The sequence below is a fragment of the Kitasatospora sp. NPDC127035 genome (assembly GCF_042726075.1).
In the GTDB taxonomy this organism is placed as follows: domain Bacteria; phylum Actinomycetota; class Actinomycetes; order Streptomycetales; family Streptomycetaceae; genus Kitasatospora.
Genome location: NZ_JBHXDN010000008.1, coordinates 62259 through 119929, shown reverse-complemented (window position 1 = coordinate 119929; position 57671 = coordinate 62259). Strand labels below are relative to the sequence as shown.

General features: G+C 75.0%; 44 protein-coding genes and 1 pseudogene (1 of these 45 only partly in view). 23 read left to right on the top strand and 22 right to left on the bottom strand.

Annotated features, from left to right (window positions below; translation table 11 throughout):
* The 6 genes from ACFWIC_RS07630 to ACFWIC_RS07605 all read right to left on the bottom strand — a co-directional run.
* On the bottom strand, window positions 1–849 hold the 5' portion of the coding sequence (locus ACFWIC_RS07630; RefSeq protein ID WP_380362278.1) for an acyl-CoA dehydrogenase family protein. Its footprint begins 333 nt before the window's first position; only the first 849 of its 1182 coding nucleotides appear in the window; the start codon lies at window positions 847–849; its stop codon lies off the left edge, out of view.
* Window positions 846–4094, bottom strand: coding sequence for an amino acid adenylation domain-containing protein (locus ACFWIC_RS07625; RefSeq protein ID WP_380516731.1), 3249 nt, complete (start codon window positions 4092–4094; stop codon window positions 846–848). The genes ACFWIC_RS07630 and ACFWIC_RS07625 overlap by 4 nt, the downstream gene beginning before the upstream one ends.
* Before the next feature lie 198 nt (window positions 4095–4292).
* Window positions 4293–5633: a condensation domain-containing protein gene (locus ACFWIC_RS07620; protein ID WP_380516728.1), complete on the bottom strand. Its 1341-nt coding sequence runs from the start codon at window positions 5631–5633 to the stop codon at window positions 4293–4295.
* 187 nt (window positions 5634–5820) lie between these two features.
* Complete coding sequence (locus tag ACFWIC_RS07615) at window positions 5821–7188, bottom strand: MFS transporter (protein WP_329951004.1); 1368 nt, start codon at window positions 7186–7188, stop codon at window positions 5821–5823.
* Between the two features lie 393 nt (window positions 7189–7581).
* Complete coding sequence (locus ACFWIC_RS07610; RefSeq protein ID WP_380516725.1) at window positions 7582–8520, bottom strand: hypothetical protein; 939 nt, start codon at window positions 8518–8520, stop codon at window positions 7582–7584.
* Window positions 8521–8687: 167 nt separating this feature from the next.
* Complete coding sequence (locus ACFWIC_RS07605) at window positions 8688–9137, bottom strand: PPOX class F420-dependent oxidoreductase (RefSeq protein ID WP_329951002.1); 450 nt, start codon at window positions 9135–9137, stop codon at window positions 8688–8690.
* A gap of 357 nt (window positions 9138–9494) precedes the next feature.
* On the opposite strand from ACFWIC_RS07605, the gene ACFWIC_RS07600 reads away from it, so the two are divergent.
* Window positions 9495–9887 (top strand): hypothetical protein, encoded by a 393-nt coding sequence (locus ACFWIC_RS07600; protein WP_329880077.1) that lies wholly within the window; start codon window positions 9495–9497, stop codon window positions 9885–9887.
* Between the two features lie 129 nt (window positions 9888–10016).
* On the top strand, window positions 10017–10736 hold the full coding sequence (locus tag ACFWIC_RS07595) for a class F sortase (protein ID WP_355405057.1): 720 nt from the start codon (window positions 10017–10019) through the stop codon (window positions 10734–10736).
* A 109-nt stretch (window positions 10737–10845) separates the two neighbouring features.
* Here the strand turns inward: ACFWIC_RS07595 and ACFWIC_RS07590 are convergent, their stop codons facing one another.
* The 3 genes from ACFWIC_RS07590 to ACFWIC_RS07580 all read right to left on the bottom strand — a co-directional run bounded on the left by ACFWIC_RS07590 (window position 10846) and on the right by ACFWIC_RS07580 (window position 14896).
* A complete protein-coding gene (locus tag ACFWIC_RS07590; RefSeq protein ID WP_380516721.1) occupies window positions 10846–11877 on the bottom strand; it encodes a methyltransferase in 1032 nt (343 codons plus the stop codon).
* Between the two features lie 183 nt (window positions 11878–12060).
* The gene (locus tag ACFWIC_RS07585) at window positions 12061–13158 is read right to left on the bottom strand and encodes a nitrous oxide reductase family maturation protein NosD (protein WP_380516718.1); all 1098 of its coding nucleotides are present in this window, start codon (window positions 13156–13158) and stop codon (window positions 12061–12063) included.
* Window positions 13159–13579: 421 nt separating this feature from the next.
* Window positions 13580–14896, bottom strand: a complete 1317-nt coding sequence (locus tag ACFWIC_RS07580; protein ID WP_380516715.1) for a cytochrome P450 — start codon at window positions 14894–14896, stop codon at window positions 13580–13582.
* Between the two features lie 189 nt (window positions 14897–15085).
* Between ACFWIC_RS07580 and ACFWIC_RS07575 the strand changes: the two genes are divergently transcribed.
* From ACFWIC_RS07575 to sph, 4 genes are all read left to right on the top strand, one after another.
* Window positions 15086–16069: a deoxyribonuclease IV gene (locus ACFWIC_RS07575; RefSeq protein WP_380516712.1), complete on the top strand. Its 984-nt coding sequence runs from the start codon at window positions 15086–15088 to the stop codon at window positions 16067–16069.
* A 79-nt stretch (window positions 16070–16148) separates the two neighbouring features.
* Window positions 16149–17306 carry a PQQ-binding-like beta-propeller repeat protein gene (locus ACFWIC_RS07570; RefSeq protein WP_329950996.1) on the top strand — a complete coding sequence of 386 codons (1158 nt, stop codon included), beginning with the start codon at window positions 16149–16151 and terminating at the stop codon, window positions 17304–17306.
* Window positions 17307–17399: 93 nt separating this feature from the next.
* Window positions 17400–19496 (top strand): MMPL family transporter, encoded by a 2097-nt coding sequence (locus ACFWIC_RS07565; protein ID WP_380516709.1) that lies wholly within the window; start codon window positions 17400–17402, stop codon window positions 19494–19496.
* A 72-nt stretch (window positions 19497–19568) separates the two neighbouring features.
* Entirely contained in the window at window positions 19569–20609 is a 1041-nt protein-coding gene (gene sph, locus ACFWIC_RS07560; protein ID WP_380516706.1) for a sphingomyelin phosphodiesterase, read from the top strand.
* 70 nt (window positions 20610–20679) lie between these two features.
* Here sph and ACFWIC_RS07555 read toward each other — a convergent pair whose 3' ends face one another.
* Window positions 20680–20919: a hypothetical protein gene (locus ACFWIC_RS07555; RefSeq protein WP_380354911.1), complete on the bottom strand. Its 240-nt coding sequence runs from the start codon at window positions 20917–20919 to the stop codon at window positions 20680–20682.
* 9 nt (window positions 20920–20928) lie between these two features.
* On the bottom strand, window positions 20929–24096 hold the full coding sequence (locus tag ACFWIC_RS07550; protein ID WP_380516703.1) for a DEAD/DEAH box helicase: 3168 nt from the start codon (window positions 24094–24096) through the stop codon (window positions 20929–20931).
* Window positions 24097–24515: 419 nt separating this feature from the next.
* Here ACFWIC_RS07550 and ACFWIC_RS07545 point away from each other — a divergent pair, with 419 nt between their 5' ends.
* The gene (locus tag ACFWIC_RS07545) at window positions 24516–25610 is read left to right on the top strand and encodes a DUF5677 domain-containing protein (protein WP_329880089.1); all 1095 of its coding nucleotides are present in this window, start codon (window positions 24516–24518) and stop codon (window positions 25608–25610) included.
* A gap of 106 nt (window positions 25611–25716) precedes the next feature.
* On the opposite strand, the gene ACFWIC_RS07540 is transcribed toward ACFWIC_RS07545, so the two are convergent.
* Window positions 25717–27789 carry an ATP-binding cassette domain-containing protein gene (locus ACFWIC_RS07540; RefSeq protein ID WP_380516700.1) on the bottom strand — a complete coding sequence of 691 codons (2073 nt, stop codon included), beginning with the start codon at window positions 27787–27789 and terminating at the stop codon, window positions 25717–25719.
* Between the two features lie 312 nt (window positions 27790–28101).
* Window positions 28102–29790 carry an FAD-dependent monooxygenase gene (locus tag ACFWIC_RS07535; protein WP_380516697.1) on the bottom strand — a complete coding sequence of 563 codons (1689 nt, stop codon included), beginning with the start codon at window positions 29788–29790 and terminating at the stop codon, window positions 28102–28104.
* A gap of 264 nt (window positions 29791–30054) precedes the next feature.
* Between ACFWIC_RS07535 and ACFWIC_RS07530 the strand changes: the two genes are divergently transcribed.
* From ACFWIC_RS07530 to ACFWIC_RS07485, 10 genes are all read left to right on the top strand, one after another.
* Window positions 30055–35550, top strand: a complete 5496-nt coding sequence (locus ACFWIC_RS07530; RefSeq protein WP_380516694.1) for a hypothetical protein — start codon at window positions 30055–30057, stop codon at window positions 35548–35550.
* Window positions 35547–37181: a CATRA conflict system CASPASE/TPR repeat-associated protein gene (locus tag ACFWIC_RS07525; protein WP_380516691.1), complete on the top strand. Its 1635-nt coding sequence runs from the start codon at window positions 35547–35549 to the stop codon at window positions 37179–37181. Before ACFWIC_RS07530 ends, ACFWIC_RS07525 begins: the two co-directional genes overlap by 4 nt.
* Complete coding sequence (locus ACFWIC_RS07520) at window positions 37178–37513, top strand: hypothetical protein (protein WP_355405082.1); 336 nt, start codon at window positions 37178–37180, stop codon at window positions 37511–37513. Before ACFWIC_RS07525 ends, ACFWIC_RS07520 begins: the two co-directional genes overlap by 4 nt.
* Window positions 37514–37750: 237 nt before the next feature.
* Window positions 37751–37942 carry a DUF1508 domain-containing protein gene (locus ACFWIC_RS07515; protein ID WP_329880092.1) on the top strand — a complete coding sequence of 64 codons (192 nt, stop codon included), beginning with the start codon at window positions 37751–37753 and terminating at the stop codon, window positions 37940–37942.
* Between the two features lie 123 nt (window positions 37943–38065).
* Window positions 38066–39490, top strand: a complete 1425-nt coding sequence (locus ACFWIC_RS07510; RefSeq protein ID WP_380516687.1) for a glycosyltransferase family 4 protein — start codon at window positions 38066–38068, stop codon at window positions 39488–39490.
* Complete coding sequence (locus tag ACFWIC_RS07505) at window positions 39487–40683, top strand: glycosyltransferase (protein WP_380354933.1); 1197 nt, start codon at window positions 39487–39489, stop codon at window positions 40681–40683. Before ACFWIC_RS07510 ends, ACFWIC_RS07505 begins: the two co-directional genes overlap by 4 nt.
* Window positions 40684–40830: 147 nt before the next feature.
* Window positions 40831–41817 carry an SGNH/GDSL hydrolase family protein gene (locus ACFWIC_RS07500; protein WP_380516684.1) on the top strand — a complete coding sequence of 329 codons (987 nt, stop codon included), beginning with the start codon at window positions 40831–40833 and terminating at the stop codon, window positions 41815–41817.
* Between the two features lie 100 nt (window positions 41818–41917).
* Window positions 41918–42256 (top strand): hypothetical protein, encoded by a 339-nt coding sequence (locus tag ACFWIC_RS07495; RefSeq protein WP_329880095.1) that lies wholly within the window; start codon window positions 41918–41920, stop codon window positions 42254–42256.
* A 132-nt stretch (window positions 42257–42388) separates the two neighbouring features.
* On the top strand, window positions 42389–43510 hold the full coding sequence (locus ACFWIC_RS07490; protein WP_380516680.1) for an NUDIX domain-containing protein: 1122 nt from the start codon (window positions 42389–42391) through the stop codon (window positions 43508–43510).
* Between the two features lie 156 nt (window positions 43511–43666).
* A complete protein-coding gene (locus tag ACFWIC_RS07485; RefSeq protein WP_380516678.1) occupies window positions 43667–44074 on the top strand; it encodes a DUF6188 family protein in 408 nt (135 codons plus the stop codon).
* 118 nt (window positions 44075–44192) lie between these two features.
* Here the strand turns inward: ACFWIC_RS07485 and ACFWIC_RS07480 are convergent, their stop codons facing one another.
* The 5 genes from ACFWIC_RS07480 to ACFWIC_RS07460 all read right to left on the bottom strand — a co-directional run bounded on the left by ACFWIC_RS07480 (window position 44193) and on the right by ACFWIC_RS07460 (window position 47403).
* A complete protein-coding gene (locus tag ACFWIC_RS07480; RefSeq protein WP_329880099.1) occupies window positions 44193–44600 on the bottom strand; it encodes a VOC family protein in 408 nt (135 codons plus the stop codon).
* Between the two features lie 153 nt (window positions 44601–44753).
* The gene (locus tag ACFWIC_RS07475; RefSeq protein WP_329880100.1) at window positions 44754–45128 is read right to left on the bottom strand and encodes a hypothetical protein; all 375 of its coding nucleotides are present in this window, start codon (window positions 45126–45128) and stop codon (window positions 44754–44756) included.
* A 160-nt stretch (window positions 45129–45288) separates the two neighbouring features.
* The gene (locus tag ACFWIC_RS07470; RefSeq protein WP_329950986.1) at window positions 45289–45696 is read right to left on the bottom strand and encodes a roadblock/LC7 domain-containing protein; all 408 of its coding nucleotides are present in this window, start codon (window positions 45694–45696) and stop codon (window positions 45289–45291) included.
* Window positions 45697–45778: 82 nt separating this feature from the next.
* A complete protein-coding gene (locus tag ACFWIC_RS07465; protein WP_380516673.1) occupies window positions 45779–47023 on the bottom strand; it encodes a hypothetical protein in 1245 nt (414 codons plus the stop codon).
* Window positions 47020–47403, bottom strand: a complete 384-nt coding sequence (locus ACFWIC_RS07460) for a hypothetical protein (protein WP_329880103.1) — start codon at window positions 47401–47403, stop codon at window positions 47020–47022. Before ACFWIC_RS07460 ends, ACFWIC_RS07465 begins: the two co-directional genes overlap by 4 nt.
* A 1048-nt stretch (window positions 47404–48451) precedes the next feature.
* Here ACFWIC_RS07460 and ACFWIC_RS07455 point away from each other — a divergent pair.
* The 5 genes from ACFWIC_RS07455 to ACFWIC_RS07435 all read left to right on the top strand — a co-directional run bounded on the left by ACFWIC_RS07455 (window position 48452) and on the right by ACFWIC_RS07435 (window position 52324).
* Window positions 48452–48781: a hypothetical protein gene (locus ACFWIC_RS07455; protein ID WP_380516670.1), complete on the top strand. Its 330-nt coding sequence runs from the start codon at window positions 48452–48454 to the stop codon at window positions 48779–48781.
* Window positions 48782–49147: 366 nt separating this feature from the next.
* Window positions 49148–49966, top strand: coding sequence for a beta-propeller fold lactonase family protein (locus tag ACFWIC_RS07450; RefSeq protein WP_380354951.1), 819 nt, complete (start codon window positions 49148–49150; stop codon window positions 49964–49966).
* A gap of 133 nt (window positions 49967–50099) precedes the next feature.
* Window positions 50100–50552, top strand: coding sequence for an iron chaperone (locus tag ACFWIC_RS07445; RefSeq protein ID WP_380354954.1), 453 nt, complete (start codon window positions 50100–50102; stop codon window positions 50550–50552).
* 146 nt (window positions 50553–50698) lie between these two features.
* Window positions 50699–51340 (top strand): alpha-ketoglutarate-dependent dioxygenase AlkB, encoded by a 642-nt coding sequence (locus ACFWIC_RS07440; protein WP_380516667.1) that lies wholly within the window; start codon window positions 50699–50701, stop codon window positions 51338–51340.
* Between the two features lie 147 nt (window positions 51341–51487).
* Window positions 51488–52324 (top strand): VOC family protein, encoded by an 837-nt coding sequence (locus ACFWIC_RS07435; RefSeq protein ID WP_380354959.1) that lies wholly within the window; start codon window positions 51488–51490, stop codon window positions 52322–52324.
* Between the two features lie 101 nt (window positions 52325–52425).
* On the opposite strand, the pseudogene ACFWIC_RS07430 reads toward ACFWIC_RS07435, so the two are convergent.
* The 4 genes and pseudogenes from ACFWIC_RS07430 to ACFWIC_RS07415 all read right to left on the bottom strand — a co-directional run.
* Window positions 52426–52626: pseudogene (locus tag ACFWIC_RS07430) on the bottom strand (nucleotidyltransferase domain-containing protein); the annotation flags it as partial.
* 70 nt (window positions 52627–52696) lie between these two features.
* The gene (locus ACFWIC_RS07425) at window positions 52697–53545 is read right to left on the bottom strand and encodes a carbohydrate ABC transporter permease (protein ID WP_329880114.1); all 849 of its coding nucleotides are present in this window, start codon (window positions 53543–53545) and stop codon (window positions 52697–52699) included.
* Window positions 53542–54519: a sugar ABC transporter permease gene (locus tag ACFWIC_RS07420; RefSeq protein WP_329950978.1), complete on the bottom strand. Its 978-nt coding sequence runs from the start codon at window positions 54517–54519 to the stop codon at window positions 53542–53544. Before ACFWIC_RS07420 ends, ACFWIC_RS07425 begins: the two co-directional genes overlap by 4 nt.
* Before the next feature lie 33 nt (window positions 54520–54552).
* The gene (locus ACFWIC_RS07415) at window positions 54553–55863 is read right to left on the bottom strand and encodes an extracellular solute-binding protein (protein ID WP_329880117.1); all 1311 of its coding nucleotides are present in this window, start codon (window positions 55861–55863) and stop codon (window positions 54553–54555) included.
* 321 nt (window positions 55864–56184) lie between these two features.
* Between ACFWIC_RS07415 and ACFWIC_RS07410 the strand changes: the two genes are divergently transcribed.
* Window positions 56185–57066 carry an IclR family transcriptional regulator gene (locus ACFWIC_RS07410; protein WP_380516664.1) on the top strand — a complete coding sequence of 294 codons (882 nt, stop codon included), beginning with the start codon at window positions 56185–56187 and terminating at the stop codon, window positions 57064–57066.
* Window positions 57067–57671: the final 605 nt, after the last annotated feature.

Genomic DNA, 57671 nt, shown 5'->3' with positions numbered 1-57671 from the left:
GGCCCGCCGCTCCCGGGCGTACTCGACGCCGAGCCGCAGTGCGTACTCGGCGATGCCGTTGCACATCGCGGCGACCACCAGCCGGCCCCGGGACAGGCTGTCCATGGCGAGCGCGGTGGCGGCGCCGACACCGGCCTCGCCGCCGATCACCGACGCCATGGGGGCGTGCAGCCGGTCGAGCGTCAGCTCGAACAGCGGCTCGCCGGACATGCCCTCGTAGCGCTGGCCGATCCGCAGGCCCGGGTGGTCCATCGGGAGGACGAAGGCCGTCGCACCGGCGGTGGGCCCGGCGCCGCCGCCGAGGTCGGTGGCGGTGACCACGAGGGCGAGGTCGGCCCGGTCGGCGTTGCTGACGAAGGTCTTGCGGCCGTTCAGCAGCCAGCCGTCCCCGTCCCGGACGGCGGTCGTGGTGAGCCGGAACGCGTCGGACCCGGCCTGCGGTTCGGTCAGCGCCAGACAGCGGGTCCGCTCGCCGCGGACCAGCGGGACGAGGTGGCGCTCGATCTGCTCGGGCGTGCCGTGCCGCAGCAGCGGGCTGGGCCCGTCGGACCCGGCCAGCGCGTACGGGGCCAGCGCGCAGCCGCTGCGCCCGGCGGCGTGGTGGAGCAGCACGACGGCGGTGAACGGCATGTCCGCGCCGCCCAGCTCCTCCGGGTAGTCCCCGGCGTAGAAGCCGAGCGCGGCGGAGCGCTTGCGCACGTACGTCCGCAGGTCGGCCGGCGGCTGCTCGGCGGACTCGCCCAACTCGGCTGCCAGCGGTTCGAGTTCGCGGCGGACGAAGCTCTCGAAGGCGTCGACGAGTTCGCGGTGGCCGGCTTCGAGGACGGCGGAGGGGGCGGAGAGGCTCACTGGTCGGCTCCGGTCAGGGCGCGGGCCTGGTCGGCCAGGACGGGGTGCTGGAAGAGCGTGCGCAGGGGCGGACGGGAACCCAGGCGCGGTTCCAGCCAGGCGGCGAGCCGGGCCGCGAGCAGCGAGTGGCCGCCGACCTCGAAGAAGTGCGAGTCCGCGGTGAACCGGTCGTGGCCGAGCACCTCGCGCCAGGCCTCGGCCACCATGGCCTCGCCGGGGTCGGTGAAGGCCTGCGGTTCGGCCGCCGCCGCCTCGGCCGCGCCCGGCGCCACGGCGGCGATCCGGGCCAGGGCGGCACGGTCGGGCTTGCCCCCGGGCAGCAGCGGCATGACGGCCAGGGCCGTCCAGGCCGAGGGGACCAGGCCGGCCGGGAGCCGGCGGGCCAGGGCGGCGTGCAGGGCCGTCTGGTCGGGCTGCTCGGCGCCCTCCAGGAAGCCGAGCAGGCGCGGGCCGGCGGTCGCGTCCTCGTGCAGCACGACGGCGCAGGAACGGCCGCCCAGTTCGGCGGAGGCGGCGGCCTCGATCTCCTCCAGTTCGATCCGGAAGCCGCGCAGCTTCACCTGGTTGTCGTGCCGGCCCAGGAAGCGGAGCCGGCCGTCCAGGCCCCGGAAGCCGCGGTCGCCGGTGCGGTAGACCCGCGCGCCGCCGAGCGCGGGGACGGTGACGAACCGGGCCTCCGTGACCTCCGGCAGGCCGAGGTAGCCGTCGGCCAGCGCGTCTCCCCCGACGACGAGCTCGCCGACCGCACCGGGCGGCAGCGGGCGGAGGCCCTCGTCCAGGACGTGCACGCGCACGCCGGGCAGTTCGGTGCCGAGCGGGATCTCGGCGGCGTCCGCGGCGACACCGGCCGCCGCCGGGTCGGTCGCCGTCAGGTCGGTCGCCGCCGGGTCGGTCGCCGGACGGCCGGACTCCGCGAGGTCCTCGTCCGTGATCTCGTGCACGGTGGACGTGACGGTCGCCTCGGTGACGCCGTAGGCGTTCAGCACGGTCACCCCGGTGCCCGCGGTCAGCCCGCGCAGGGCCCGAGCGGGCAGCCGCTCACCGCCGAGGACGAGCAGACGCGGGGACCAGCGGCCGTCCGCCAGCGCCTCGCGCAGGTCGTCGCGGACGGCCAGGGCGTAGCTGGTCGGCAGGTTGGCGACGGTGACCCCGCGGGCGGCCAGCACCGCGACCAGCTCGGGCCCGGTCGGGACCTCGCGCTGCGGCACCACGAGAGCGGCGCCCGCGACCAGCGAGGGCAGCACCTCCTCCAGCGCCACGTCGAAGGAGGGGCGGGCGAAGAGCAGCACCCGGTCCGCGGGCCCGAGCCCGTAGCGGGCGGCGACCGCGGCGGTGTAGCGGGCCAGCGCCGCGCGGCCGACCAGGACCGGCTTGGGCACACCGGTCGAGCCGGAGGTGTGGATCACGTAGGCGGCGCCGTCGAGCACCGCTGCGGGCTCGGCCTTCGGGAACGGCGGGCCGTCCAGCAGGGCCGGGGCGACCGTGCCGGGCAGCGCGAGGGCGCTCTGCCGGGTCGCGAGGACCAGGGCCGGGCCGAGCCGTTCCAGCAGCAGGGCGAGCCGGGCCTGCGGGTCCTCGGCCGAGAGCGGGGCGTAGACCGCGCCGAACCGCAGGCAGGCGAGCAGCGCGACCACGCTGTCGACGCCGCGCGGCAGCACGGTGGCGACCGGCTGGCCGGGCGTCACACCGGCGGCGCGCAGGCGCTCGACGAGGGCCCCGACGCGGCGGTCGAGGTCGCCGTAGCCGAGCCGCTCGGTGCCGGCGAGCAGGGCGAGGGCGCCCGGGTCGTGGGCGGCGGCCGGGTCGAGGTCGGCGAGCCGGTCGAGGCCGGCGGGCGGGGTGGCCGCGGCGGACCCGGTCCCGACGGTGGCCGCGGTGACCCCGGTCCCGACGGTGGCCGCGGTGACCCCGGTGACGGGTGCGAGGTCGGCGAGCGGCGCGTCCGGCCGGTCGAGGTAGTCGCGGAGCAGCGCCAGCAGCCGCTCGGTGAGCAGGACGGCCGTCTCCTCGGCGAACAGGTCGGCGTCGTAGTCCCAGACCAGGGTCATCCCGGCCGTGCCGAGCTTCTCGCCGACCACCCGGCGGTCGTCGGGCAGCAGTACCAGGTCGAGGTCGAAGCGGGTGGTGCCGGTGTTGAACCCCTCGTACAGCGACACCTCCAGTCCGGGCGCCTGGACGTCGGGCAGCGGCGCGTCGTGCGCGCTGAACATGACGCTGAACAGCGGGTTGTCCGCGCCGCTGGTGTGCCGGCCCAGCGCGCGGGTCAGCTCCTGGACGGGCACGTCCTGGTGGGGCAGCGCGCGGAACAGGACGTCGGTCACCTCGTCCACGGTCTCCGTGCCGGGCGCGACCGGGTCGAGCCGCAGGCGCAGCGGGACGGTGTTGACGAACATCCCGACGGTGCCCTCGAAACCCGGCGGGCGGTTGCCCACGGCGGTGCCGACCATCAGCTCGCGGTGGCCACTGTGCCGGCGCAGCAACTCGGCGAAGAGCGTCAGCAGGGTGGAGAACGGGGTGTGCCCGTCGCGCCGGCCGCGCTCGCGCAGCCGCTCGGCCAGATCGGCGCCGATCGACTGGCGCAGCTGGCCGCCGCGGTGCCGGCGCACGACGCCGGGCCGGGCCAGCCCGGGCAGCGCGAGGTCCACCGGCGCGTCGGCCAACTCACTTTTCCAGTAGGCGAGTCCGCGCTCCCTGGCGGCGTCCTGGCTGGGACCGGCGGCCCGCACGTGGTCCTCGTACGAGGGTGCGGCGGGCAGGGCGGCGACCTCGCCGAGGACGTGGGCCCGGTAGACGGTGAAGAGGTCCCGGAGCAGGATCGCGAACGAGTGCCCGTCGTGGATGAGGTGGTGCTCGACGTGGATCAGCCGGTGGTGGTCGTCGGCCAGCCGGACGAGGTGCCAGCGCAGCAACGGGGCCTGCGCGGTGTCCAGCGGCTCCTCGGCCTCGGCGGCGAGCAGGGTCCGGAACGACGCCTCGGGGTCGGGTTCGACGGAGAAGTCGCTGGTGCGCAGGCGCGGTTCGGTCCGGGCGCCGACCCGCTGGAGCGGCAACCCCTCGGGCCGGGTCACCAGTTCGAGCCGCAGGCCCGGGTGGTGGGCGAGCACGGCGGCCAGGCCGGCCCGGAGCGCGTCGGTGTCGAGCGGCCCCCAGAGATCGAGGGCGGCGGTGAAGTTGTACGCGCGACTGCCTGGCAGCATCTGCTCGTGCAGCCAGACGATCTCCTGCGACGAGGAGAGTGCGAACATGGACAACTCCCTTGCGGTAGCGATTGGGTGTGTGTTCAACGGGGCGGGCGGGCGCGGTGGGCCCGCCGCTGCCGGGCGGGCCGGGGATGGTGGCGCGCGCGGCGGGACGTGTGCGGGGTCGGAGGTCAGGTCCGGATTCGGGCCCGATTCGGTTGGGTCGTCCGGGTGGTGAGGGTCGGTGGGTCCGGTCCGGCGGCCTCAGGCGGGCGGGCCGAGGTGACGGCGCAGCGTCGCGAGCAGTGCCTCGAACGCGGCCTCGGCGTCGGCGTCCCGGTAGCGGTCGCGGTCCCAGGCCAGCCGGACCAGCAGGTCCTCACCGTGCGAGGCGGAGACCGCCAGCGGGGCGGCGAGCGGACGACCGCCCACGTGGGTCTCCCGTCCGGCGGCGCCGCCGAGCACCAGCGGCGGCCGACGGTTCAGGTCCTCGAAGGTCAGCAGGCCGTCCAGGGTCCCGGACCAGCGCGCCCCGGCCGAACGGGCGGCGCGCACCACCTCGTCGTACGGCGTGTCCGCGTGGTCGAGGTCGTCCCACCACTCGGCGCCGAGCTCGTCGAGGCTCCGCGCAGGCCCGGGCGCGACCGGGTGGACGAGGGTGTTCAGGAAGCAACCGAGGACGGGTTCCGCCCCCGGCGGCCGGCCGCCCCACGGGTAGCCGAGCGCGAGCACCCGCTCCCCGGCGGCGAGCCGGCGGGCCGCGGCGCCGACGGCGTCCAGCAGGGCCGGGAAGACACCGCCCCGGGCGGCCCCGGTCGCGGCGGGCAGCCGGTGGGTGACCACGCCGGTGGACCGGGCGACACCGCCGGCGGCGGCCTCCTCCCGGGGGACTTCCTCCAGTCCACCGAGCCGGGCGGCCCAGTGGGCGTGTGCGGTCTCGCTCGCGGCAGCCGCCTCGCCGGCCAACTGGCCCTCCACCGCGGCCCGGTAGGCCGCGACGCCGTCCTCGTCCGGACTGTCCGGACTGTCCGGCCGGGCCCGGCCTCCCAACCCCTCCGGTGCGGACGCGTCGTCCTGTCCGTACGCCGCGGTGAGGTCCGCCGTGACCAGTCCGAGCGACTGCTCGTCGCAGGCGGCATGGTCCAGCGCGACGGCCAGCACCTCCTCGTCGTCGTCCGGCGCGGACGCGAGCAGCAGGCGCAGCACCGGTCCGTCGAGCGGCCAGTCCAGCAGCGCGCGGCGCAGCGCCGCCGCGGCCGACCGGTCCGGGCCGCCCCGGCCGACGGCCGCCCGGGCCACCTCGACCGCCGGCGCGCCGAGCCGGAGGAGGGGGGTGCCGCGCACCGTCGTGAACGCGCCGCGCAGGGCGGGGTGGCGGGCGGCCAGCCGGACGGCTGCGCGGTGCAGGCGCGGCAGGTCGACGGTCCCGCGCGGGAAGGCGAAGAACAGCGGCACGATGTCGGTTCGGCCGCGGGGGTCGCGGCGGCGGGTGATCAGGAACCGCCGCTGGGCCCCGGTGAGCGGGAGCAGTTCCGCCGGGGCGGGGGCGGCGTCGAGGACGGACCGGTAGCGGGCGAGGTAGGCGGCCGTGATGCTGGAGTACACGGAGGGTCTCCGCTTTCGGTTCAGGGCGTTCGGACGTCCAGGGCTGGTGCGGGCGGCTGCGGGCGTCGGATCCCGTTCAGCCGTTCCGGGCCGGTCGGCCCGATGCGGCCCTGTCAGGACGTCGGAACGTCAGGAAGTCAGGAAGTCGGAAGGTCGGGGCGGAGGACGGTCGGCGGGCGGGCGGTGGTCAGTGCACCGTTCTCGCGTCCTCCGCGGCCTCCGGGTCGGTGCGCTCGGGGACGCCGGCCGACGCCGGTCCGGCGTCCGGTCCCGACCCCGTCTCCGGGTCCGGCACCGGCTCCGCCCCCGGGGCGGAGGGCAGGTCCCGCATGCCGCGCAACGGTGAGAGCAGCAGCGGCACGGGCACCACCAGGGTGCCGACGGCACAGACCCAGAGCGCCGCCCGGGGCCCGGCCGTGTCCGCGACGGTGCCGCCGATCAGGGCACCCAGCGGCAGCGTCCCCCAGACCAGGAAGCGCATGGTGGCGTTCATCCGGCCGAGCAGCTCCGGCGGGCAGAGGCTCTGCCGGAAGCTCACCTGGGCGACGTTGTAGGCCACCGCGCCGAACAGCACCACGACGCCGCCGACCGCGAACAGCACCGCCCCCGCTCCCCCGTCGGCGAGCGGCCAGAGCAGCGCGAACGGCCCGGTCACCAAGGGGGCGAGCCAGATCAGCCGGCCCTGGCCGATCCGCCGGGCGAGCGGGCCCGCGCAGACCGCGCCGGCGAGGCCGCCCACGGCCGAGACCGAGAGCAGCACCCCGATCGCCGCCGGGGAGAGGTCCAGGACCCTGACCCAGAAGACGGTCTGCACGGCCATCAGCACCGCGCTGAAGAGGTTGGACGCGGCCGTGGCGGCGGCGATCACCCGGAGCAGGGGATGCCCCACCACGAACCGGACACCCTCGGCGACGTCCTCGCGCAGCGAGCGGCCGGGCTCGGTCCGGGGCTGCGGTTCGTGGGCCCGGATCCGGGAGAGCAGCACCGCCGAGGCGAGGTAGCCGAACGCGTCGGCGACGATCGCCAGCGGTGCGCCGAGCAGTTGGACCAGCCCGCCGCCCAGCCCCGGTCCGGCGATCTGTGCGGAGGAGCGGACGGTCTCGATCGCACCGTTGCCCGCGATCAGCTGTTCACGCGGCAGCAGCACCGGCAGGTAGGACTGGTGGGCGACGTCGAAGAAGACCGTCGCCACTCCGGTGACCAGGGCCACCAGGTAGAGCTGGACCAGCGTGAGCGCGTCGAGCACGCCGGCCACCGGGATCGAGCCGACGGCCAGGCAGCGGAGCAGATCGGCGCGGACGAGGACGGGCAGCTTGCGCATCCGGTCCAGCCAGGCACCGGCGGGCAGGCCGACCAGGAGGAAGGCGGCGGTCTCGGCGGCCGTCAGCAGGCCGACCTGGAAGGGCGTGGCGTCGAGTTCCAGCACCGCGACCAGGGGCAGCGCGACCAGGGTCACCTGCGTGCCCGCCTGGGCCGCGACCGCTCCCGAGAGCAGGAGCCGGAAGTCGCGACGGGCCGACGGAGGGGTGCGGGGTGGATGGGGCTTGTCGTTCATCAGTACGACTCTCGGTTACCGATTCGCTACCGGGCAACCGTCTGGCTCGTTTCCGGCCTCCCTCCCGAACGACCGGATCCCGCCGCTCCCGCAGGCTTCCCTTAGCCCGCCCTTATGTCACGGATCCGGGCCCGCGACCCTCCTCCGGAACCGGGACCAGCGATGTCGTCCCCCTATCGCCGCCGGCGTCCCGTGTCCACCGTTGCGTCCGATATCCGGACCATCTGTTTCGCGCCAGCGGACGGTCAACCTCAACTTGGCCGGATCCGGTGAAGTGCTGACGTTCCGTCACCTGGCCGTGGCTCCACCGTGGTAACCGCAGACGAACGGCCCCCGGACCACAGCGGGTCCGGGGGCCGGGGGCCGACGGTGCCGGGGCCGCCCGGCACCCGGTCAGGCCGGGTCGAGGACGGCGTCCGGGGTGCGGCCGGCCTGGGCCTGCTCGATGCGCTTGACGAGCATCGCGGCGAGCCGACGGGTCGCGGCCCGGTCGACCGGGCCTCCCTCGGTGGTCACACTCGCGACCACCGTGCCGGACCGCAGGACGATGCTCACGCCGTCCCGGCCGCCCAGCTGCCCCTGGAACGCGCGGCTCTCGGTGCCCAGCACCCCGAGGTCGAGCGCGGTGTAGTGAGCGGCGTCGCCGTAGGCCGCGTAAGCCTCCTTGAGGCGGTTCGCGGCCTCCGCCCTTCCGGCGAGGGTGTCGACGCCGAAGCGCGCGGTCACCTCTCCGGAGGCGAAACGGGCCGTGCCGCTCAGCGGCTTGCCGGTGCACGGCGCGGTGGTGGTGCAGGTGGTGGCGTGGTCCGCGGTGTCCACCTTCCGCTTCTCCTCCTCCCACCCGGTCATCGCCTTCTGGTCGGGCAGAAGCTGCAGGACGAGCTTGCCGTCGAGCAGCAGGGTGTCCGAGTCCGGCCCGGCGGTCGGCTGCGCACCGCCACCGGCGGTGGTGCCCGCGGTGTTCGCGCCCGAAGCGCCACCGGGAGCGCCACCGGGAGCGCCACCGGACGCACCGCCGGACGCACCGCCGGAGCCGGCGCCCGTCGTGGCGCCCGCCGCCGTACCGGCCGGCGCGGTCACGCCGTCGGCCGCCGGAGTACCGCCCGGCTCGGTACCGCCCGCCGTCCCCGGGGCCGCGGTCCCGGTCGGGGCCGGGGAGGCGGCGCCGGAGGCCCCCGCCGCGCCCTCCGCGCTCCCCGGACTCGCCGAGGCGGCCACCGTGCTCCCGGCCGTGTGGCCGGAGGTCTTCCCCCCGGACCCGCAGGCCGCCAGCGTCCCCAGCAGCACACCCACCGCCGCCGCGGCGGCCACCTTCCGACCGGCCGTCCCCATGTCCCGCCCCTTTCGTGTCCGTGGTCCCTCAAGATAGACGCGGGCCGGGCCTGCCGGTTCCCCGGGGCATCCACCTCGGCGAACGGCCGCGCGCGGCCGGGGCGCCCCCGGAGCGCTCCGGGGGCGAACGGTCACGACCGGCCCCGGGCGGACCGGATCACGGCGGGTCAGGACGGGTCGGCCGCCGCGCCGCCCGGGGCGCCCTGCGGCAACGGCTCGACCCCCACCACCCGGCTGACCCGGGTGGGCTCGACCAGCACCACCACCCGCCGCTCGCCGGGGACCCGCCAGCCGTACTCCGTGCCGAGGTACGTCCGGGCCAGCCGGTCCATGTTCCGGTCGGCCTCCTCCCCCTCGACGAACCGCACCACCCGCCCCCGGATCTGCACCCGGTCGTACGGGTCGGCCGGGTCGGCGAGCGACAGACAGACCCGGGGGTCGCGCCGCAGGTTCCGCTCCTTCACCCGCCCGACGGAGGTGTTGAACAGCACGAGGTCTCCCTCCATCCCCACCCACATCGGGCTCACATGCGGCGAACCGTCGGCGTTGACCGTGCCGACGTACCAGATGTGTCCCGCCTCGATCCGCTCACGGACGTCCTTCGAGATCTCAGCCATGCGCCGAGTCTCCCCACCCCCGCCCCGGCTCACCCGTACCCGCGCACCCGGGCACCGGCCGGCGCGGCACGGACCGGACGACAGCCGGACGACGGCCGAACGGGATGCCGACGCGGCGTCGGAACGACCCGTTCCGACGACGGATACCCCGGGGGGACGCAATCACCCGGATCGCCCAGGGCACCCGGGTGAACACGCCCGGGAGTCCACCCGAAGGGCGCACCGGCCCGCCCGCCGCTGCCGTCCTCCGGTGGCAGTGGCCGCCACCGTGGATGACGGTGGATCAGGCGCGTACCTGCGAATTTCCTGGCCGACGACGTGTCGGCCATCGCAGCCCGCGCCGGAAGGATCATCATCATGCGTTCTGCACGCACGCTGCTCGCCGGGGCCGCCGTCGCCGCCGTCCTCACCGCCGGTGCCCCGCTCGCCTACGCGGACGGCGCGGCCGACCCGGGCAAGAACCTGACCTGGCAGGAGAAGCAGGAGAAGGGCGCCAGCGCCGAGGGTCAGAAGACCTGGGAAGAGAAGCAGAAGGGCTCCTCCGGCGAGGAGCACAAGGCCGAGGAGTACAAGGGCGGCGAGTACAAGGCCGACGAGAAGGCCCCGCACGGTGGCGTGCACACCGGTGGTGGCGGCCTGGCCCTCTCCGGTGGCGGCCTGGCCTCCGGCGCGGTCCTGCTGCTCGGCGGCCTCGGCGCGGGTGCGATCGCCCTGCGCCGCGGTCGCCGCGGCGCCGACGCAGCCATCTGATCCCGCGCCGTTCCCGCCGCTCCCCCGCCGTGACCGCCGCCCCGTGCGCCGGTCGCGGCGGGGGCCCGCGGGGCGGCGCTTCGCCGTGTCGGGCCCGCGGTTGCGGGCCCGAGGAGAGGAGCCGGCGCGATGGCCGGTCTGGTCCCTGGAACGTCCCGGCTGCTGCGCGCGGGGATGGGCGCGGCGGCGGTCGGTCTGCTGCTGATCTACAACTCGGTGGACACGGTGTCCTCCGACGAGTCGGAGTCGAGGCAGGCCGCGCCCGCGGCGGCCACCGCGCCCGTCTCGCCCGGCGCCGCGCCCACCGACTCCCCGGCCGCGGCGCCCGCCACGACGGCCGCGGCCGGACCCGCCAAGGCGTCCGCGCCCGCGGCGCCCCCGCTGAAGCGGTCCAAGCCGACCCGGCTGAGGATCCCCCAGATCGGCGTGGACGCCCCCTTCACCGAACTCACCCTCGGCCCGGACAGCCAGCTCGGCGCCCCGCCGCCGGAGGACAAGAACCTGGTCGGCTGGTACCGGGACGGCGTCTCCCCCGGAGAGCGCGGCGCCTCGGTGGTCGCCGGGCACGTCGACACCACCAAGGGGCCCGCCGTCTTCCTGCTGCTCAGCCTGCTGATGCCGGGTCACAAGGTCGAGGTCCAGCGGGCCGACGGCACGATCGCCGTCTTCTCGGTGGACTCGGTCGAGACCTTCGCCAAGGACGCCTTCCCCGACCAGAAGGTGTACGGGAAGACGCCGGACGCCCAGCTGCGGCTGATCACCTGTGGCGGCGTGTACGACAAGAAGCGCCGCGACTACCTGGACAACGTGGTGGTCTTCGCGCACCTGGAGTCCTCGCGCAAGGCCTGAGCCTTAGGGCCCGGGCCTTCGGCCCGGGTGCGGCGAGGACGGCGACCGCCGGCCCCTTCTCCGAGGAGGGAGCCGACGGTCGCCGTCGTCGCGCGGACCGGAGCGGCGGTCAGCCGCGGACGGTGGCCTCGAAGGCGTGCAGGTAGGGGTTGACCGGGCGGACCTCCGCGACGGACAGGCCGGCCTCCTCCATCAGCCGGACCAGGCTCGCCTCGGAGTGCTTCGCACCGCCGACGTTGAGCATCAGCAGGAGGTCCATGGCGGTGGTGAACCGCATCGACGGGCTGTCGTCGACCAGGTTCTCGACCACCACGACGCGCGCACCCGGCGTGGCCGCCGCGACCACGTTGGCCAGCGTGCGGCGGGTGCTCTCGTCGTCCCACTCCAGGATGTTCTTGATGATGTAGAGGTTGGCGTGGACCGGAATGGCCTCCCGGCAGTCGCCCGGCACCAGCCGGGCCCGCCCGGCGAAGGCGCCGCCGTCCCGCAGCCGGGGGTCGGCGCCGGCGACCACCTTGGGCAGGTCCAGCAGGGTCCCGTGCAGGGTCGGGTGCTTCTCCAGCAGGCTGGCCAGGACGTGGCCCTGGCCGCCGCCGATGTCGACCACCGAGTCGATCCCGGTGAGGTCGAGGTACGCGGCGAAGTCGGCGGCCGACTGCCGGCTGGAGGTGGTCATCGCCTTGTCGAAGACCTTCGCGGAGTCCCCGGCGTCGCTGTGGAGGTAGTCGAAGAACTCCTTGCCGAACAGCTCGGGGAAGACGTTGCGGCCGGAGCGCACCGCCTCGTCGAGCTTCGGCCAGGCCTCCCAGGTCCACGGCTCGGTGCACCAGAGGGAGATGTAGCGGAGGCTGTTGGGGGCGTCCTCGCGCAGCAGGCGGGACATCTCGGTGTGCTCGAAGCGGTCGCCGCCCGCCTCCTCGAAGATGCCGTAGCAGGTGAGGGCGCGCAGCAGACGGCGCAGCTGCCCGGGTTCGGTGCCCAGCTCGGCGGCGAGGTCGGTGACGGTGGTGGGCGTGTCGCCGAGCGCGTCGGCGACGCCGAGCCGGGCGGCCGCGCGGACGGCGGCGGCGCAGGCGGCGCCGAAGACGAGCTCCCGCAGGCGCATGGCGGCCTGCGGGGTGGTGGCGGGTGCGGTGGTCATGTGCCGTCTCTCTGCTTTCTGCAGGGTTCTGCGGGTTGCTGCGGTCTCTGACGGGGGCGAACGAGGGTCTTCGGGGTGCCCGCCGCGCCTCCGGGGCCGGAGGGGAACCGGGGCCGGAGGCGCGGCGGGTGGGGTCGGGCGGTGTGCGGGCGGTGCGCGGGCGGCGGGGCCGGTCCGGCCGGATCAGCAGTGGCCGGCCGGCTCGGAGACCGCGCAGTGGTTGCGGGCGAAGGCGTTGTCGGTGCCGGTGTCGCGGTCGGCGAGGTCGGCCGGGCCGTTGCCGACGACGAGGTTGTCGGCCACGGTGTTGCGGGCGTTGGCCACGCCGACCACGCTGTGGACGAGCACGATGCCGCCGGAGAACGGCGAGGCCCCGACGTTGTCGCGGACCTGGTTCTCCGTCACCGTGGTCTCCTCGGCGCCGGTCAGCACGATCCCGGCCCCCTGGATGTGGTCCAGGCGGGGGTTCGGCGGGCAGTAGCGGTTGTTCGCGACGACCCGGTTGCGGGTGACGGTGAGCGCGCCGGCCCGGGGCACCCCTTCGTCGCCGACGACGAAGACGCCGCCGCAGTTGCCGTGGATCTCGTTCTGCTCGACGCTCAGGTCGCGCAGGCGGCGGACGGTGACCCCGATCCGGTTGTCGGCGAGCAGGTTGCCGCTCACCACCGTGCCGTCGGCGGAGAGGGCGCCGCCCTCGCTGTCCACGGTGTTCGCGAGGAAGACACCGGACTGGCCGTTGCGGGTCGACTCGTTGGCGGTGATCACGCCCCGGGTGGACCTCTCCTGGCTGATGCCCTGCTGGCCGTTGTCGTGGACGTGGGTAGCGCGGACGGTCATGCCGTCGGTGCCGGTGGCGTTGATCCCGTTCTTGCGGAAGCCCGTGACGGCGAGCGCCTCGACGGTGACGCCCGTGAGCGGCCGGTCGTCGGCGCCGACCACGCAGAGGCCGTGCCCGGCGGTCGCACAGGCGGCAGCCGTCTCGGGGACTCCTGCCCGGGCGGTGTCGGCGGGCAGGATCACGCTCTCCGGGCCGGCGCCGCGCAGGGTGAGACCGGGGGTGGCGATCCGGACGCTGCCCCGGTACTCGCCGGGGAGCAGCTGGACGGTGTCGCCGGGGAGGGCCGCGTCGACGGCCTGCTGAATCGATTCTCCGGGCCGGACCAGGTGCAACGGCCCGGCGGCCTGGGCCGGGGCGGCACCGAGGGCGGTGAGGACGGTGGTCAGGGCTGTCGTGGCGGCGGCGGTGGCCGCGGCGAGGTGGTGGACCCGTCGCGTGGGCATGAGTGGTGACCTGCTTTCTGGCGCGCTCGCGGGGGGACGCCGGCGCGGTGACGCGGTGTGGGCGGGGGATGACGGCCGGTGGGTGTCGGCCGAACCGACGCTAGGTGCGCGCCGGTGCCCCCGCCACCAGGGTTGGGCTGCCGGACTGACGGAGCGTCGGACCGGGGCCGTGCCGGAGCGGGCGGCGGGCCGGAGCGGCGGCGGGCCGCCGCGGGGAGGCGACGGATGCCCGGAGCGGACCGGGAACGGCGTCGCGCCCGGCCGCAGGGTGCGGTCGGGCGCGCGGGGCGAGCGGGCTGAGCGGGGCGGGCGGCAGGGGGCGGCGGTCCCGGGGCCGGAGGCACGCCGGTGAGGGGTGGAGCGGGGGCGGGGGCGGGGCCGGAGCAGGGGCGGGGGCGGAGCTGGCCCGGCGGTCGAAGCGTCAGCCGGCGGGTGCCCCCAGGCGGACCGGCAGGGCCGCCAGGTGCCAGGCGACCGGGTTGGGGCCCCGTTCGACCGCGGTGGGGGCGACGGCGAGTGCCAGCTCCGGATACATCCGCAGCAGGGCGCCGAACGCGGCCACCGCCTCCTCGTGGGCGAGTACCGCGCCGATGCAGCGGTGGGCGCCGTGGCCGAATCCTAGGTGGACTTCGTGGTGCGGCGCGGCGGCCCGGCAGAGGTCGAGCCGCTCGGGTTCGGCGAAGACCCGGGGGTCGTGGTTGGCGCCGGCGAGGATCGGCATCACGGCCTCGCCCTTGCGGATCAGCGTGCCCGCCAGCCGGAGGTCCTCCGTGGCGTAGCGGGGCAGCGCACCGAGCGTCGGACCGCACCAGCGCATCAGCTCGTCGACGGCGGCGGGCAGCCCGGAGAGGTCGGCGCGGAGCCCGGCGAGCTGCTCGGGGTGGGCGAGCAGCGCGGCCGTCCCGTTGCCGATCAGCGTGGCGGTGGTCTCGTGGCCGGCCACGATCAGGTTGAGGATCAGCGAGACCGTCTCGACCGGGTCCAGGGCCGTACCCTCGGCGGCGGCCAGCTGCGAGACGAGGTCGTCGCCGGGCTCCGTCCGTCGACGGTCGATCAGCTCCCGGGCGGCGGCGACCATCGCGCGCAGCGCCTCGTCCAGTCCCTCCCCGGCGCCCCGGCCGAGGTAGGAGCTCCAGGTGCGCCACTGCGGCCGGTCCGGCTCGGGGATGCCGAGCAGCTCGCAGATGACGGTGACCGGCAGCGGGTAGGCGAAACGGGCGACGAGGTCGACCGTGCCGTCGGCGTCCGCGTGCTCGCGCAGGGCACGGGCGTGCTCCTCCGCGAGCCGCTCGATCCGGGGGCGGAACCGGCCGACGGTGCCGGCGGTGAACGAGGGGTGGACCAGCCCGCGCAGCCGGCGGTGCCGGGCGCCGTCCGCGTCGAACACCCCGGCGCGCAGGTACCTCTCGCACTCCGGGGGCAGGCCGCGGGCCCGCCAGACCTGCTCGGTGCGGTGGGCGGGCGTGGCACCGGGCACGTTCGCGACGTCGTTGACGAAGCGCGGGTCGCCCAGGACGGTGCGGACGTCCTCGTAGCGGGTGGCGATCCAGACCGGGTCGACGCCCGGGACGGTGCCGCGGGCGAGCGGGGCCCGTTCGCGGATCCGGGAGAAGACCTCGAACGGGCGGCGCACCAGCTCCGCGTCGCGCAGGTCGACCGTCTCGAACGGCCCGGCGGCCCCGGTGGCCCCGGTGGACTGGGTGGACTCGGCAAACTCGGCGGGCTCGGTGACGGTCATGGGAGCCTCCCTCGGGCCTCGGTTCTCGCTGCTCCCACGGATAGTGGCGGGCCCTGCACCGGCCTGTCCGGCTTCCCGGCTCCGATTCACTCGATCGAGCAAGAACGAGGCAGTCCCCGGAGGGACCGTCCGTGCACGACGACAGCCCGGCACCGGACCGCCGGCGGCCCGCGTGACATGCTCGGAGCCATGGACACCGCCACCACCACGACCGTCGCACCCGCCGAGCCCGCGGCGGGGGCCGTCCCCCCGTTCGGCGCCCGCCGCAACCCGATCGGCGCCCATGTGCCGGTGGCCGCGCGAGGGCTGGCCGGGACGGGCCTGGCGTACGCCCGGCGGGTGGGCGCGGAGACGGTGCAGGTGTTCGTGGCCAACCCGCGCGGCTGGGCCACTCCCCCGGGCAACCCGGCCCAGGACGCCGAGTTCCGGGCCGCCTGCGCCGAACAGTCGATCCCGGCGTACGTGCACGCGCCGTACCTGATCAACTTCGGCTCGGACAATCCGGCGACCCGGGAACGCTCGGCCACCTCGCTGCGCCACTCGCTGCTGCGCGGGCGCGCGATCGGCGCGCTGGGCGTGGTGCTGCACACCGGTTCCGCGGTCGGCTCGGCACCGGGCGGCGGCTCCCGGCGCGACGAGGCGATGGCGCAGGTCAGGGAGGACGTCCGCCCGCTGCTGGACGAACTGGACGCGCTCGGCGAGGACGCGCCCTGGCTGCTCCTGGAACCGACGGCGGGCCAGGGCAGTTCGCTCTGCGCGCGGATGGAGGACCTCGCCGCGTACGTGGACGCGCTGGACGGCCACCCCCGGGTCGGAGTGTGCCTGGACACCTGCCACGCCTTCGCCGCCGGTCACGACCTGGCGGTACCGGGCGGGGTCCGGGAGACGCTGGACGCCCTGGTCGAGGCCGCCGGCCCGGGCCGGCTGCGACTGATCCACGCCAACGACTCGGAGGACGTGGTCGGCGCGCGCAAGGACCGGCACGCCAACATCGGGGCCGGCCGGATCGGCGCGGAGCCGTTCCGGGAGCTGTTCGAGCACCCGGCGACGGCGGGCGTCCCGCTGGTGGTGGAGACCCCGGACCGCAAGCACGGCGGCGACGGCACCGGCCACGCGCTGGACATCACCGCCCTGAAGGAGCTGCGGGCCCGGGCGGCCGTCCCGGCGGTCTGATCCACCGGGTGCCGCATACCCGGCGAAATCCGTGCGCGACGGGGGGAACCGCCCGGGGCCGCAGACGGTCGTCCTCGGTGTGAACGCAAACGAACAACGGATCGACCCGGTGCCCCGGCCGCTCGGCCGCCGGCGTCTCCTGCTCAGCGCCGCCGGGGGCGCCGCCGCGCTCGCCGTCGGCGGGGGAGCCGGCTGGTGGGCGCGCCGCGACGCCGACACCGGCCACCGGCTGTGGAGCCGGACGCACACGGGCGGCCGGATCGCCCTGCCCCCGTCCCCCCGGTCCTCGTTGTACCTCGCGGGCCTCGACGGGACGGTCGAGGCCCTCGACCTGCGGACCGGGGCCGCGCGCTGGAGCACCGCGATCGGCTTCCGCAAGCCCGCCGACCCCTCGTACGGCTGGCCCGTCGCCGCCGGTGACGGACTCGTCTGCGTGGCCACCGACTCCCAGGTACAGGCCCTGGACGCCGCGTCCGGGACCCTCCGGTGGACCGCGGAGGCACCGGAGGCACCGGAGGGTCCGGGGTCCGCCTCGGTCCGGGGCACCGCGGTGGACGGCGGCGTCTTCGCGACCTACGACGACCGGCTGCACGCCTACGACACCGCCACCGGCGCCCACCGCTGGAGCACCACGACGGCGGGCGGGTTCGCACCCGTCGTCGCCGGTGACACGGTCTACCTCGCCGGGGACGAGGAGAGGATCACGGCGGTCGACGCGAGCAGCGGCGAGCGGCGCTGGGAACAGCGCGCCGTCGGCGGGCTGGGCGGCAGGCCCGTGGTCCACCAGGGCGTCGTCCACCTCACCACCGCCGACCAGCAGGCGCCGTCCGTCCTCGCGCTGGACGCGGCGACCGGCCGGGTGCTCTGGCAGCGCGCGCGGTTCGGCCACTGGCTGCTCTCGCCCTCCTCGGTCGCCGACGGCACGGTCTGCCTGAGCCGGAGCGACCAGGTCACCGCACTGGACGCCGTCACCGGGGAGACCCGCTGGACCGCGCAGGTGCCGCCCGGCCTGGGCGCCGGCACGAGCAGCACGACCGTCGCCGACGGCATGGTCTACGTCGCGCTGAACGACGACCGGCTCCACGCGCTCGACCTCGCCACCGGGCGGTTCCGGTGGCGCGACGAGCCGTCCTCCTTCGGCACCCAGTACACCGACCTGTCGCTCGCCGCCCACGACGGCGTCGTCTACCGCGGCAGCCGCACCGGCGTCTACGCGGCGGCGGCCTCGCCGACGTGACCCGCGGACGGACCGTGGCGTAACCCGGGCTGCCGAGGAGCGGAGGCGGTGGGAGGCTGGAACGACTGACGCCTCACAGGCTGGGAGTTTCCGATGAGCCCGTCCCGGAGACTGGCCACGCTGCCCTGCGGCCGCCGCAGCAAGTGGGTGGTGCTGGCCCTGTGGCTGGTCCTGCTGGTGGTGGCGGGCCCGCTGGCGGGCAAGCTCACGGACGCCGAGGACAACCAGGCCTCCAGCTGGCTGCCCGGCAACGCCGAGTCCACCCAGGTGCTCACCGAACAGCGCGCGTTCCAGCCGGTGGACACCGCCCAGGCCGTGGTGGTCTACGAGCGCCCCGGCGGGATCACCCCCGCCGACAAGGTCGAGGCGGCCCGGGACGCGGCGGCCTTCGCCTCGACCCCGCACGTGCTGGGCCAGGTGGTCGGGCCGGTGGAGTCGGCGGACGGTCAGGCCCTGCAGACCATCGTGCCGATCGACATCGGCACCGGCGGCTGGCAGGACCTCCGCCCCGCGGTGGACAGCCTGCGGGACACGGCCGCCGCGGACAGCCTCGGCATGACCACGCACGTCACCGGCCCGGCCGGGATCGGTGCGGACCAGGCCGAAGCCTTCGCCGGCATCGACAGCACGCTGCTCGCGGCCACCGTCAGCGTGGTGATCATCCTGCTGCTGCTCACCTACCGCAGCCCGGTCCTCTGGGTGCTTCCGCTGTTCTCGGCGGCCGGGGCGCTGGTGGTCTCGCAGGCGGTGATCTACCTGCTGGCCGAGCACAGCGGACTGACCGTCAACGCGCAGAGCGCCGGCATCCTGATCGTGCTGGTGCTCGGCGCCGGTACGGACTACGCGTTGCTGCTCACCGCCCGCTACCGGGAGGAGCTGCGCCGTCACGAGGACCGGCACGAGGCGATGGCGTTCGCCCTGCACCGGGCCGGGCCCGCGATCCTGGCGTCCTCCGCCACCGTGGTCGCCTCGATGCTCTGCCTGCTGATCGCCGAGATGAACTCCACCAGCGGCCTCGGTCCGGTCTGCGCGATCGGCGTGCTGGTGGCGCTGGCCGCGATGACGACCCTGCTGCCGGCGCTGCTGGTGATCGTCGGACGCTGGGTGTTCTGGCCGGTCAAGCCCGCGTTCGGGACGCCGGAACCGACCCGGACCGGCCGCTGGGCGCACGTGGGGGCGTGGATCGGGCAGCGTCCGCGCAAGGTGTGGATCGGCACCTCGCTGGCGCTGGCGGCCTGCTGCGTCGGCCTCGTCTCACTGAACGTCACCGGTCTGAGCACGGCCGGCACCTTCACCGGCAAGCCGGACTCGGTGGTCGGCCAGGAGGTGCTGGAGCAGCACTTCCCCGCCGGGACGGGTGCGCCGCTGACCGTCATCAGCACGGCCGCGGAGGCCGAGGCGGTCCGCGCGGCGACACTGGCGACGGCCGGGGTGGCGTCCGCCTCGATGCCGAGGACGCACGAGGGGGAGGCGCTGTTCCAGGCCACGCTGGCCGACCCGCCGGACAGCCCCGCCGCCGAGAAGACCGTCGACCGGGTGCGGGACGCCGTCCACGCCGTGCCGGGCGCCGACGCCAAGGTGGGCGGCTCGACGGCGGTGATCCTGGACGCCGGACGGGCCGCGACCGCCGACAACCGGGCGATCATCCCGCTCGTGCTGGGCGTGGTGCTGGTGATCCTGGCGCTGCTGCTGCGAGCGCTGACGGCGCCGCTGGTGCTGGTCGCCACGGTGGTGCTGTCGTACGCGGCCGCACTCGGGATCAGCGCGTTCTTCTTCGAGCACGTCTTCCACTTCGAAGGGGTGGACCACGCGTTCCCGCTGTTCGTCTTCGTCTTCCTGGTGGCGCTGGGGATCGACTACAACATCTTCCTGATGACCCGGGTGCGGGAGGAGTCCGCGCATCGCGGCACCCGGGCGGGGGCGGTGGCCGGGCTCGCGGCGACCGGTGGGGTGATCACCTCGGCCGGACTGATCCTGGCGAGCACCTTCGCGGTGCTGGGCACCCTGCCCGTCGTCGGGTTCGCCGAGATCGGGTTCGCGGTGGCGCTGGGGGTGCTGCTGGACACGCTGGTGGTGCGGTCCGTGCTGGTGACGGCGGTGACGATGGATCTGGACCGACACATGTGGTGGCCGAGCAAGTTGGCCAGGCAAGTTCCTCCGCCCAAGGAGGAGTTGGCCAGACAGCTTTGAGTTACCGATGAGTTCATATGGTTATCGTTCACTGTCTTGCCGGACGTGGCCCGTCCCGCATTGACTGCGGTCATGCCAATTCCCTCCACGCGCCGCCCGGGCGCGCGCCTCGCCGCGGCCTGCACGGCCGCCGCCGCCCTGCTCGCCCCGCTCGCCGCCGCACCGAGCGCCCGCGCGGCGACCACCGCCCCCGGGTCCACCCCGGCCGCCACCACCGCCGGGGCCGCGGCGGTCCCCACCGTGCCGGCGCTCAAGGTGCTGACCTACAACGTCTTCCTGATGAGCAAGAACCTCTACCCCAACTGGGGCCAGGACCACCGGGCCAAGGCCATCCCCGCCGCCGGCTTCTTCCAGGGCCAGGACGTGGTCGTCCTCCAGGAGGCCTTCGACAACGCCGCCTCCGACCAGCTGGTCGCCCAGGCGTCGGCCGCGTACCCGTACCACACCCCCGTCGTCGGCCGCTCCACCAGCGGCTGGGACGCCACCTCCGGCAGCTACAGCTCCAGCACCCCGGAGGACGGCGGGGTCACGCTGCTCAGCAAGTGGCCCATCCTCCGCAAGGAGCAGTACGTGTTCAAGGACGCGTGCGGGGCGGACTGGTGGTCGAACAAGGGCTTCGTCTACGCCGTGCTCGACGTCAACGGCCTGCGCACGCACGTGATCGGCACCCACCTCCAGTCCACCGACACCGGCTGCTCCGCCGGCGAGCCGGCGGCCGTCCGGGCGGCCCAGCTCAAGACGATGAAGTCCTTCGTCGACGCCAAGAACATCCCGGCCGCCGAGCCGGTCGTCCTCGCCGGCGACCTCAACATCGACTCGCACGGCACCGAGTACCCCTCGCTGCTCGCCAACGCGGGCGTCGCCCCCGCCGACACCCGCACCGGCTGGGCCGACTCCTTCGACACCGCCGACAACTCGATCGCCGCCTACCGCTACCCCGGTGAGCCCAACGAGGACCTCGACTACGTCCTCTACCGCGCCGACCACGCGCGCCCGGCGACCTACGGCAACACGGTGGTCCGGTTCCACAGCTCGCCCTGGACCGTGAGCAGTTTGGGCAAGAACTACACCTACACGGACCTCTCCGACCACTACCCGGTGACGGCCGGCTAGCGACCTCCGCCGCTACGGCGGGCCCGCCCGGCGGCCCGCCGTACCGGCCCGCCGGGCGGCCGGCGCGTGCTCAGCCCGCGCCGGTGAACCGCCGGTAGGCGACGGCCAGGGCGGCGTCCAGCGGCCGGCCGCGCACGGTGATCCCCGTCGGGCCCAACTCGTCCAGCGCGGTGACCGGTTCGCGGCCGTCGTCGACGGGGGGCGGCACCCTCCCCTGCCAGAAGGTGTCGAGGAGCTCGGCAAGCGGACGCTCCCCCGATGCGGATCCCGACGTGGATCCCGGTGCGGCTCCCGGTGCGGATTCGGACACGGCTGCGGATCACTCCCCGATCACGTCGGCGGACAGGGTGAGCAGCTCACGCAGCCGCTCGGTGGGCAGTTCGGCGAGCCACTGCTCGCCGTCACCGACCACGGCGTCGGCCAACGTCCGCTTGGCCGCGATCAGTTCGTCGATCCGCTCCTCGACCGTACCGACGCAGAGCAGCCGCCGGACCTGCACCACCCGACGCTGCCCGATCCGGTGCGCGCGGTCGGTGGCCTGGTCCTCGACCGCCGGGTTCCACCACCGGTCCAGGTGGATCACCTGGTTCGCGGCGGTCAGGTTGAGCCCGGTGCCGCCGGCCTTCAGCGAGAGCAGGAAGACCCGCGGCCCGCCCGGCGACTGGAACCGTTCGACCAGCTCGTCCCGGCTCGCGCGCGGCACCCCGCCGTGCAGGTACAGCACCTCCTCGCCCAACCGCCGCCGCAGGTAGGGCCGGAGCATGCCGCCGAACTCCGCGTACTGGGTGAAGACCAACGCCCGGTCGCCCTCCGCCAGCGCCTCCTCCAGCACCTCCACCAGCCGTTCCACCTTGCCCGACCGGCCCTCCAGCGCCGTCCCGTCGTGCAGCAGCTGCGCCGGATGGTTGCACACCTGCTTGAGCCGGCCGATCGCCGCCAGCACCGCGCCCTTGCGCTCCACCCCGCGCAGCCCGCCCAACCGCTCCAGCAGGTCGGCGACCACCGCCCGGTAGAGGCCCGCCTGCTCGGCGGTCAGACCGCACCGGACGGTGAACTCCTGCTTGGCGGGCAGGTCCTGGACGATCGACGGGTCGCTCTTGCGGCGGCGCAGCAGGAACGGTCCGGCGAGCCGCCGCAGCCGCGCCGCGGCGTCGGCGCTGCCCGCCTGCTCCACCGGGATCGCGAACCGCTCCTTGAACCCCTCCGCGGTACCGAACAGCCCCGGGTTGGCGAAGTCCAGTACCGCGTGCAGGTCGGCCAGCCGGTTCTCCACCGGCGTGCCGGTCAGCGCGATCCGCGGGCCCGAGCGGAGCGACCGGAGCGCGCGGGACTGCCGCGCGGACCGGTTCTTGATGTGCTGCGCCTCGTCCGCGACGATCCTCCGCCACGGGATCCGGCGCAGCTCGGCGGTGTCCCGCTGGACCAGCCCGTACGTGGTGATCACCAGATCGGCGTGGTCGGCGGCCGGCCCGGGCTCGGCCCGGTCGGCGCCGTGGTGGACGTGCACCCGCAGGCCCGGGGTGAACCGGGCGGCCTCCCGCTGCCAGGTGCCGACCATCGTCATCGGGCAGACCAGCAGGACCGGCCCGGTGTCGCCGCGTTCCTTCTCCAGGGCCAGCAGCGCCAGGGTCTGCACGGTCTTGCCGAGACCCATGTCGTCGGCCAGCACGGCGCCGAGGCCCAGCCGGCCCAGCGCGTCCAGCCAGGCCAGTCCCCGCCGCTGGTACGGACGGAGCGTCCCGGTGAACCCGGCCGGCAGCACCGGCACCCGGTCGGCCCCGCCCGGCCGCCCGGCCAGCAGCTCGCCGATCGGCCCGGTGGCGTGGACGGCCGCCACCGGCAGGCCGTCGACCACGGCGCCGTCGTCCACGGCCAGCCGCACCAGCTCGGCCGCCGCCATGACCCCGCTGCCCCGCTCGGCCAGGAACCGCACAGCGGCGGCGAGTTGGGCCGCGTCGACCTCCACCCAGCGACCGCGCAGCCGGACCAGACCCTGCTGGGCGGCCGCGAGCTCGGCCAGCTCCTCCTCGGTGAGTCCCAGTTCGCCGATGGCGAGCTGCCACTGGAAGGCCAGCACGGCGTCCCGGTCGACCTGGGCCGTCCGCTTGACCGCGCCCGGCCCGTCGCCGGGCGCACCCGCGGTGAGCACCAGGCCGAGCCGGGGCCGCCGCTGCCACCAGGCCGGGAGCAGCACGCCGAACCCGGCGAGGGTGAGCGCGGGCGCGCCGTCCCGCAGGAAGCGCAGCGCGCCCTCCCGGTCGAGGTCCGCCCCGGCCGGAAGCGGCCCCGTCAGCACGGCGCGCAACGGCGGGTGGACCCGGGCGGCCCGCTCCAGCTCGGCGAGGAACGCCTCGGCCGGGTCGGGGACCAGCCGGGCCAGCGCCTCGTAGGCCGGGTCCGGATACCCCGGCCGCAGCGCGGCGGCCGGCACCACCAGCGACGGCCGCTCCACCGCCTGGACCATCAGGTCGAGCCGCCAGGCGTCGGCGACCGCCCCGCCGTCGGGGTCGTCCGGATCGGGACCGAGCGGTTCGGCGAGGCGGAACCCGAGCCGGACCGGAGCGTCCGCCGGCCGGGCCGCATGCCAGCCGACCAGCCGCTCGGGCAGGCCGTCGGGCGGCGGTCCGCCCAGGCGGCCGTCGGGCGAGTGGAGCGCGGCGAGGAACGGTTCGGCGGGCGGGTCGAGATCCGCCAGGGCGGCGCGGGCCTCCTGGTCGACGAGCGTGCCCAGCACCTCGGCGAGCAGGGCGGCGGCCGTCGGGGCCGACGTGGTCGGGGTCGAGGTCGGGGTGGTCGGAGCGGCCACGGCGGTCGGGGTGGGTCCGGCGGGCCCGGACGTGGTCGGGGCGGCGCCGCCGGCCCGGTGGTCCTCCGCCCGGCAGACCGGCGGGCACCCGGCGACCAGCGCCGTCACCTCACGGCGGGCCGGGGCGTCCAGGGCGGGTCGCCAGCGCGCGTACCACTCCCCCGCCTCCTCGGCCGGCGCAGGCACCAGCCGCCCCCGCCCGACCAGCCGCCAGGCGAGGTCGTGGACGGCCGCCAGCCAGCGCAGCGACGCGCCGTACGCCAGCTCGGCCGACGTACCGTCCGGGAGCCGGGCGGTCGCACCCGGCCAGTGCGGATCGTGCAGGGCGCCGAGCAGCTGGGCCGCCTGCGCCGGGTCGAACAGCAGCGTCGGCACCCGCCAGGGGGCCAGCCCGATCCCCCGGGGCGCGGCACCGACCGGCAGGTCCGGCGACGGCACCGGGCGCCCGGCGAGCGAGGGCAGCAGCAGTCCGGTCCACCGCTCCGACGCCTGCTCCGCCAGCCACCCCACCCCCGGTCCGACCCCGCCCAGCAGCCGGACCACCTCGTCCGCCGCGCACGCGAACGGATGCCCGCCCCGGCCCCGCTCCACGGGGCCGCGATCACCCCGGTACGCCGCCGCGTCCTCCACCCACACCGCGAGCCGGCCGTCGGCCCGCCAGAGTGCGTGCAGGGCGTACATCGGCGGACGGAGCCTCTCGGAGGGGACGGCGGGGGTACGGGACCGTACGGGAACGACGGACCTCCCACCCTAGCCCGCCCCTCCGACAACACCCCCGAACGGCAAGCGGGGCGGCAACCCGGACGGCAAGCGGAGCGGCAAGCGGGGCGGTGCCCGCGGGCCGGGCGCCCGTCGGCGGACCCGGCCCGGCCTCCACCCGGATGCGTCACCACGCCGCACCACGCCGCACCGCGCCGGAAAGGACGCCCGGGAACGGTTCACCCGGCAGCGTCATCTGCGAAAGGATGCCGTCGTGCACAACGCGTCGAGCCGGTCGGAGAGCCCCGAACCGGATCAGATTCCTCTACGGCATCGGGACCACGGTCGCTGAAGCGCCGTCGATCCCGCCATGCCCGATCACCCGAGAGAGCTACGCTCACGTGACTGCTCCTGGAAACACCCGCACCGCCGGCACCTCGTCGGCCGGCCCCGCCCCGGCGGACCCCGCCGAGGAGGACGAGGCCGTCTCCTTCGCCCGCCGCTTCCTCGCCCGCGGTCCGGAGAGGCTGCTCGCCGAGGACCGCACGGATCGCCGGCTCCGCCGGACCGTCCGGCGGCACTGGGGACCGGCGTTGGACGCCTACCGTCTCGTCCTCGCGGCGGTCCTCGACCTGCAGGGCGACCTCCACGCGAAGTGCTCCGCCGAGGCGGCCGCCCGGCAGGACGCCGGGTTCGAGGCGCTCTCCCGGTTGCAGGCGCGGGCCGTCCAACTGGCCAGGGACGTGCACGACGACCTCGACGGCGGATTCGTCGACACGGCCTTCGCCCGCTGGCGGGGCCTGCACGAAGTGTCCGTGATCGCGCAGGTCCTGGCCGAGTTCGGCCGGGTCCCCGCCTACACCGACCTCTCCGAACGCTTCCTCCTGCACGACATCGTCCACAACGCCGGCGACGCGCGGCTCTACCAGGAGCACTACGAGAAGCTCGGCTGGGAGTCGCTCTCCACCGACACCATCGCCAGGATCGAGGCGACCCGCGACGAGCTCGTGCACCAGTTCGGCGAGCACTACGCCTTTCCCTACGGCTGGGCGATCGGGCTGCCGGGGATGGAGGCGGGCGTCAACCAGAACGCCCTGTACCGGCTGGCCGAGATCCACCCCCTGCACCCCCTCCACCGCTGGTCCGGGCACTTCGTCCAGTCCGACGCCAGGAGCGCCGCGTTCACCGTGGTCGACCTGGCCGAGGGCGTGCGGCCGGTGGCCAGGACCACGACGTCCGGACTGGACGGGCCGGCCTGCTGGGCCATGGACTCCCTGTTCCGGTGCACCGCGGTGTTCGCCCTCTACGCGCCGCCGGCACCTTCGCCGGACCTGCTCTGCGTGGGCAACACCGGTCGGCTGGACGGGATCGAGATCCTCATCGACCACGCGGCGCAGCTGTTCGACGCCGCCGACGTCGCCGAGCGCCGCGCCACGGCACGGAACCTCGCCAAGCAGCGGACGAGGCCGCACGAGCCGGCCGACGCGTTCGGATAGGGCGCGTCCCGGCCGCGTCCCGGCCGCGTCCCGGACTGCGAGGCCGGGCAGTGTTCCGAACCGCGTCGGGGGCCGGCCGGGGTGACCGGCCGGCCCCCGTCGCGGGTCAGGGGGCGTCGGAGCGCTGGGCCGGGACGGACCGGTCCCGCTGGAGGTCGAGGAGTTCACGGAACAGCCCGCCGGGCCGGGCGGCGAGTTCGTCCCAGGTCCCGGTCTGGACGACGAGGCCCTGGTCCATGACGACGACGCGGTCGGCGAGGCGGGCGTTGGCGATGTTGTGGGTCACCAGAAGGATGATCCGACCGGGTGCGAAGCCGCGCAGGGCGTGCAGGATGCGGTGTTCGGCGCGCGGGTCGAGGTCGGAGGTCGGCTCGTCGAGGATCAGCAGACCGGGGTTGAGGGTGGTGCGGTAGAAGGCGCGCGCCACGGCCGCACGCTGCCAGCCGCCGCCGGACAGTTCGGCGCCGCCCATCCAGCCCTGGGCGAGCAGGGTGTGCCAACCGGACCGCAGCCGGGCGACGGTCTCGTCGAAGCCGGTGTGCCCGGCGGCCCGCCGGACCTCCGCCAGGGTGGTGTCGCCGACCGGCCGGGGACGGCCGGCCTGGTCGACCCGGCCGGCCCGGCCGGCCCGGTCCGGGTCCTCGGTGCGCTCGGCGTCACCGACGTGTCCGAGGTGGATGTTCTCGGTGGCGTTCAGCGGCCAGCGGGCGAACTCCTGCGGGACGCGCGCCACCCGGCGCCACAGGCCGTCGGCGTCGAGCTCCTCGATCGGCACGCCGTCCCAGGTGATCCGGCCGCCCTGCGGGAGGTAGAGACCGGAGATCAGCTTGAGGAGCGTGGACTTCCCGCTGCCGTTCTGACCGATCACCGCGACGATCTCGTCGCGACGCAGCGTCAGGCTGACGCCCCGCAGCGCCGGATCCTGCTGCTCGCCGGGGTAGGCGTAGCTGAGGTCGGTGACGGCGACCGTGGCCGGCGCACCGGGGACGACGGTGCCCCGCCGGATGCGGTGGCCACCGGCCTCGTCGAGGAAACGGAAGTAGTCGTCCAGGTAGAGGCCCATCCGGTAGAGGCGGGCACCGTTGCCGACCACGCCCTGGATGCCGCCGCCGGCGGTGCGCAGCGCGAAGGTGGCGGAACCGGCGGCGGCCAGCCCGATCCGGTCGGAGGCGACCAGGTAGAGCAGGGTGCCCCAGACCAGCGCGGCGCCCGCGCCGGTGCCGAACGCCGCGTACAGGGAGACCCGGGTGGCCCGGCGGACGGCCCGGTCGGTGGCCACGGCGATCCGGTCCTCGGTCTGCCGGTACTTGTCGAGCATGAACGGCGTGACCTGGTCCGACCTGACCTGGTCGGCACGGCCCTTGTCGATGAGGAACCAGCGGTAGACCCGCAGCGCCGCCCGCTCCTCGTTGGTGCCGACGGAGGCGAGGTAGTGGATGCGGGCGGTCCGCACGGCGGCGACGCCGGTCGGCACCGAACCGAGCAACAGGAACGGGACCAGCCACGGGTGGAGGGTGGCGAGGACGCCGGCCGCGGCGAGCAGGCTCACGGCGGAGGCGATCACGTCCTGGGCGTTGGAGAGCAGGTCGGGCGTGGTGGCGGCGCCCCGGTCGGCGGCCTCCCAGCTCTCCGCGTAGGCGGGTTCGTCGTAGGCGGCGAGCTCGGCGGCGCAGCCGGCCTCGATCAGTGCGAGGTCGGCCTCGCGGTTGATCCGGGGCGACACCCGCCCGGAGAGGCTGGTGACGGCGATGGCGAGGACGGCGCGCAGCGCGACGGAGGCGGTGAGGACGGTGAGGGAGGGGGCGGCGTCGCGGAGGTGGTCGGTGACGGGCCCGGGGACGAGCAACGCGTCGAGGGTGCCGGTGGTGAAGTAGAGGGCGAGGGCGCCGAACACGCCGGACAGGGCCTGGCAGACGAGCAGCAGCACGGTGGCGGAGCGGTCCGCCCGCCACGCGAGGGAGAGCGCCCTGCGGACCAGGTGCGGCAGACGCCGCACCATGGCGAGGGTGGAGATCGACGCGCCGGCCTTGAGCCGGTTGTCGCCGTAGAAGCGGGCGCGGAACTCCTCGGAGTGCTCCGGCTCCCGGCCGTCCTGCCGGTCGGGCAGGCCGTCCTCGGGCAGGCCGTCCTCGGGCAGGTCACGGTCGGGCCGGTCATGTTGCGCGTGGGACTGCGTCACGTTGCTCCCTGGGTCGTCTGCCGGTGCGGCACGGGCGACCCCCTTCCCGCCGCCGGTGGGCGCGCGGGAGCGGCAGCCAAGCCGGGCGGCTCGGCTGCGGACGGGTGGGGTCTCGCCGGTGCGGTCCCCGATCCTGGCAGCGGTCCACCGGGCTCCTCGGCGTGTCCCGACGGCACTCACTCGATCCGGCGAAGTCCGTGTCGGCATCGGCGAGTTGGTGGCGATCAAGCCGCGCGCCCCACCGGTGCCGCGGCCACGCACCGGTGCCGCGGCCACGGGAGACGGACGCCCGCGGCACCGGGCTCCCGCGCGTCAGGCGGTGCTTCCCGTCGCGCCCGGGGCCGCGAAGGCGCGACGGAGTTCGGCGGCGGGGCCGCCCGGATCACCGGCGGGCAGGCGCGCGGCCAGGTAGCCGTCCGGGCGGATCAGGAAGGCCGCTCCCGCGCCCGTCCCCGCGTCCGCGCCGTCGCGTGCGCCGTCGCCCGGGGCGTAGGCCGCCCGGAACGCCCCGGCGGCGTCCCGGACGTACGGGAGCCGCAGACCGTCCGGCCGGGAGTCCGCCCCGGCGGCCAGGACCACGTGGACGTCGAGGAGGCCGTGGGCCGCCGAACGCGCGGCGGCCGCGGTCCCGTGGAGTCGTTCCGCCGGTGTTCCCGCGTCGGCGTACAGCAGCAGGGCGTGCCGGGGGCTGCGCAGCAGGTCGAACAGGCGCTGCGGGAAGGCGGTCAGCGGCCGCTCCAGCCCGCCGCAGTCCGGCGCCCGGTCACCGGCGAGGGGGCCGTGGCCGCCGCCGGGGTCCCCGGCCCCGCCGCCGGGCGGGGTCAGCGGTCCGCCGCGGTAGCCGACCAGCAGTTGGGCCTCCCGGAGCAGCAGGGTGGTCAGGTCGTCCGGGTCGGCGTCGAAGCCCGCCCGGGCGTGGCGCACCGTGCGTCCGACGACCTCCTCGCCCACCGCGTGGCGTTCCGCGTGGTAGCTGTCGAGCAGTCCGTCGGCGGCGATCCCCCGGACCGCGAGGGCGAGCTTCCAGGCCAGGTTGTACGCGTCCTGGACCCCGGTGTTCATGCCCTGGGCACCGGTGGGCGGGTGGATGTGGGCCGCGTCGCCGGCGAGGAGGAGCCGGCCCTCCCGGTAGCGGTCGGCCAGCCGGTGGCTGATCCGGAAGACCGACGACCAGCGCAGCGCGGTGGCCGTGGTGGGCTGCGGCGACAACCGGTCGAGCACGGCCTGGATGTGCCGCAACTCCGGTGCGCGGCCGCGTTCGAGACCGTGAGCGACCTCTCCGGACGGCGCGGAGGCCAGCTCGGGCGGGACGAGCATCGACATCCGGTACCGCCGTCGGCCCGGCAGCGGTATGCAGACCAGCAGGTCGTCGGCGACCCCGTCGGCGTCCAGGTGGGTGGCGCGCACGCCGTAGCCGTCGGGGAGGTCCCAGTCGACCTCGACGTCGCCCAGCATGTACTGCTCGGGGAAGGCGTCGCCCTCGAAGGCGATCCCGGCCGCACGGCGCACCCGGCTGTGCGCGCCGTCGCAGCCGACGACGTACCGCGCCGCCGCCTCCCGCGGCCCGTCCGGCGTGGCGAGCGAGACGCGGACGTGGTCGTCGCGCTGCTCCAGGTCCAGCAGTTCGGTGCCGCGCTCGACGGTCGTCCCGTAGCCGGCGAGGTGGTCGGTGAGCAGCCGCTCCGTGGTGTACTGCGGGAGCGCGGCGAAGCGGTACGGCACGTCGGCGGGCAGGTCGAGGTCGATCCGCGGGCCGGGATCGCCGTTCACGAAAATCAACTGGCCCCGCATCGGCACGGCTTCGTCGAGGACCTCGCGGACCAGCCCCATGGCGTCCCAGACCTCCAGGGTACGGGGCTGGATGCCGACCGCCTTGGCGTACGGCTGCGGGGCGGGCAGACGGTCGACGATCCGGCACTCGACGCCGCGGCGGCGAAGCTCCGCGGCGGCCGTCAGTCCGACCGGCCCCGCCCCCACGACCAGTACCTCGGTGTCACCCATGACCACTCCTCGGTGCCGGGAGCACACCCGTCCGTGGTTCCAGGCTGCCCCGCCCGCACGCCGACGCGCCACTCGGCCCGGCGCCGCGGCCGTCCGGCCCCCGCCGGCGGCCCACCGGCCCGGCCGGCCCCGGGCGCCCCCGGCGGGCCCGGCCGGTCCGGGACCGCGGAGGGTTTCCGTCGTGTCACGAAACCACCACAGCCGGACCCGGCGTGCGCCGCTCCTGCCAGAATCGTGACCGCGGACCGGCTACCAGGGGGAAGCATGGACCACACGCAGTCGGACCCGGCGACGGACGACGGCACGGCAGCCGGGCCCCCCGAGCCCGGCCCACCGACCGCGGGGCGGCACACCACCAGTACGCACTTCGTCGGCATCGGTGTGGCCGCGTACCGGGAGGGACTGCCGGACCTGCCCTCGCCGGTCCGGGACGTGACCCGCCTCGCCGCCGCGCTCCGCAAGGTGTGGCAGGGGCCCGCGGCCCGTACCGGCCACACCTTCTCGACCACCCTGCGCACCGACCCGACCTCCCGGGACATCGCCGAGCTGCTCGCCGGCCCGGCGCTGCCGCCGCACAAGATCCCGGGCCCGGCCCGGTCGTCCTACCTGTTCGTCCTGTGGAGCGGCCACGGTGACCTGGCCGGTGACCGGCTGCTGCTGGCGACGGCCGACACCGCCGTCACCGCCTCCGGGTGGGACCCGGCGGTCGAGGCCCGGAGTCTGGTCGCGTGGGCGGCCGCCGCCGGCGCCCGGCAGCTCCTGCTGGTGGTCAACTGCTGCTTCGCCGGGGCCGTCACCGGGCTGGAGGAGGTCGCCGGCCGGATCGCCAACGCGGTCGACGAGGCCGAAGGCGCACGGGACTTCCTCTGGATCGGGCTGCTCGCCGGCGCCGACACCGGACAGCGTGCCGCGGACGCCCTGATGACCCACCACCTGCGACGGGTCCTGGAGAAGGGTCCGGCCGAAGCGCGCCGCGGCCGGGCCCCCTGGCTCGCCGGCCAGCCCATGGTGTCCGCGCAGGACGTCGTCGACGAGCTGATGGACGGCTGGTCGCAGGACGTGGGGCCGTACTCCGCCCAACGACCGGTGTTCCGCCCCAACCTGCAACGGCCCGACATGCGCCACCGCGACCGGACCGAGTGGATCGAGATGTTCCCCAATCCCCTGTACCGGCCCGGCACCGGCCCTCAGGTGGTCCAGCACCTGCTGGAGGCGGCGCGCGGCTCCGGCGTCCTCCCCGCCCAGTTGCTGTTCAGCGGACGGCGGACGGAGGTGGAGCTGGTGGTCGGCCGGGTCCGGTCGGGAGTGCCCGGGCTGCATGTCGTCACCGGCCCCGCCGGCACGGGGAAGTCGGCGATCGTCGGACGCGTCGTCAGCCTGTCCGACCCCGCGGAACGGGACCGGGTGCTCGCCGGGGACCAGGACCCCGGCCATGCCGACCCCGGAGCCGGCTCGGTGCACGCCAACGTGCACGCCCGTGGGCGTTCGGCCGAGGACCTCGCCGCCGAGCTGGACGACCAGCTGATCGGCGCCGGGATCATCGACGCCGCCGACGACGGGGAGCCCCGCACCTGCACGGCCCTGGTCGCCGCGGTCCAGGCCGCCCGCACCACGAGGAGGCCGCGCGACGACGGGAACGACGGGAGCGGTGCCGGTTGCCCGGTGATCGTCTTCGACGGCCTCGACGAGGCCCGGACGAGGCGGACCCGGACCGCCAACGACACCTGGCGCCGCGACGCGTTCGACATCGCCGAGCGGCTCGTCCTCCCGCTCGCCGAGACCGCCACCGTCGTCGTGTCGACCCGCGACCTGCCCCGGGACGACGGGCCCGGCGAGGATCTGCTGCGCCTCCTCTGCGGCGCGCGCCCGCCCGCCCTGGACCTGGCGGCCGAGGAGTACCTCGCCGGGGCGGAGGAGGCCGTCCGGGGCTACGTCCGGCGCCGGCTCACCGGACTGCCCGGACACCCGGCCGCCGGGCCGGGCGGCGCGGCAGGACCGGACGGCCCGCTGTCGGTCGCCGACGCCGACCGGGTCGCCGACCACGTCCTCGCCTCCGTACCGGCCGACCGTACGGGCGTGTTCCTGCTCGCCCGCGTCATCACCGACCAGCTGGCCGCGCGACTCACCGGTACCGTCCCCTCCGGCCGCGCGCCGGGCGACGCGACCGACGCGGACAGCGCCGGTGACCGCACGGCGGCCCGGCCGGACTGGCTGGACCGGCTCAGCGGCAGCCTGGAGGAGGCCGTCCGACGCGACCTCGCCGACGTCGCCGCCCCCACCCGCGAGGCTCTCGCCGCCGACCCGCCCGCCCACGCCCGGCTCCTGCTCACCGCACTCACCTGGGCCCTGGGCGCCGGCTTCCCCGAGGCCGAGTGGCTGAGCGTGGCGAGCGCGATGGCCCGCCAGCGCGAGCTGCTGGCCCCCGACGACCGCTACCGGACCGAGGACGCCGACTGGCTCCTCGGCGCCCTCGGCCGCCACGTCACCCAGGACGTCCTGGACGATCCTGCGGGAGGGGTCGGCCCCGCCGTCTACCGCATCGCCCACCAGAGCGTCGTCGACCTGCTGCACCCGCCGTTCAGCCCGACCCGGGCGGCCCCCTTCGACACCGCCGCGCAGGAGGTGTTCGACGCGCTGTTCGCCGAGGCCCGCGACCGGATGGCGGACGGTCGGTCGCTGATCGAGGCCCGCTACCTCTGGCTGCGGCTCAGCGACCACGCGGCCCGGGCCGGCGAGGACGGCGTGGCCGGGATCGCCGCGCTCGGTGAGATCACCGAGAACCTGATCAGCCTGGCCGTCACCGCCGGCACGGTGGCGGAGCAACTGCTCGACCACGGCTTCGGGGACCGCGCCGCGGCGATGTACGACCTCGCGATCGGCAGCTGGCGGGCCGTCGCGGCGTCGGACCCGTACCCGGGAGTCCGCGGAGCGCTCGCCGAGACACTGGAGAACGCCGCGTCCGGTGTCCTCATCGGCGGCGGCGCCCCCACCGCCTACCTCGCGCTCATCCAGGAGGCCCGCGACCACTTCGAGTTCGTCGTGGCCGAACTCGGACTGTCGGCCGCGGGGAGCGACCTCGCCCGGGTCCTCGCCAAGGAGGCGGACCTGTGGACGACCATCGACCCCCCGCAGGGCCGCGAGCCGGCCGAGAAGGCGCTCCGGCTCACCCTGCACCGGTCCGCGGCCGACCTGCGGCTGATCGCCCTCGCCGCCAAGATCGCGGTGGAACAGTCCTGTGGCACACCGGAGAACGCCCTGAGCGCGCTGCGGGAGGTCCTGGAGCTGACCCGGCTCGGAGGCCGGCCGTCGGACGACCCGGCGACCGTGCCCCCGGCGACCTCCGAAACGCCGACCGGCGCCCCCGAGCCCCACGGGGCCGGCGAACTCCTGGACGACGACGTGGAGGCCCCCGACCCACAGACCACCGTCGTGCTGAACCAGGCCGCGACCGTCCTGTACCGGCTCGGCCGGTTCGCCGAGGCGGAGACGGCACTGACCCGGGCCGTCGCGGGCTGGCGGGCCATGGCCCGCACGACGCCGGAACGCGTCCGGTGGCCGATGGGTGACACCCTCGGCGTCCTGGCCGGCGTCAGGTGCGCGCGCGGTGACGCCCGGCGGGCCGTCGAGGCCGGGCGGGAGGCGGTCGAGCTGCTCGACGTGCCCCACCGCGACGAGGGGGCGAACGTCCTCCTGCTGGCCAAGGCCGAGGCCAACCTCGCCGAGGCCTACGCCCTCGACGGCTCCGCCCGCGAGGCGATCACCGTGGCCACCAGCGCCGTCGGACGGCTGCGCCCGCTCGCCCCGGACCAGCCGGGCGCGGCGGTGATCCTGACGGTCGCGCTGTTCAATCTCGCCGGCGGGTACGCCATCCACTCCGGGACCTCCACCGCGGCGTCGACGAGCACCGAGGGGCTCCACCTCGTCCCCCTGGCACTCGCCGACGAGGCCATGGACCTGCTGGACACCCTGGTCGGAGCGGATCCGGTGCGCTTCACCTCGGACTGGCTGACCGGGGCCGGCAGCTACCTGGCGGTCTGTCTGACCCTGGGGAGGCCGGAGGACGCCCTGCCCCGTCTGGACCTCGTCCTGGAGACCGCCCGGCGCCGGTACACCGGCGAGGGCGACCCGGACCCGGCCGTCTTCGTCAAGGCCCTGCGCCACGTCGGCGAGGTGCTGGAGGACGGCCGTCCGCGCGGCGACGGAGCCGAGGACACCGCCCGGCGGCACACGATGCTGGTCCGGGCCGTCTCCTGCACGGAGGAGGCCGTCGAGGTGCTGCGGAGCTGGGCCGAGCGGGAACCCGACGCCGTCGCCGACCTCTGCGAGGCCCGGTTGGACCTGGCCCGTCTGCTCCGCCTGCTGGCGGCCGAGTGGCAGGAGACCCGGCCCGGCGACGCCGAACGGGCCGAGGGCCTGGAGACCGAGACGCTGGAACGTCTCCGTACCGCCCGGGCAGCCGAGCCCGACCGGTACGCCGACCAGTTCGCCGCGGCCCTCGACTCCCGCGCCCGCCGGGTCCCGCGGGAAGAGGCCGTCGACCTGCGCGGCCAGGCGTTCGAGCTGCTGCTCGGGCTGGTCCGGGCCGACTCCTTCGACGACACCACCCAGCGCACCCACGCCGTGGCGGGCCGGCTCGCCGCCGACCTCGACGCGCTCGGCCGAGGTGCCGAGGCGGCGGTCGTCTGGGAACGCCTGGCCGCGCAGCCGTCGCCGTTCGCCTTCACGGCCCGGTTCCGTCAGGAGGGCTGGGACACCGCCGCCTGCGTCGCCTACCTCGTGGAAGCCTTCGCCGCACCCGGGCTCACCGACCAGCTCACCCTGGAACTCCTGCTGGCGGCGCAGCAGTTGCGAGTCGACGACCCGGAGGAGTTCGACCGGCGCTGGCTCGAACTCTCCGGCGAACCGCCGCCGCCCGGCATCACCGAACCCGTCGACCTCGACCAGGTCTCCCTCCTCGAAGTCTGGCTGCTCCAGCCCACCCTGGAGGCTCAGCACGACGTCCTCACCCGACATCCTGAGCTGCTGGGCCCGGAACTCGACGAGGTCGTCGCCGACCTGCCGGACGTCATGGCCCGCCCCCTCGCACCCGGCGTCGCCCCGCTGCCGATCCCGGTACTGCGCGGGCTCCGGTGGCTGGCCCGCACCTACGGCGTGGCCGAGAGCGCGGCGGACGCCGTCCGGGCGCGGATCGAGCGGTTCCTGACCGCGCCCCCCGCCGAGCAGTTCGCGATCATGGAGGAGGACGGCCCGTTCCTCGTCGGAGTCGCCGACACCCTGCTCCCCGAGGAGCCGAACTTCTGGCTCGCGGAGCCGGGCCTCGTCATCGCCTGGTGCCTGATCGCACTGGAGCGTACGGAACACCCCGGCCCCGACCCGGGGTGGCGGCGACGCGCAGCCGCGGAACTCGCCGATCCCGGCGGCCTGATCGATCTCAGCCGCGAGTCGCTGCTCGGCGCCGTGGACGGCCGGCCGGCCTTCGCGCTCGCCATGATCGCCCACCACACGGCGGACGACGAGTTCTACGGCGGCGTCGCCCTGCTCTTCGCCGCCATGGGAGGGATCCTGGCCGGCGTGTGGGCGCCCGACACCTGGGCAGCCGCCTTCACCGACGCCTTCCGCACGCTCCCCCCGGAAGCCGCCGCCGTCATCCGGTCCGACCTGCGCGCGCTGGCCGCGTCGGACCCACGGTTCGCCGCACTGGCCGAGGTCGAAGGCGAGACAGGCAGCGGAGCCGCCGGCGGCGTCGAGGGGGACCGATGACGAATGCGGGCACCGCGCCGAACGGCCGCCCCGGCCCCGCACCACAGCCGTCCGGCCCGCCCGGCACCCCCTCCGCCGCCCTGGACCAGCAGTGCCTGATCGGGTACGTCTTCACCCCCGCCGACGCCCCGGGGCTGGCCCGGATGGCCGAGCTGTGGGCCGACGCCGTCCGGCACTGGCCCCTGACCGCCGGACCGACCGGCACACCGGCCGTCCGACCGGGCGTCCCACCCGCCGTCCCACCCGCCGACCTCCCGGCCGCCGACGGCGTGCTGTGCCTCGCCCCGGCCCGGCCCGGCACACCGGGCCTGCATCAGATGCTGCTCCGCCGCTACCGCGACCGGCTCTGCCTGGCCGTCACCCTCTCCCCGCCCCACGGCGACTGGACGGCGCTGTACGAGCAGTGGCGCCGGGCCGTCCCGGGAGACCACCCCGCCGAACTCGGGCAGGCCGTCGTCCTCACCGCCGTCACCCCCCTCGCCGGCCCGCCGACCGCGCCTCCGCCGGCCACCACCCCTTCGCCGTCCGCAGCGGCCGCCGCAGGCGCCCTCCACGACGCCGTCCTCGCCGCCCTGCCCGGCACCCCGCCGACGGCCCTCGCCGTCACCCCCGGCCCGCTGCCGGTGTTCGAACCCCCGCCCCGCGGTACCGTCTCCGCGCCACGCGTGCTCGCCGTCCTCTGCGCCCCGGGCCAGGAGGCCGAACTCGACGGCTGGACCTGGAGCGACGGCACGGCCGCACTCACCCCGCTCGCCCGGTACCTCCTGCACGCGGCCGGTCTCCGCCGCCTCACCACCGCGCTCGACACCCGGCAAACCCGGGCCGACACCGTCGCCGCCGACCTCGAACGCGCCATCGCCGCCCTGCACGCCCTGCTCGACGGGCCGTCCACCGACGACCTCGTCCCGCACGGCCGCCGCCTGCTCGTCCGCACCCGGACCGAGCTGCTCAGCCTGGTCACACTGCGGACCAGGCTCGCCCAGGACGCCCGCGACGCCGAGATCGTCGCCCACAACCTCCGGGTAGCCCTCGGCGCCCGGCACACACCGGGGCAGGACACCACCGACTACGGCTTCGGGGCCGACCTCGCGACCGCCGCCCGCCTCGCCCACCGCGCCCAGGACGGCGCCGCCTGGCTCGCCTCCGTGGAGGAGCGCACCCAACTGATCGTCGCCGCCGCCGAGACCGCCGTGGCCGAACAGCTCCGGCTGCGGTCCGAGCGGGAGTCCCGCCGGTTCGAGCAGGTCACCCGGCGGAACACCGCGATCGTCGGCTCCCTCCTCATGCTCCTCGCCGCCGTCCAGTCGCTCCAGTACGCCGTCCCGCTGCCGGGCCGCCTCAAGCCCGCCGTCATCGCCCTGCTGGCCGCCCTCGCCCTCCAGCTCTCCCTCACCACCCCACCGGGAGTCCCCCGGCGGACCCGCTACTCCGTCGTGGCACTCGCCGTCACGGCCGGCACCCTCGCCTGGTGCGCCGAGGGCCTCGGCGGCGCCCTCCTGCACGCCGCCGTCAGCCCGGGCCGCAGCCTCGCCGTCGCCCTCGGCGCCGCGCTCTGCGCCACGGCCGCCGAACTCCTGCGCCGACGCGGCCGGTCGTCACGGCCGCCCGGTTCCTCTACTCTCGGCCCATGACGGCCAACCCTCCCACCCCGCTCGCCACCCGCATCGGACCAGAACTGGCCGAGGAAGCCGAGGAGTTGCTCGACCTCGTACGCCTCTGGCAGCTCCGCGCCTGGGCCGAGGTCGACGGCCTCCTCGCGGAGGTCGAGGCGGCCGTCGCCGCCGGCGACCGCGTGACCGTCGGCCGCCTCCTCAACGCCCTGCGCACCAAGGCTCCGGAGATGGCCGTCCAGGAGGTCAACGACCTCCGCCCGATCTCCGCCGACAGCGCCGAACGCATCGACCGCATCCTCGTCAACGACACCACCCCGGACAACCCCGCTCCCCCACCCCCGGCCGCCTGACCCCGGCCGCCCCCGCCCCGCTCCCGCCGGCCCCGCGTTCACGAGGCCGCCGCGACCGTCGCCGGCCGGTACGAGGCACTCCGCCGCCACCGTGCCGCCGGATCGGCGCGCCGGTCGGCAGGGGCCGCCCGTGACCCGTTCGGCGGAAACCCGAATGCATCATCTGGCAAGCAGCAGAAGGCTTTTGAGCCTACGGTGCGGTTCGAGGGGGCTTCCAGACGAGAGGTGAGCACTGCCATGGCAGGAAAGTTCGAGCTGTACACGGACGAGAGCGGCATGCACCGGTTCCGGCTCAAGGCGAGCAACGGCACCGTCGTGGTGACGGGCGACCCGCAGGAGAACCGGGACGACTGCATCAAGAGCATCGAGTCCCTCCGGAAGCTCGCTCCCTACGCGGAGCTGAAGGAGGCGGCCGCCCGGCCGGCCTGAGCGCCCCGGTAGGCCCCTCGGCGGGCGGGGACGCGGGTCGGCGGGACAAATCGCCGACCCGCGTTCGTTTGTACGACAGATCCCTTTGGCCACGTGCACGCCGGACCCGGACAGAACTCAGGCATGCGTGTCGTCATCGTCACCGAATCCTTTCCCCCCGAGGTCAACGGCGTCGCCCACAGCGTGCTGCGGACCGCCGAGCACCTGCTCCGCCGGGGCCACCAGCCGCTCGTCGTCACTCCGGCGCCCGCACGCGGCGCGCAGAGCCCGTCACACACCTTCGGTGCCGGTCCGGCCATGGCCGACCTCCCCGTGGTGCGGGTCCCGTCCGTCCCCCTTCCCGGCTACCCCCAGGTCCGGATCGCACTGCCCAGCCGCCGGCTGGCCGCCGCGATCCGGGGTCACCGGCCGGACCTGGTGCACCTGGCCAGCCCGTTCGTGCTCGGCGCGCGCGGCGCACAGGTCGCCACCCGGCTCGGCCTGCCGGTCGTCGCCGTCTACCAGACCGACCTGGCCGGGTACGCGCACGCCTACCGGGCCGGGCGCGGACTCGGCGAGGCCGCCGCCTGGCACCGGATCCGCTCCATCCACGGCCTCGCCTCCCGGACGCTCGCGCCGTCCACCCCCGCCGCGCAGGACCTCACCGCGCACGGCGTCGCCCGGGTCCAGCTCTGGCCGCGCGGCGTCGACTCGGCCCGCTTCCACCCGCGCCACCGCGACGAGGCCCTGCACCGGGCGCTCGCCCCCGGCGGCGAGGTCCTGGTCGGGTACGTCGGGCGGCTCGCGCCGGAGAAGCGGGTCGACCTGCTGGCCCGGACCTCGGCCCTGCCGGGGGTACGGGTCGTGATCATCGGCGACGGACCGTCCGCGCCGGGGCTGAAGGCCGCCATGCCCGGTGCGGTGTTCCTCGGCCGGCGCACCGGGGAGGAGCTGGCCCGCTGCTTCGCCACGCTGGACGTGTTCGTGCACACCGGGCCGCTGGAGACCTTCTGCCAGACCATCCAGGAAGCGATGGCCAGCGGGGTCCCGGTGGTCGGCCCGGCCGCCGGTGGACCGCTGGACCTCGTCGCGCACCACCGCACCGGCCTGCTCGTCCCGCCCCGGGACGGCGCGGCGGTCGCACGGGCGGTGACCGCCCTCGCCGAGGACGCCGAGCTACGGGCCGCGTACGGCCGGGCGGGGCGGGCCGAGGTGACCGCCCGCACCTGGGAGGCGGTCGGGGACATGCTGCTGCGGCACTACGCGGAGGTGCTGGCGGAGCACCACGGGGCGACGGCGGCGACGGCATCCACGCCGGAGCCGGTAGCCGTGCCGGTGCCGGTGCCCGCAGCCGTGCCCCTACCGGTAGCCGTGCCGGTTCCGGTGCCGGTGCCGGTGCCGGTGCCGGGGAGCGTGCAGGCCGCTGCACCCCGGGCGGACACCACCGGCCGGAACGGCCTGCACGCCGTCCAGGAGACCGCCGACGCCGCCGGGAGCGCCGCGGGAACCCGCGCGCACGCCACCCGGGACGCGGCCGGCACTCCGGTCACGGAGGAGCTGACGGCATGACCGCCGGACCGCTGCGCATCGTCCGGGTGGCGAACTTCGTCACCCCCGTCTCCGGCGGGCTGCGGACCGCACTGCGCCACCTCGGCGCGGGCTACCGGGCCGCCGGGCACGCACCGGTGCTGGTCGTCCCCGGCGAGCGGCGAGCCACGGAGGAGGGCGAACAGGGACTGGTCGTCACCCTCCCCGGACGGGTCCTGCCCGGCAGCGGCGGCTACCGCCTGCTCACCGACCGGCGCGCGGTCGCCACCGAACTGGAACGGCTCGCACCCGACCGGCTGGAGGTCTCCGACCGGACCACCCTGCGCTGGACGGGCTCCTGGGCACGACGGCACGGCGTCCGATCGGCGATGGTCTCGCACGAGAGTGCCGCCGGACTGCTGCGCACCTGGGGCCTGCCCGGCCCGGTCGCCGGCGCGGCGGCCGACCGGCTCAACGGCCGCACCGCCGGGTCGTACGACACGGTGATCTGCACGACGGACTGGGCCGCCGCCGAGTTCCGCCGCCTCGGCGTCCGGAACGTGGCCCGCGCGCCGCTCGGCGTGGACCTCGCCGCCCTGTGCCCGCCGGGCGCCGACGAACGGGCCGAGGAACGGGCCCGGTACGCGACACCTGGCGAGGTGCTGCTGGTGCTCTGTTCGCGGCTCTCCCCCGAGAAGCGTCCCGAGCACGCGCTCGACGCCCTCGCCGAGCTGCGCGCGCGTGGCCTGCCCGCCGTCCTCGCGGTGGCCGGCGCCGGACCGCTCAGGTCGCGGCTGGCCGCCCGGGCCGCCCGTGACCGGCTGCCCGTGCACTTCCTCGGGCACCTCGCCGGGCGCGACGCGGTCGCCCGCCTGCTCGGCTGTGCGGACGTGGTCATCGCCCCCGGGCCGGTGGAGACCTTCGGGCTGGCGGCGATGGAGGCGCTGGCCTGCGGCACGCCGGTGGTCGTCAACCGCTGCTCCGCCCTGCCGGAGCTGGTCGGCCCGGCCGGGGTGGCCGCCGAACCCACGGGCGCCGGGTACGCCGACGGAGTGCACGACCTCCTCGCGCGCCCCGAAGCGGCCCGGCGCGCCGCCGCCCGCGCCCAGGCCGAGCGGTACGGCTGGCCCGCCGCCGTGGCCGCCTTCCTGGCCGCTCACGGTGCATCCGGCACACCGGGCGCACCACATGCATCCGGCGCATCCGGCGCACCGGGGACCCACGACGCGGGATAGAAGAAGCCCACGGGCCGCACGCAGGAAGGTGCAGGACCGGCGCGGAGCAGGAGGGCGGCCCCCGTCCTCCCGCTCCGGCGAACGCGCATGCGCATGCGCTGGACGGAACGGCCGGGCCGGAGGGCCCGGGAAGGTGTGGGAGGTGCGATGAACACGATCGCGGCGGTGGACGAGGGAGACGGCACCGTTCCGGGTGCCGCTCACGGGGCGACACGGGCGAGTGCACGACGGACCGGCGAACCGGTCCGGTTCGTGGCACTCGGGGATTCACTCACCGAAGGGATCGGCGACCCGATCGCCGACGGATGGCGCGGCTGGGCGGCGCTGCTCGCCCGGTCACTGGCCCCGCCGCACACGGGTGTCGAGTTCACCAACCTCGCACGGAGCGGCGCACTCACCACCGACCTGACGGCCGAGCAGCTGCCGACGGCCCTGGCGCTGCGTCCGCAGCTGGCGGCCGTGGTCGCCGGCGGCAACGACACCCTGCGGTCCGGCTTCGACGTCGCACGGACCGCGCGGGCGCTCGACGCCGTCCTCGGCCGGCTCACGGACGGCGGCGCGCAGGTGCTCACCGCCTGCCTGCCCGACCCGGGCACGCTGCTGCGGCTGCCGCCTCCGCTCGCCCGGCCGCTGGCCCGGCGGATGCGGGCGGTGAACGCGGTGGTGCACGCCCTCTCCGTCCGCCACGGGAGCGTCCACCTGCACATCGCCGACCTGCCCTGGAGCGCCGAGCGGCAGTTGCTCAGCGTCGACCGGCTGCACCCCAGTGCCGAGGGCCACCACCTGATCGCCCGGGGCTTCCACGGCCTGCTCGCGGACGCCGGGCGCCCGCTCGGTCCGGCCCCCGTCCCGGAGCCGGTCGAACCGCCGCCGGGCACGCTGGCCGACCTCTGGTGGATGGCCACCCGGGGCACCCGCTGGGTCGTGGACCGCAGCACGGACCTGCTCCCGGGCCTGCTGGCGCTGGCCGCCGTCGAGGGCTCCGCCCGCCTCCGGGGCACCACCTGCCGTCAGGACGAGCTGATGGCCCGTGCCACGACCGCCGCCCTCACCTCCCTCCCGCCCGTCACCTCCCTCGGGCGGGCGGCCGGCTCCGAGCAGGACGGCGGGGGCCGCCTCCCGTCCGGCAATTGATCTTGTGCTGCGGTCGGGGCCGGGCCACCATGTGGTGCACCAGGACGCGGCCGACCGAGGTCACGCCCGCCTCCGCGAATCGGGTGACCCGTTGTCAGGTGTGGATTCCACCGGTCCCGGGAAGCTTCGCTGGTCCGGCCGACTCGGCCGGCAGCCCGCCTCGCTCCGCGAGGTCGACGGCCGGCACCTGCTGCAGATCGGCGACAGGTCCACCCTGCTCGACGCCCGCACCGGCGTCCGGCACCGGAGCAGCCTGCTGAGCAGGCGCATCATCGTGCACCACCCGGACCGGGCCCCCTTCGTCCACCGCTACCGGCTCCCGTGGATGCTGCAGCTGGCCCCGCTCTGGGAGACCGCGTACGACCGCTGGTCCGCCGAGGCCGACGACCCGGGCCTGACCCTGATCGAGCTGCTGGGCGGGGCGGACGACTGGGACTAGCCGAGCAACCCGGATCGGCCAGCTGCCCGGCCGGTCGTCGACGGACCGGCTCCGGCCGCTCCTCCGGATCCGGGGAACCGTCGGGGGCGGTCGGGGTGTCGGGGTAGGCAGGACGGCAGAGGGAGCGGAACGTTGACGGAGCGTACGGGGCATGCGGGGCGCGAGTTGTTGGCGGCGGCCGGGGTGTTGTTCCCCGACCGGCGGGGGCGGGTGCTGGTGGTCCGGCTGCCGTACGACCGGGAGCACCCGGTGGCCGTACCCGGCGGGGGCTGGGAGCCGCAGGACCGTTCGCCGCGCCACACGGCAGCCCGGGAGATCGCGGAGGAGCTGGGGTTCACGCCCCGCCTCGGGCCCCTGGCCTGCCTCGACTGGACGCTCGACCACTCCCGTCCGCCGATCGCCGCCCACCTCTACTGGGCCGACCCGCTGACGCCGGAACAGGCGGCGGCGATCAGGCCGGACCGGGCCGAGGTCGGCGGCTGGGCGTGGCTGACCCCCGAGGAGGCGGGCCACGCGCTGCCACCCCGGCTCTCCCGGCGGGTGACGGCGTGCCTGCGGGCGCCGCGCTCGGCCGCGCCGCTGGAGCTGGAGGACAGCCTTCCGGCCGGGCACACCCTCGACCACCTGGCGGCGGGACCGCCGCCCGCGTACACGGGACTGGCAGGACTGCGGCTGGAGGGAGCGGAATCGCCGGACGTCGCGGCGAGGGCCCCCGGGCCCGTCGCGCCCCCGCTGGACCGGGAGGCCTACATCGCCACCCGGCCACGGATCCGGGCCAAGGCGCGGACGGTGTTCACGGACCGGGCGGGCCGGGTCCTGCTGGTGCGGCTGCGGCCGTGGGACGGCCCGAAAGGCAAGGTGCCGTACTGGGTGCTGCCGGGCGGCGGCGTCGAGGCGGACCGGGAACTGCCGCGCGCCGCGGCCCGCCGGGAGGTCCGCGAGGAGCTGGGGTGGGCGTGCGAGCCGGGCCGGCTGCTGGCCGTGGACTGGCTCCCCGGCCGGGACGCGGACCCGGCGAGCACCCGGGACACCGCCGTGCTGGTGTACGTCTTCGACGGTGGCACGGTGACCGAGGAGCGGCTGGCCTCGATCGCCCTGGCCGAGGACGAGCTGGTCGAGTGGCGGCTCTGCGATCCGGCCGAGGCGCGGGCGCTGCTGTCGGCCTCGTCGTGGGCCAGGACCTCGGCCGCGCTGGCCGCCCGCGGGCGGCCGGGCGGACCGGCCGAGCTGGTCGGCGGTCGACCGGCGCACTGAGCGCCGGGGCACGCGGAAGCGGCCGGACGGCCGGCGCACCGGGGTGACGGGCCGGGTGGCGGCCCGGCCGACGGGACGGCGGGCCGGCCGACCGACGGGACGAGCGGCGGGACCGGTGGCGAGACAGGTGGCGGGCCGCCGGTCCACACTGGTCGCATGCAGAACGGGATCGGAGCACGGCAGGCGATCGAGGACGCCCTGGCCGGCCGCCGGGTGGCGTCGGTCAGCGGCGGCGGACGGCTCGACCTCACCCTCGACGGTCCGGTGACCGTCCGGGTGGCGCACGAGTTCCGCTTCTCCGCGCCGTCGGAGGTGGAGCACTTCTACCCGGAACTCACCGTCCACCCCACCGGCGCGCTGCTCGGCCTGGTGGGCCGGACCGTCGACGGGGCCCGCGTGACCATGGCCGGAGGGCTGGAGCTGGTCTTCGACGGGGTCGGCACGCTGTCCGTCCCGCCGCACGCCCTGCTCGCGCCCTGGCGCGTGTTCACGCCCGAGGGCGCGGTCTGCACCGGTCTGCCCGGCGGCGAGGTCGCGTGGTCGGAGGACGGCAGGACCGGCTGAGCCCGCCCGGGCAGGCCCGAGCACGCCCGGCACCTGCTGTCCCGAGGCAGCCGACCGGGCGGCCTTCCCCGAGTGGCCCTCGGCCCGGAGCGGCCGTCCGGGGTGAACGGTCGACCCGTCAGTCCTGGGCGACGGCCGGGTCCATCCAGATCACCTCCCAGAGGTGCCCGTCGAGGTCGGCGAAGGTGCGCCCGTACATGAACCCACCCTGTTCGGTGGCCTCACGCGGCTCCACGGCTCCCGCGGCGACCGCCTTGTCCACCAGCGCGTCGACCTCGGCGCGGCTGTCGACACCGAGCGCCAGGATCGTCTGGGCGGTCGCGGAGGTGTCCGGGATCTCCTTCTCGGAGAAGGACTTGAAGAACGGCTCGGTCAGCAGCATCGCGAAGATGGAGTCGCTGATGACCAGACAACCGGCCTTCTCGTCGGTGAACTTCGGGTTGAAGGCGTAGTCCATCGACGTGAAGAACTCGATGGACCTGGCGAGGTCCTTCACGGGGAGGTTGACGAAGATCTTGGTCGACATTGCACGGGCCTTTCTCGTCACGACGTCCGTCTCGACGGCCGTTCTGCTGAACGAACCTCAGCCTTGCAGACGGCACCGACACCCGGCCCGGACCCCGCGCCGCGCGTCGCGGGGTCCGTCGCCCGTACAGAGGCCTGAGCGGTCGGAGGCCGGTCAGACCTCCAGGTCCGCCTCGATCTTCGTCAGCTGGTGGCGGGCCATCGCCAGGTTGGCCCGGCCCTTGTCCAGGGCCAGGTAGAGGAAGAGCCCGTTGCCGCTGCGGCCGGTGAGCGGGCGGATCAGGTGGTACTGGCTGCTGAGCGTGATGAGGATGTCCTCGATCCCGTCCTTCAGGCCCAGCATGTCCATGGTGCGCATCTTCGCCCGGACCACGTCCGTGTTCCCTGCGGCCGCGACGTTGAGGTCGATGCCACCGGCTCCGTCGAGGGTGGCCAGGGCCATCCCGCTGTTGTAGTCGACGAGGGCGGCGCCGATGGCGCCTTCGATCACGGTGAGGGCCTGCTTGAGCGCGCCTGCGGCGTCCGTCATGTCGGTTCTCCGGTTCGGTGGTGGGGTTTCAGGTCGGACAGGTCAAGAGGGTGGAGCGGTCGAGAAGGTGGAGCAGGCCGAGAAGGTGGAGCGGTCGTGAGGGAGGAGCAGGTCGAGAAGGTGGTCGGGTCGTCGGGTGTCCGGTGCTGCGTGCCGCCGGTCAGAAGGCCGCTTCCCTGGACTCCCGCACCTCCTTGGGCGCGAGGGTGTCGTCGAGGAGCGCGGCGATGCGCTGGGCGGAACGGCGGGCCTCCAGGTGCAACCGGCCCACGTTCGCGTCCGGGTGGGCGAGGAGCGTGAGGACGCAGCTTCCGCCGGCCGCGTACGTGGCGACGTAGCCGTGCTCGCCCCGGACGAGTGACTCCCGGAAGTCGCCCTGGCCGGTGCTGTCGGCGAGCCGCTGGGCCAGGCCGAGCGAGGCGGCGGTCATCGCCGCCAGGCTCGACGGCTCGGTCCCGTGGGTGTCGTGCGCGACGAGCTGGCCGTCGACACCGGCCACCAGACCGCCCGCGAGGTGTGGTACCCGATGCCTGAGGGCGCGGAGTTCGGCGAGCAGTTCGGTCTCCAAGGCGATCAGTTGTCTCCTTCCGACACGCTGCTTGAGCGCCCGCCTCATGGCCGTGAGGGCGGGGTCGCGGGCGGAGAGTGGTTCAAAGTCGGGCCTCCAGAAGGGTTCTGACCCGGATCAGCAACGCGATGTCCGGATCGGGGGCGGTCAGCGGGTGGGCTGCCGGGGTCGAAGGTCGGGCGGAGGCGGCGGAGGCGGCAGCGACGGACGCCGCGTAGGCGGCCGGGGCCAGCGCGGCCAGCGCCGCACCGGGTACCCGCCGGTGCAGACCGCCGGACGCGGACGGTTCCCCCGGGGCGTCCCCGCTCCCCGACCCGGCCCCGCTCCCGACCCCGGGGTCGGAGCCGGCAGCGACACCGGCACCGGAGCCGGGCTCGGACTCGGCCCCGGGCCCGAGCAGCAGTCCTGCGGCGGCCAGCCGGCGGACGTCCACCGTGGTGGCGAACGCCGAGCGGCCGAGCAGCCGCGCCAGCTCCGCCGGGGTTCTTCGGCCGTCCGCGTGGTCGAGCAGGTCGCGCTGGTAGCGGCTCGGCGGGCGGATCCGGCGCGCGTGGCGGCCGGGGGCGGCGGGGAGCCGTGCGGCCGGACGGACCGGCGCGGTGTCGAGCTGGGGCCACGGCCAGATGCGGTCCAGCAGGATCCGCCGGCGTTCGGCCTCCCGGCGGAGCCGGGGGACGCCCACGGCCGCCACGGGGCCGAGCCAGTGCCGCACACCCGGTGCGAAGGTCCGGAAGGCGAGGGCGGCCGGGGCGTCCAGGAGGAAGCAGGCCGCGTCGTAGAGGGCGCCGAGGTGACAGAGCTCCAACTCGCCGCGGGTGAGCCGGCCCTGTTCGACCAGGGCCTCGCCGACCCCGGCATACGGGCCGGACCGGCGGACCTCCTCCTGCCAGGCGGCGGGGGTGAGCCGGCCGCAGGCGGTGAGCAGGGTGGCGAGGTCGGGTGTCCGGTCGGACTCGGCGTGGGTGACCAGGCCGTCGACGAGGTAGACGGTGCCCGCGGGCCCGCGCAGGGCACCGGTGGCGTGCTCGGCGGCCAGCCGTTCGACAACCGCGCCGGGCGTCCAGCCGGGGTGCACGGGAAGGGGTGCGGCGCCGGGAGCGGACACCGGTGCGGCGCCGGGAGCGGGCACCGCGGCAGGGCCGGGACCGGGCGCCGGTGCGGGGCCGGAGGAGGGAGCGGGGCCGGGGCCGGAGGAGGCGGTACGGGCCGCGGGGACGGAGCCGAGGGCGACGGCCTCGGCCGGAACCGTCGGCCGCCCGGCGGGTGGCCGAAAGCCGACGACCGTCCCGCCCGCCGTCGCCAGGTCACTCGTCCGGAAGTTCGTCATCCGAGCACCAGTTCCTCGGCGAGCGACTGGAGACGGTAGCGGGCGCCGGCGAGATTGCCCTCGCTGCGGTCCAGCCAGAGGTGCAGGACCAACCGGCTGTCGAAGACGGTGTCGATGAAGCACAGCAGGTGGTAACTGCGGCCTGCGGTCACGATAATGTCCTGGAGCGGCGCCTTCGAGTCCTCCGAGCCGGTGAAGGTCGGGCTCTCAACAGCCGCTCGTACCAGGTCGGTTGCCTCCGCGGCCGACGTATCATGGTCGCCGGTGGGGCTGACGCCGACGCTGCCCAGTGCGAGGCCGCTGCTCCAGTCGACGAGACTGGCGGCGCGGGCTCCTGCGATCGCCATCGCCTCGGTCAGGCATTCGTCGATACCCGGCACTCGGGCTCCTTCGGAGGGTTCGGGGAGGCTTCGGGGAGGGGTCCGGGACGGCCCCGCCGAGGTGGCTTCGCAGGCCGGAGGGTGTCGGGGAGGGTTCCGGGCAGCCGGGCGCACGCACCTCCGGGCCGCGCGGCACCGGCCGGACCGCCACGACCAGTGGCGGGTTCGACACGGAAGGCTACTGCCGGAATCTGTACGACGAACATTCCAATGGCATATTCACACCATTAGGGCCGACTTTCGGCCAACCTTTGACGGACCGTCAGCCCGCAGTTCACCGCAAAGCCGCAGACCGGGAGAGTGCGCTCGCGAAGGGCCGCCGATCCACCTGGAGCGCGACCTTGGCGGGTTGTCACCGCCGCCGACGGGTTTCGGCCGGGCCGTGCGATAGGACCGATCCGCACAACGACGAAGCGGCCGCCCCCTCGGAGAGGGGACGACCGCTTCGGATGGAGCGCCAGGCCCGGGTTGAACGGACTCTCCCTACTGAAAGTAGGACGTGCTCCGGTAGCACCACTGACGCCTGCTCGGGAGGCCGCTCCTCGCTTCGCGAAGATCGTTTCCTCTCGACGGGTTGAACACTAGCAGGACATCACGCCTGGTCAGAAATCGAACGGCAGGGGCCCTCGGGGTCGGCACCGCACTCTCGTACAGCTCGTGCGTGAACGGTTCGGCGGACGGGGCCGCGGCCGGCAGACGGATGATCCCGGGGCGCTCGGCGAAAGTGTCACGGCAGGCGTGCGCAGGGGTGCGCAGCGCGTCCTCCCACGGCCGATGCCGGACGCACTGCTCGCCGATGGTGAGGACGAGGTCGGCGCGCACCAGGGCGACGATCTCCGCCCGGCCGGCGACGTGGTCGTCCGGCGCGGGCGCGACGGACGGACCGAGACCGTCGACCTGGCCGGCGGCGCCCTACTGCCCTGGGGGGCGACGGCCACGCCCACCGCCACCGGCACCACCACCGCCGGGCACTGCTCGGCGGCGCGGTGGTCCGGCTGCCGGGCTTCCACTCGGCAGACCTCGGGCCGGGATCGTCCGCGCCCTGCTGGTGCTCGCCCTCGCCGTGCCGACCAGGGGCGGGGCGTTCGGCGACTCCTTAGTGGTGGCCGCCGCCACCGACGACCCGGCCGGGGTGTTCTCCACCGCCATGACGGATGACGTCGGCGGCCGGACGACGGACGCGCAGCGGGTCCTGATCGTCACCAGCCGGCCGGCCGCGCGGCTCGCCTGCCGGCTCACCTCACCCGAGGTGAACCGGCCCCTGGTGTCGATCGGCCCGATGGCCCTCCTGACCGGCGTCGGCCTCGCACCGAGGAGGCGGGCCCACCGGCCGGAGGTGTACGCCCGGCGCGGCGGCAGCAGGGTGGTCGCAGCCTGATCCGGCCCGACCGAAGGGGGAAGTGCCGCGCTCCGCCCGTCCGTTGAGCCGCCGACGCGGTGGGCAGCGGACGTCGGTGGGCGTACGATCGAAGGGCGACGACCACTCGACCGGCCACGCAGTGGCCCTCTCCGTGGCGGCCACGCGGCGACCGCCTCCGGGTGTGTCGGGGGAGGGTTCCCGCTGTGCGCACTCCGCCCGGAACGGCCGGACTCGCGCCGGTGACGGCTCCCGGCGGGCGGGCGCTCCGCCCGGGCGCGCGCGACAGACCGGATCCGCGGGCCTGCGGGCCCGGCGCCGCACCCGACGACGTGATCGGCAGCGGGCCCGACGTCCGGCCCGACGACGGAGGAGGAGTAGCAGCGCATGTCAGTCTTCACCACCCCCACAACCGGGGCTCACGGCGATCACCAGGCCATCGAGACGATCCCCGTGGGCCAGACCCCGCACAGTGTGGCGGCGAGCCGGGACGGTCGCCGCGTCTACGTCACCAGCTTCCTGGACGGGACGGTGACCGCCGTCGACACTCCGGCGAACACCGTGGCCACGACCTTCCCCGCCGCCGTCGGCCCCTACGGCGTGGCCGTCGCGGCCGACGGCGCGCGCGTGTTCGTCGCCGAGAACAGCTCGACCTTCATCCACGTGTTCGAGGCCGCCACCGGCGACCAGGCCGTCTCCACCGGCTTCGGCACCCGCCCGTACGGCCTGGCGATCACCGCCGACGGATCGCGACTGCTGATCGCCAACGCCATCGACGACCAGGTCCTGGTCTCCGACACCCTCACCAAGACCCGCGGGATCCTCACCGGTGTGGACTTCCCGGTCGCCCTGGCCGTGAGCCCGGACGGCCGCCTCCTCTACGCCAGCAACTACTTCCGGGACTCGGTCACCGTGATCGACGCCACCGGCATCCCGACGCTGGAGGAGACGGTGCCCGCCGACGTCGTGGCGACCGTCCCGGTCCGGCGGGGACCGTACGGGCTGGCGGTCAGTCCGGACGGCGGGCGGCTCTTCGTGGCCCACTTCCCGTTCGACACCGTCTCGGTGGTCGACACCACCACCCACACGGTCACCGGCACGATCCCCGTCCCGGGCGGCCCGCGCGGCGCTGCGACCAGTCCGGACGGGTCGAGGCTCTACGTCACCAACTACTTCGACCGGACACTGTCGGTGATCGCGGTCTGAGACTCGCCGGCCGGACCACCGGCGCGGCGGCGCAGCGGCACTGTCGGTACGTCAGGATATGGTCCCCTCTCAAGATCCCGTACCGGAGAGCCGGTTCGAAGATCCGTTCCACTCTTCAAGGGGGAGCCCGGCCATGGGCAGCACCGACAGCGGCGCGTACGAGGGATTCACGGCCGAGGAGCGGGCCGCGATGAAGGACCACGCCAAGGAGATGAAGACGGCCGCGCGCCGCGGCTCCCGCGCCGACAAGGCGGCGGAGGCCGAGCGGGACGTGCTCGCGAAGATCGCCGAGATGCGGGACTCGGACCGGATCATGGCCGAACGCGTCCACGCCGTCGTCGCCGCCAACGCCCCGACCCTCGCACCGAAGCTCTGGTACGGGATGCCCGCCTACGCGCTGGACGGCAAGGTGGTCTGTTTCTTCCAGAGCGCCGAGAAGTTCAAGGCGCGCTACGCGACGCTCGGGTTCAGCGACCTGGCGCAGCTCGACGAGGGCCCCATGTGGCCGGCGGCCTTCGCCCTGACCGAGGTGACGCCCGAGGTGGAGGCGCGGATCGCCGACCTCGTCAAGCGATCGGTGAGCTGAGCCCCCCTCGGCGAGCACCCGGCCCGGCCCCGACCCGACGGCACCGCCCGGCCCCGGCCCGACGGCACCGGCCGGGGCCGGCTCCGGGGCGCGCGCCGCTCGCAGTCTTTTCGCTCGCATGTTCGATTACGGCGTACGCTGGGCTCATGCGCAGCACGCTCCACCTCCAGCCCTCCCTGTTCGACGATCCCGGCCGGGCCGGGACCGCCCTCGGGCCGCTGTCGGGCGTTCGGCGGACGGTGCTGGGCGCGGGGGCGTGGCTGGACCTGCTGCCGGGGTGGCTCCGCGGGGCGGACCAGCTGTTCGAACACCTGGCCGCGAAGGTGCCGTGGCGGGCCGAGCGGCGCGAGATGTACGAGCGGACCGTCGACGTGCCCCGGCTGCTCGCCTCCTACGGGGAGGAGGACGCACCGCCGCACCCCGTGCTCGGGGAGGCGCGGGCGACGCTCGGCGCGCACTACGCGGACGAGCTCGGCGAGCCGTTCAGCACGCTCGGGCTCTGCTACTACCGGGACGGGCGGGACAGCGTGGCCTGGCACGGCGACCGGATCGGGCGGGGCGCGCACGTGGACACCATGGTCGCGATCCTCTCGATCGGCGAACCGCGGGCGCTGCTGCTGCGGCCCCGGGGCGGTGGCGGGCCGGTGGTGCGGCACCCGGTCGGGCACGGGGACCTGCTGGTGATGGGCGGTTCCTGCCAGCGGACCTGGGAGCACGCGGTACCGAAGACGGCGCGGCCGGTGGGGCCGCGGATCAGCATCCAGTTCCGGCCGCGCGGGGTGCTCTGACGGGCCCGGGGGCGACCTGACGGACGCGCGGGGGCGCTGCGACGAGCGCGGATCGGTCCGAGGGGGCGCGGACCGGTTGCCGGGCGCCGGGCGGAAGCAGAGGCTGGCCCCAGGGGCCCGGGTGGTTCCGGCGGCGAGGAGGGCGGCATGCCGAAGGCGGGCAGGTACCGCGACGGCGTCCCCTGCTGGGTCGAGCTGGGGACCCCGGACCTCCCGCGGGCCCGGCGGTTCTACGGCGCGCTGTTCGGGTGGGAGTACGTCGGGCTGCCCGGGTACACGGTGGCGACGCTGCGCGGGGCACAGGTCGCGGGGCTGGTCCGGCGGCCGGCGGGCGAGGAACGCTCGTGGACCACGTACCTCGCGGTGACGGACGTCGGACGGGCGGCCGAGGAGGTCCGGACGGCCGGCGGGCGCGTCGTCCGAGAGCCGTTCGAGAGACCCGAGCAGGGGTGGGCGGCCGTCGTCGCCGACCCGACCGGCGCGGTGTTCGGGCTCCGGCAGGGGCTGCTCTGGCAGGGGGCGGGTCTGGTCGACGAACCGTCCGCGTTCAGCTGGAGCGAACAGCTCTCCCCCGACCCGGCCACGGCCCGGACCTTCTACCGGCGGGTCTTCGGGTACGAGTACGGGTCGGGCGCGGACGGCGGCACGGTGTTCCGGGTCGGCGGAGCCGTGGCCGGCGGCATCGGCGGCGGCCACGGGGCCGACGCCGACCGGACGGGCCGGACGGGCCCGACGGGCCGCGCAAGCGGGAGCGGGAGCGGCGGGACGGGCCTGGGGGCGGCCGGTCCGCCGCCCGTCTGGAGCGTCCACTTCGGCACGGACGACACCGACCGCGCGGCCGAGCGGGTGCGCGAGCTGGGCGGGGAGGTGCTGGCGGGACCGCACCCGACACCGTTCGGACGGCGGGCGGCGGTCCGGGACGACGGCGGGGCGGAGTTCACGCTGATCGGCCTCCCGTCCGCAGAGGGGACCCTGGCCGCGTAGGAGGGCGGAACGCCCGGTGCCGCCGCAGCATCCCCGGAGCGACTCAGGGGAACGGGGAACTGCTGGCCCGGCGGCGGGCCGTCGAGCCGGCGGTAGCCGAGTTCGTGCAGGCCGGCGGCGAGCGCGGGGGCGTCGGCGGCCGGAACGAACCAGTCGATGTCCTCGTGGTCGCGGGTGAGCTCGCCGAGGAAGAAGTCCATCGCCCAGCCGCCGCGCAGCCGGACACGAGTGCCGAGACGGCGGGCGAGGCCCACCGTCTCGGCGATCTGGGCGAGTTGCCCGTCGGCGCGTTCCCTGTTCATGGACCCCACCTCCATGATCGGGACGCTACACCCGCCGCAGCCTCTCCCCCGCGGCACCGGCCCTCGCGGGCTAGTCCTTCACAGCGCCGGCCAGCCCGGAGACCAGCTTGCGCTGCACCGCGATGAAGAAGATCAGGACCGGCACGGTCATCAGCGTCGAGGCCGCCATGATGCCGCCCCAGTCGTTCTCGTCCGGTTTGAAGAAGACCAGCAGCGCGGAGGGGAGGGTCTGGTTCTCGGTCGCGCTGATGATGAAGGTCTTGGCGAAGACGAAGTCGTTCCACGCCGCGATGAAGGAGAACACGCTGGTCGCGGCCAGGCCCGGGGCCACCAGCGGCAGCAGGATCCGCCAGAGGATCCGGCTCCGGCTCGCACCGTCGATCTGCGCGGCCTCCTCGATGGAGACCGGCACCGCGGCGACGAAGCCGCGCATCATCCAGATCCCGAAGGGCAGCGAGAACGCCAGCTGCACCAGGATCAGCGAGGCCAGGGTGTTGAGTCCGACGCCCGGCGCCAGCCGCCCCGCGTCGCGGAACATGAAGAACAGCGGGATGGTGAGCGCCTCGACCGGGATCATCTGGGCGATCAGGAACATCACCATGATGGTGGTGCGGAACCTGAACCGGAACCTCGTCACGGCGACCGCCGCGAGGAAGACCACCAGGGCCGACAGCACCACCACCGACAGCGCGATGATCAGGCTGTTGACGAAGTACCGGCCGAACCCGTCGACGCTGAGCACCTGGCGGAAGCTCTCCAGCGTCGGGTGCGCGGTCCACGGTCGGGGGTCGAGCGACTGCACCTCGCCCTTCGGCTTGAACGCCGAGAGCACCATCCAGAAGATCGGGAAGGCGGTGACCACGGCCACCAGGATCGCGAGGGAGTTGGCGGCGAGCCGCCTGCGGCCACGGGTGTTCACAGTTCATTCCCCGTCCGTCGCAGCGAGCGGATGTAGAGGACCGTCGGGATCACCAGGATCAGCAGCATGATCACGCCGATGGCCGCGCCGAGTCCGTACTGGGAGGACGCGAACGCCTTCTGGTAGGCGTACACGTTGAGGACGAGGTTCTGGCCGGCGATTCCGCCGCCCTCGGTCATGACGTAGATCTGGGTGAAGACCTTGAAGTCCCAGATGACCGACTGGATCACCACGATGGTCAGGATCGGCCGGAGCATCGGGGCGGTGATCCGGCGGAAGGTGGCCCAGGTGCCGGCGCCGTCCAGCGCCGCGGCCTCCAGGATCTCGGTCGGGATCGCCTTGATGCCCGCGTAGAGCGTCACCATGACGAACGGGAAGGAGTGCCAGACCACCACGGCGCCCACGATCAGGAACGCGGTCCACTTGTCGTAGAACCAGTTGAACTCGTGGAAGCCGTTCAGACCGATGCTGACCAGGGTCTTGTTGACCAGACCGAGGTTGGTGTCGAAGAGGAAGCTCCACACCGTCGAACCGGTCATCGCCGGCGCCGCCCAGGCCGCCATGGCGGCGGTGGTCAGGACCAGTCGGGAGATCCGGCCCACCCTGGTGAGCAGCACCGCGAGGGTGGCGCCGACCGCCAGGGTGGCGACCACACAGAACGCGGCGAAGCCGATCGTCTGCGTCAGCACCGACCAGAACTGCCCGTCACCGAGGATCTTCTGGTAGTTGCCGAGCCCGACGAAGCTGGTCGGCACACCGCCGGAGGCCTGGGCCTGACCGAAGTCCAGCACCGACAGCAGACCGAGCTGGTAGATCGGGTACGCCACCAGGGGGATCATGATGATCGCGGCCGGCAGCAGGAGCAGCAGCGGGGGGCGGCGCCGGCCGCGCGGGGGCGCGGCCGGGCCGGTGCCCCGGCGCCGCCCGCTCGGGGAGGGCGGCGCCGCCGGGGCGGTCGTGGTGGGTGCGGACACGTACGGGACCTGCTCTCTTGCGGGGGCCGGCGATCAGCGGGCCGCGAAGGCCGACGTGATCTGCGTGGCGGCGTCGCCCGAGGCCTTCGCCACGTCCGCCTTGCCGGTGACGATCTGCTGGAGCATCGTCGGGATGACGGCCTGCGCGTCGATCTGCGCCCATCCCTGGTCCAGCGGCACGAACTTGGTACCGGCCGCGATGGTGTCGGTGAACGGCTTCAGGAAGGCGTCCTTGGCGGCGACCTTGGCGTTGACCGGCTTCAGCGTCGGCAGGTTGCCCATCGCGTCGTACATCTGCTCCTGGTACGCGGGGCTCGCCAGCAGCTCTGCGAACTCGACGGCCAGGGTGCGGTGCTTGGCCGCCTTCATCACGCCGAGGTTGTTGCCGCCGGCGAACGCCGGGGCGATCGAACCGGGCTTCTCGCCGGGCAGCGGGACGACCCCGTACTTGCCGTTGACCGGGCCCGCGTCGACCTTGCTGCGGCTGGAGTTGGGCAGGATCGCCATCGCGGACTTGCCGGCCGCGAAGAGGTCGACGGTCTTGCCGCCGGTGAGGTCGGCGCACTGCTGGACCGGGCAGCCGCTCTCGCCGAAGAGGTCGGTGTAGCGCTTGATGCCGGCCTGCGAGGCGGACGAGTTGATCGTCGGCTTGTAGGTGGTGCCCTCCTTGGCGGCGATGTCGCCGCCCGCGTCCCAGACGAAGGGGAGCGCGCCGAAGGTGTACTTGCCGCCGACCGCGATGCCGAAGGTGTCCGGGTGCGCGGCGTGGATCTTCTGGGTGGCCGCGACCAGCTCGGCGTAGGACGTCGGGGCCGCGAGGCCGGCCTCGGTGAAAAGGTCGGTGCGGAAGTAGAGCGCCCGCACGGCGACCCACCAGGGCAGGCCGTAGGTCTTGCCGTCGAGCACCGCGGTCTTGGCGATCGCCGGGTCGAGGTCGCCCTTGTCCTTCCACTTGTCGAGGTCGGCGCCGATCTCGGCGAGGCCGCCGGCCGCGACGTACCCGGGGAGGTCGGTGTTGCCGAACTCGACCAGGTCCGGGGCGCTGTTCGGGTCGTTGAACGCGCCCTTCATCTTGGCGGCGCGGGCCGAGGCGTCGGTGTCGATGTAGCTGACACTGACGGTGACGCCCTGGTGGGAGGCCTGGAACTCGGCGACGGCCTTGCTGACGACCGCTTCCTTCGCGGCGTTGCCGGCCTCGTTGTACAGCCAGACCTGCAGGGTGCCGGTCTTGTCGTCGGCCGCCTTGTCACCGGCCGGCAACGCGGTACCGGGCGAACAGGCGGCGGCGGCGAGACACGTGGCGGCGAGGACGGTGGCCGCGGCGGCCCGTCTGACGATTCGCATGGGTGGAGACCTCCCCTCCCGACAGTTGCCGCCGAGACGTGCGCCGCTGGGGACGGGCGCGTCGAAGCAGGCCCTGACCGGGGCCGATGGTGGGTGCGTGAACGCATTGATGTGGGGGTACGGCAGAGCGACCGCTCGGGTGGGCTACGTCGCCTGCTCGATGCCAGGGACGTTAGGCGCGGGCGCTCACGGCCAACAAGAGGCCGTTCGGGAAGTTTTGCAATGCACAACGGTGTATCGAAAAAGCGGTAAGCGAGGTGCGGGAGGGTACGGTTCGACAACCGCCGCAGTCCGGTGGCGGAACGAGAGGGGAACGGACCGATGACGGAGAAGGCGGTCAGCGCGGCCGGCACGAGCGCGGGCCCGGCAGCCGGCGCGACCGCGGGCGGCACGGCCACCGGCGCGGAGAAGCCGAAGAAGACCACGGGCGAGCGGAACCAGTCCTCCTCCCTGCGTCGCGCGCTGTCCGTCCTCGGCTACGTCCGCGACCACGGCGACGGCCGCGGCGTCCCGCTCACCCAGCTCGCCGAGGCTCTCGACCTCAACAAGTCGACGGTCCTGCGGCTGACCGGCCCGCTGCTGGACGAGCACCTCCTCGACCGCGACCGGGAGACCGGCTGGTTCCGGCTCGGCCACGGCTCGCTCCGACTCGGCCAGGCCTACCTCTCCACCCTCGACCTGCGCAGCGTCGCCGCCGAACACCTGCGCCGCCTCCAGCGGGAGGCCGGCGAGACCGTCCACCTGACCGTCTGGCAGGCGCCCGGCATCGTCTACCTCGACAAGGTCGAGGACGAGACCAACGTCCGGATGGCCTCCCGGGTCGGCAGTCGGGCCCCCGCCTACTGCACCGCCACCGGAAAGGCGATCCTGGCGTGGCTGCCCGAGGAGGCGGTCACCGAGGTCGTCGCCGCCGGACTGCGCCCCGTCACCGCCTGGACCATCTCCGACGAGACCCACCTGCGCGCCGACCTCGCCCGGATCCGCGCCCGCGGCTACTCGATCGACGACCGCGAGAACGAGCCCGAGGTCCGCTGCGTCGCCGCCCCGATCTTCGACCACACCGGCGAGGTGACCGCCGCCCTCTCGGTCTCCGGCCTCACCTCACGGATGACCGCCGCCCGGGTCCGCGCCCTCGGCCCGGTCGTCGCCCAGGTCGGCCTGCGCATCTCCCGCGAACTCGGCTCCGACCGCGCGGTGACCTGACCGGCGCGGCCCGCCCGGGCGGCCCCGGTGAACGCGAACGGGGCCCGGCACCTTCTCAGGTACCGGACCCCGTCCGACGTGGAGCGCCAGGCCCGGGTTGCACGGACTCTCCCTACTGAAAGTAGGACGTGCTCTGGTAGCACCACTGACGCCTGACGAGAGATCATCTCCCTCGCGACAGGAAGAACAGTACCAGGTCAGAGCCGGTGCACCACAACCCGACCGCCCACCCGCCGACCCCGCGAAACGCGAACGAGGCCCGGCACCCTCTCAGGTACCGGACCCCGTCCGACGTGGAGCGCCAGGCCCGGGTTGCACGGACTCTCCCTACTGAAAGTAGGACGTGCTCTGGTAGCACCACTGACGCCTGACGAGAGATCATCTCCCTCGCGACAGGAAGAACAGTACCAGGTCAGAGCCGGTGCACCACAACCCGACCGCCCACCCGCCGACCCCGCGAAACGCGAACGAGGCCCGGCACCCTCTCAGGTACCGGACCCCGTCCGACGTGGAGCGCCAGGCCCGGGTTGCACGGACTCTCCCTACTGAAAGTAGGACGTGCTCTGGTAGCACCACTGACGCCTGACGAGAGATCATCTCCCTCG

What these genes read in the sequence shown, in the direction of transcription:
- ACFWIC_RS07415 (WP_329880117.1), bottom strand. Translation starts at nt 55,863, where the DNA reads ATGCGAATCGTCAGACGGGCCGCCGCGGCCACCGTCCTCGCCGCCACG.
- ACFWIC_RS07625 (WP_380516731.1), bottom strand. Translation starts at nt 4,094, where the DNA reads ATGTTCGCACTCTCCTCGTCGCAGGAGATCGTCTGGCTGCACGAGCAG.
- ACFWIC_RS07615 (WP_329951004.1), bottom strand. Translation starts at nt 7,188, where the DNA reads ATGAACGACAAGCCCCATCCACCCCGCACCCCTCCGTCGGCCCGTCGC.
- ACFWIC_RS07575 (WP_380516712.1), top strand. Translation starts at nt 15,086, where the DNA reads ATGGACACCGCCACCACCACGACCGTCGCACCCGCCGAGCCCGCGGCG.
- ACFWIC_RS07590 (WP_380516721.1), bottom strand. Translation starts at nt 11,877, where the DNA reads ATGACCACCGCACCCGCCACCACCCCGCAGGCCGCCATGCGCCTGCGG.
- ACFWIC_RS07580 (WP_380516715.1), bottom strand. Translation starts at nt 14,896, where the DNA reads ATGACCGTCACCGAGCCCGCCGAGTTTGCCGAGTCCACCCAGTCCACC.
- ACFWIC_RS07595 (WP_355405057.1), top strand. Translation starts at nt 10,017, where the DNA reads ATGGCCGGTCTGGTCCCTGGAACGTCCCGGCTGCTGCGCGCGGGGATG.
- ACFWIC_RS07605 (WP_329951002.1), bottom strand. Translation starts at nt 9,137, where the DNA reads ATGGCTGAGATCTCGAAGGACGTCCGTGAGCGGATCGAGGCGGGACAC.
- ACFWIC_RS07520 (WP_355405082.1), top strand. Translation starts at nt 37,178, where the DNA reads ATGACGGCCAACCCTCCCACCCCGCTCGCCACCCGCATCGGACCAGAA.
- ACFWIC_RS07510 (WP_380516687.1), top strand. Translation starts at nt 38,066, where the DNA reads ATGCGTGTCGTCATCGTCACCGAATCCTTTCCCCCCGAGGTCAACGGC.
- ACFWIC_RS07610 (WP_380516725.1), bottom strand. Translation starts at nt 8,520, where the DNA reads ATGGGGACGGCCGGTCGGAAGGTGGCCGCCGCGGCGGCGGTGGGTGTG.
- ACFWIC_RS07465 (WP_380516673.1), bottom strand. Translation starts at nt 47,023, where the DNA reads ATGACGAACTTCCGGACGAGTGACCTGGCGACGGCGGGCGGGACGGTC.
- ACFWIC_RS07450 (WP_380354951.1), top strand. Translation starts at nt 49,148, where the DNA reads ATGTCAGTCTTCACCACCCCCACAACCGGGGCTCACGGCGATCACCAG.
- ACFWIC_RS07410 (WP_380516664.1), top strand. Translation starts at nt 56,185, where the DNA reads ATGACGGAGAAGGCGGTCAGCGCGGCCGGCACGAGCGCGGGCCCGGCA.
- ACFWIC_RS07515 (WP_329880092.1), top strand. Translation starts at nt 37,751, where the DNA reads ATGGCAGGAAAGTTCGAGCTGTACACGGACGAGAGCGGCATGCACCGG.
- ACFWIC_RS07505 (WP_380354933.1), top strand. Translation starts at nt 39,487, where the DNA reads ATGACCGCCGGACCGCTGCGCATCGTCCGGGTGGCGAACTTCGTCACC.
- ACFWIC_RS07585 (WP_380516718.1), bottom strand. Translation starts at nt 13,158, where the DNA reads ATGCCCACGCGACGGGTCCACCACCTCGCCGCGGCCACCGCCGCCGCC.
- sph (WP_380516706.1), top strand. Translation starts at nt 19,569, where the DNA reads ATGCCAATTCCCTCCACGCGCCGCCCGGGCGCGCGCCTCGCCGCGGCC.
- ACFWIC_RS07440 (WP_380516667.1), top strand. Translation starts at nt 50,699, where the DNA reads ATGCGCAGCACGCTCCACCTCCAGCCCTCCCTGTTCGACGATCCCGGC.
- ACFWIC_RS07485 (WP_380516678.1), top strand. Translation starts at nt 43,667, where the DNA reads ATGCAGAACGGGATCGGAGCACGGCAGGCGATCGAGGACGCCCTGGCC.
- ACFWIC_RS07535 (WP_380516697.1), bottom strand. Translation starts at nt 29,790, where the DNA reads ATGGGTGACACCGAGGTACTGGTCGTGGGGGCGGGGCCGGTCGGACTG.
- ACFWIC_RS07550 (WP_380516703.1), bottom strand. Translation starts at nt 24,096, where the DNA reads ATGTACGCCCTGCACGCACTCTGGCGGGCCGACGGCCGGCTCGCGGTG.
- ACFWIC_RS07500 (WP_380516684.1), top strand. Translation starts at nt 40,831, where the DNA reads ATGAACACGATCGCGGCGGTGGACGAGGGAGACGGCACCGTTCCGGGT.
- ACFWIC_RS07475 (WP_329880100.1), bottom strand. Translation starts at nt 45,128, where the DNA reads ATGACGGACGCCGCAGGCGCGCTCAAGCAGGCCCTCACCGTGATCGAA.
- ACFWIC_RS07565 (WP_380516709.1), top strand. Translation starts at nt 17,400, where the DNA reads ATGAGCCCGTCCCGGAGACTGGCCACGCTGCCCTGCGGCCGCCGCAGC.
- ACFWIC_RS07480 (WP_329880099.1), bottom strand. Translation starts at nt 44,600, where the DNA reads ATGTCGACCAAGATCTTCGTCAACCTCCCCGTGAAGGACCTCGCCAGG.
- ACFWIC_RS07600 (WP_329880077.1), top strand. Translation starts at nt 9,495, where the DNA reads ATGCGTTCTGCACGCACGCTGCTCGCCGGGGCCGCCGTCGCCGCCGTC.
- ACFWIC_RS07530 (WP_380516694.1), top strand. Translation starts at nt 30,055, where the DNA reads ATGGACCACACGCAGTCGGACCCGGCGACGGACGACGGCACGGCAGCC.
- ACFWIC_RS07445 (WP_380354954.1), top strand. Translation starts at nt 50,100, where the DNA reads ATGGGCAGCACCGACAGCGGCGCGTACGAGGGATTCACGGCCGAGGAG.
- ACFWIC_RS07525 (WP_380516691.1), top strand. Translation starts at nt 35,547, where the DNA reads ATGACGAATGCGGGCACCGCGCCGAACGGCCGCCCCGGCCCCGCACCA.
- ACFWIC_RS07435 (WP_380354959.1), top strand. Translation starts at nt 51,488, where the DNA reads ATGCCGAAGGCGGGCAGGTACCGCGACGGCGTCCCCTGCTGGGTCGAG.